Source organism: Serratia sp. NPDC087055 (assembly GCF_044900985.1).
Classification (GTDB): Bacteria; Pseudomonadota; Gammaproteobacteria; order Enterobacterales; family Enterobacteriaceae; genus Serratia.
In genome coordinates this window covers 1-57214 of the sequence record NZ_JBJDOG010000008.1, presented here as the reverse complement: position 1 = coordinate 57214, position 57214 = coordinate 1, and the positions used below count along the sequence as shown (strand labels likewise).

The 57214-nt window shown below is 53.0% G+C and carries 53 protein-coding genes (1 of these 53 cut by a window edge); 29 read left to right on the top strand and 24 right to left on the bottom strand.

The annotated features are described in order from the left end of the window. Positions 1–806, top strand: the 3' portion of a protein-coding gene (locus ACI2J2_RS23210; protein WP_404760930.1) for a glycosyltransferase. 178 nt of this gene lie to the left of the window's left edge; only the last 806 of its 984 coding nucleotides appear in the window; the start codon falls outside the window, past its left edge; the stop codon is at positions 804–806. 2 nt (positions 807–808) lie between these two features. Here the strand turns inward: ACI2J2_RS23210 and ACI2J2_RS23205 are convergent, their stop codons facing one another. Both ACI2J2_RS23205 and ACI2J2_RS23200 read right to left on the bottom strand, forming a co-directional pair. Continuing rightward, positions 809–1906, bottom strand: a complete 1098-nt coding sequence (locus tag ACI2J2_RS23205) for a glycosyltransferase family 9 protein (protein ID WP_265556757.1) — start codon at positions 1904–1906, stop codon at positions 809–811. A gap of 1 nt (position 1907) precedes the next feature. After that, positions 1908–2864 (bottom strand): polysaccharide deacetylase family protein, encoded by a 957-nt coding sequence (locus ACI2J2_RS23200; protein WP_404760929.1) that lies wholly within the window; start codon positions 2862–2864, stop codon positions 1908–1910. Between the two features lie 211 nt (positions 2865–3075). Here ACI2J2_RS23200 and rfaQ point away from each other — a divergent pair, with 211 nt between their 5' ends. From rfaQ to ACI2J2_RS23185, 3 genes are read left to right on the top strand one after another with little or no spacing between them, the layout of a single operon-like run. Next, complete coding sequence (gene rfaQ / locus ACI2J2_RS23195; protein WP_404760928.1) at positions 3076–4158, top strand: putative lipopolysaccharide heptosyltransferase III; 1083 nt, start codon at positions 3076–3078, stop codon at positions 4156–4158. Further along, the gene (locus ACI2J2_RS23190) at positions 4155–5282 is read left to right on the top strand and encodes a glycosyltransferase family 4 protein (RefSeq protein WP_404760927.1); all 1128 of its coding nucleotides are present in this window, start codon (positions 4155–4157) and stop codon (positions 5280–5282) included. The genes rfaQ and ACI2J2_RS23190 overlap by 4 nt, the downstream gene beginning before the upstream one ends. 2 nt (positions 5283–5284) lie before the next feature. Next, positions 5285–6382: a glycosyltransferase gene (locus tag ACI2J2_RS23185; protein WP_404760926.1), complete on the top strand. Its 1098-nt coding sequence runs from the start codon at positions 5285–5287 to the stop codon at positions 6380–6382. Positions 6383–6416: 34 nt separating this feature from the next. Here the strand turns inward: ACI2J2_RS23185 and ACI2J2_RS23180 are convergent, their stop codons facing one another. After that, positions 6417–7430 carry a glycosyltransferase family 9 protein gene (locus ACI2J2_RS23180; protein ID WP_265556789.1) on the bottom strand — a complete coding sequence of 338 codons (1014 nt, stop codon included), beginning with the start codon at positions 7428–7430 and terminating at the stop codon, positions 6417–6419. Between the two features lie 125 nt (positions 7431–7555). Between ACI2J2_RS23180 and waaA the strand changes: the two genes are divergently transcribed. From waaA to coaD, 3 genes are read left to right on the top strand one after another with little or no spacing between them, the layout of a single operon-like run. Next, positions 7556–8833, top strand: a complete 1278-nt coding sequence (gene waaA, locus ACI2J2_RS23175) for a lipid IV(A) 3-deoxy-D-manno-octulosonic acid transferase (RefSeq protein ID WP_209640118.1) — start codon at positions 7556–7558, stop codon at positions 8831–8833. Next, a complete protein-coding gene (locus ACI2J2_RS23170) occupies positions 8834–9607 on the top strand; it encodes a glycosyltransferase family 2 protein (protein WP_404760925.1) in 774 nt (257 codons plus the stop codon). A gap of 3 nt (positions 9608–9610) precedes the next feature. After that, positions 9611–10096 (top strand): pantetheine-phosphate adenylyltransferase, encoded by a 486-nt coding sequence (gene coaD, locus ACI2J2_RS23165; protein WP_037421730.1) that lies wholly within the window; start codon positions 9611–9613, stop codon positions 10094–10096. On the opposite strand, the gene mutM is transcribed toward coaD, so the two are convergent. The 4 genes from mutM to radC form a co-directional block, all read right to left on the bottom strand. After that, a complete protein-coding gene (gene mutM / locus ACI2J2_RS23160; protein WP_209640123.1) occupies positions 10097–10906 on the bottom strand; it encodes a bifunctional DNA-formamidopyrimidine glycosylase/DNA-(apurinic or apyrimidinic site) lyase in 810 nt (269 codons plus the stop codon). Positions 10907–11066: 160 nt separating this feature from the next. Continuing rightward, positions 11067–11234: a 50S ribosomal protein L33 gene (gene rpmG, locus ACI2J2_RS23155; RefSeq protein WP_004392084.1), complete on the bottom strand. Its 168-nt coding sequence runs from the start codon at positions 11232–11234 to the stop codon at positions 11067–11069. Positions 11235–11245: 11 nt separating this feature from the next. Continuing rightward, positions 11246–11482, bottom strand: coding sequence for a 50S ribosomal protein L28 (gene rpmB / locus ACI2J2_RS23150; protein ID WP_004931195.1), 237 nt, complete (start codon positions 11480–11482; stop codon positions 11246–11248). 263 nt (positions 11483–11745) lie between these two features. Then, complete coding sequence (gene radC, locus ACI2J2_RS23145) at positions 11746–12429, bottom strand: DNA repair protein RadC (RefSeq protein WP_209640126.1); 684 nt, start codon at positions 12427–12429, stop codon at positions 11746–11748. 179 nt (positions 12430–12608) lie between these two features. Here radC and coaBC point away from each other — a divergent pair, with 179 nt between their 5' ends. From coaBC to slmA, 3 genes are all read left to right on the top strand, one after another. Next, a complete protein-coding gene (gene coaBC / locus ACI2J2_RS23140) occupies positions 12609–13826 on the top strand; it encodes a bifunctional phosphopantothenoylcysteine decarboxylase/phosphopantothenate--cysteine ligase CoaBC (RefSeq protein ID WP_209640129.1) in 1218 nt (405 codons plus the stop codon). Next, positions 13804–14262: a dUTP diphosphatase gene (dut, locus tag ACI2J2_RS23135; RefSeq protein WP_209640132.1), complete on the top strand. Its 459-nt coding sequence runs from the start codon at positions 13804–13806 to the stop codon at positions 14260–14262. The genes coaBC and dut overlap by 23 nt, the downstream gene beginning before the upstream one ends. Before the next feature lie 260 nt (positions 14263–14522). Beyond that, positions 14523–15119 (top strand): nucleoid occlusion factor SlmA, encoded by a 597-nt coding sequence (slmA, locus tag ACI2J2_RS23130; RefSeq protein WP_037421744.1) that lies wholly within the window; start codon positions 14523–14525, stop codon positions 15117–15119. 47 nt (positions 15120–15166) lie between these two features. Here the strand turns inward: slmA and pyrE are convergent, their stop codons facing one another. Then, complete coding sequence (pyrE, locus tag ACI2J2_RS23125; RefSeq protein ID WP_037421748.1) at positions 15167–15808, bottom strand: orotate phosphoribosyltransferase; 642 nt, start codon at positions 15806–15808, stop codon at positions 15167–15169. Between the two features lie 92 nt (positions 15809–15900). Beyond that, positions 15901–16617 (bottom strand): ribonuclease PH, encoded by a 717-nt coding sequence (rph, locus tag ACI2J2_RS23120; RefSeq protein WP_209640135.1) that lies wholly within the window; start codon positions 16615–16617, stop codon positions 15901–15903. A gap of 126 nt (positions 16618–16743) precedes the next feature. On the opposite strand from rph, the gene ACI2J2_RS23115 reads away from it, so the two are divergent. Together ACI2J2_RS23115 and ACI2J2_RS23110 are read left to right on the top strand one after the other, a co-directional pair. Continuing rightward, positions 16744–17607, top strand: a complete 864-nt coding sequence (locus ACI2J2_RS23115; protein WP_209640138.1) for a YicC/YloC family endoribonuclease — start codon at positions 16744–16746, stop codon at positions 17605–17607. Positions 17608–17924: 317 nt separating this feature from the next. Continuing rightward, positions 17925–19109 (top strand): NupC/NupG family nucleoside CNT transporter, encoded by a 1185-nt coding sequence (locus ACI2J2_RS23110; protein WP_404760924.1) that lies wholly within the window; start codon positions 17925–17927, stop codon positions 19107–19109. 32 nt (positions 19110–19141) lie between these two features. On the opposite strand, the gene ACI2J2_RS23105 is transcribed toward ACI2J2_RS23110, so the two are convergent. After that, positions 19142–19576 carry a DUF3574 domain-containing protein gene (locus ACI2J2_RS23105; RefSeq protein WP_209640144.1) on the bottom strand — a complete coding sequence of 145 codons (435 nt, stop codon included), beginning with the start codon at positions 19574–19576 and terminating at the stop codon, positions 19142–19144. Positions 19577–19872: 296 nt separating this feature from the next. Between ACI2J2_RS23105 and ACI2J2_RS23100 the strand changes: the two genes are divergently transcribed. Further along, a complete protein-coding gene (locus tag ACI2J2_RS23100) occupies positions 19873–20490 on the top strand; it encodes a trimeric intracellular cation channel family protein (RefSeq protein WP_209640147.1) in 618 nt (205 codons plus the stop codon). Positions 20491–20496: 6 nt separating this feature from the next. Here the strand turns inward: ACI2J2_RS23100 and ACI2J2_RS23095 are convergent, their stop codons facing one another. Next, positions 20497–21387 carry a LysR family transcriptional regulator gene (locus tag ACI2J2_RS23095; protein ID WP_404760923.1) on the bottom strand — a complete coding sequence of 297 codons (891 nt, stop codon included), beginning with the start codon at positions 21385–21387 and terminating at the stop codon, positions 20497–20499. A gap of 116 nt (positions 21388–21503) precedes the next feature. Here ACI2J2_RS23095 and ACI2J2_RS23090 point away from each other — a divergent pair, with 116 nt between their 5' ends. Beyond that, the gene (locus tag ACI2J2_RS23090; RefSeq protein WP_404760922.1) at positions 21504–23060 is read left to right on the top strand and encodes an MFS transporter; all 1557 of its coding nucleotides are present in this window, start codon (positions 21504–21506) and stop codon (positions 23058–23060) included. A 7-nt stretch (positions 23061–23067) separates the two neighbouring features. On the opposite strand, the gene ligB is transcribed toward ACI2J2_RS23090, so the two are convergent. Continuing rightward, positions 23068–24771 (bottom strand): NAD-dependent DNA ligase LigB, encoded by a 1704-nt coding sequence (gene ligB / locus ACI2J2_RS23085; RefSeq protein WP_404760921.1) that lies wholly within the window; start codon positions 24769–24771, stop codon positions 23068–23070. Positions 24772–25055: 284 nt separating this feature from the next. Here ligB and gmk point away from each other — a divergent pair, with 284 nt between their 5' ends. The 5 genes from gmk to recG are packed head-to-tail and all read left to right on the top strand — an operon-like array spanning position 25056 to position 30919. Beyond that, positions 25056–25679 (top strand): guanylate kinase, encoded by a 624-nt coding sequence (gene gmk / locus ACI2J2_RS23080; RefSeq protein ID WP_041415115.1) that lies wholly within the window; start codon positions 25056–25058, stop codon positions 25677–25679. A gap of 54 nt (positions 25680–25733) precedes the next feature. Then, positions 25734–26009 (top strand): DNA-directed RNA polymerase subunit omega, encoded by a 276-nt coding sequence (gene rpoZ / locus ACI2J2_RS23075; RefSeq protein ID WP_004953385.1) that lies wholly within the window; start codon positions 25734–25736, stop codon positions 26007–26009. 19 nt (positions 26010–26028) lie between these two features. Continuing rightward, positions 26029–28140: a bifunctional GTP diphosphokinase/guanosine-3',5'-bis pyrophosphate 3'-pyrophosphohydrolase gene (spoT, locus tag ACI2J2_RS23070; RefSeq protein WP_209640156.1), complete on the top strand. Its 2112-nt coding sequence runs from the start codon at positions 26029–26031 to the stop codon at positions 28138–28140. Between the two features lie 5 nt (positions 28141–28145). Next, entirely contained in the window at positions 28146–28841 is a 696-nt protein-coding gene (gene trmH / locus ACI2J2_RS23065; protein ID WP_209640160.1) for a tRNA (guanosine(18)-2'-O)-methyltransferase TrmH, read from the top strand. After that, positions 28838–30919, top strand: coding sequence for an ATP-dependent DNA helicase RecG (recG, locus tag ACI2J2_RS23060; RefSeq protein WP_404760920.1), 2082 nt, complete (start codon positions 28838–28840; stop codon positions 30917–30919). The genes trmH and recG overlap by 4 nt, the downstream gene beginning before the upstream one ends. A gap of 57 nt (positions 30920–30976) precedes the next feature. Here recG and gltS read toward each other — a convergent pair whose 3' ends face one another. Beyond that, complete coding sequence (gene gltS / locus ACI2J2_RS23055; protein WP_209640167.1) at positions 30977–32188, bottom strand: sodium/glutamate symporter; 1212 nt, start codon at positions 32186–32188, stop codon at positions 30977–30979. A 242-nt stretch (positions 32189–32430) separates the two neighbouring features. Here gltS and ACI2J2_RS23050 point away from each other — a divergent pair, with 242 nt between their 5' ends. Both ACI2J2_RS23050 and ACI2J2_RS23045 read left to right on the top strand, forming a co-directional pair. Then, positions 32431–33831, top strand: a complete 1401-nt coding sequence (locus tag ACI2J2_RS23050) for an NCS2 family protein (RefSeq protein WP_209640170.1) — start codon at positions 32431–32433, stop codon at positions 33829–33831. 128 nt (positions 33832–33959) lie between these two features. Beyond that, a complete protein-coding gene (locus tag ACI2J2_RS23045; protein WP_265556777.1) occupies positions 33960–35621 on the top strand; it encodes an AsmA family protein in 1662 nt (553 codons plus the stop codon). 44 nt (positions 35622–35665) lie between these two features. Here ACI2J2_RS23045 and fabY read toward each other — a convergent pair whose 3' ends face one another. The 5 genes from fabY to typA all read right to left on the bottom strand — a co-directional run bounded on the left by fabY (position 35666) and on the right by typA (position 40716). Beyond that, positions 35666–36613, bottom strand: coding sequence for a fatty acid biosynthesis protein FabY (gene fabY, locus ACI2J2_RS23040; RefSeq protein WP_209640176.1), 948 nt, complete (start codon positions 36611–36613; stop codon positions 35666–35668). A gap of 23 nt (positions 36614–36636) precedes the next feature. After that, positions 36637–37074 carry a D-aminoacyl-tRNA deacylase gene (gene dtd / locus ACI2J2_RS23035; RefSeq protein WP_209640179.1) on the bottom strand — a complete coding sequence of 146 codons (438 nt, stop codon included), beginning with the start codon at positions 37072–37074 and terminating at the stop codon, positions 36637–36639. Continuing rightward, a complete protein-coding gene (locus ACI2J2_RS23030) occupies positions 37071–37961 on the bottom strand; it encodes a virulence factor BrkB family protein (RefSeq protein ID WP_209640182.1) in 891 nt (296 codons plus the stop codon). The genes dtd and ACI2J2_RS23030 overlap by 4 nt, the downstream gene beginning before the upstream one ends. 176 nt (positions 37962–38137) lie before the next feature. Further along, positions 38138–38728, bottom strand: coding sequence for a glucose-1-phosphatase (gene yihX / locus ACI2J2_RS23025; protein ID WP_209640185.1), 591 nt, complete (start codon positions 38726–38728; stop codon positions 38138–38140). 164 nt (positions 38729–38892) lie between these two features. Next, positions 38893–40716, bottom strand: a complete 1824-nt coding sequence (typA, locus tag ACI2J2_RS23020; protein ID WP_037421790.1) for a ribosome-dependent GTPase TypA — start codon at positions 40714–40716, stop codon at positions 38893–38895. Positions 40717–41086: 370 nt separating this feature from the next. Here typA and glnA point away from each other — a divergent pair, with 370 nt between their 5' ends. The 4 genes from glnA (at position 41087) to ACI2J2_RS23000 (ending at position 45511) form a co-directional block, all read left to right on the top strand. After that, a complete protein-coding gene (gene glnA, locus ACI2J2_RS23015) occupies positions 41087–42496 on the top strand; it encodes a glutamate--ammonia ligase (RefSeq protein ID WP_020837667.1) in 1410 nt (469 codons plus the stop codon). A 308-nt stretch (positions 42497–42804) separates the two neighbouring features. Further along, positions 42805–43854, top strand: a complete 1050-nt coding sequence (gene glnL, locus ACI2J2_RS23010; protein ID WP_265556779.1) for a nitrogen regulation protein NR(II) — start codon at positions 42805–42807, stop codon at positions 43852–43854. 8 nt (positions 43855–43862) lie between these two features. Beyond that, the gene (gene glnG, locus ACI2J2_RS23005) at positions 43863–45275 is read left to right on the top strand and encodes a nitrogen regulation protein NR(I) (RefSeq protein WP_265556780.1); all 1413 of its coding nucleotides are present in this window, start codon (positions 43863–43865) and stop codon (positions 45273–45275) included. Between the two features lie 113 nt (positions 45276–45388). Further along, positions 45389–45511, top strand: coding sequence for a YshB family small membrane protein (locus ACI2J2_RS23000; RefSeq protein ID WP_209640194.1), 123 nt, complete (start codon positions 45389–45391; stop codon positions 45509–45511). A 47-nt stretch (positions 45512–45558) separates the two neighbouring features. Here the strand turns inward: ACI2J2_RS23000 and hemN are convergent, their stop codons facing one another. Together hemN and yihI are read right to left on the bottom strand one after the other, a co-directional pair. Continuing rightward, on the bottom strand, positions 45559–46932 hold the full coding sequence (gene hemN / locus ACI2J2_RS22995) for an oxygen-independent coproporphyrinogen III oxidase (RefSeq protein ID WP_402322230.1): 1374 nt from the start codon (positions 46930–46932) through the stop codon (positions 45559–45561). 182 nt (positions 46933–47114) lie between these two features. Further along, complete coding sequence (gene yihI / locus ACI2J2_RS22990; protein WP_265556782.1) at positions 47115–47669, bottom strand: Der GTPase-activating protein YihI; 555 nt, start codon at positions 47667–47669, stop codon at positions 47115–47117. A 750-nt stretch (positions 47670–48419) separates the two neighbouring features. Here yihI and yihA point away from each other — a divergent pair. After that, a complete protein-coding gene (yihA, locus tag ACI2J2_RS22985) occupies positions 48420–49070 on the top strand; it encodes a ribosome biogenesis GTP-binding protein YihA/YsxC (protein WP_404760919.1) in 651 nt (216 codons plus the stop codon). A 534-nt stretch (positions 49071–49604) separates the two neighbouring features. Here yihA and polA read toward each other — a convergent pair. Beyond that, positions 49605–52397 (bottom strand): DNA polymerase I, encoded by a 2793-nt coding sequence (gene polA / locus ACI2J2_RS22980; protein ID WP_402322237.1) that lies wholly within the window; start codon positions 52395–52397, stop codon positions 49605–49607. Between the two features lie 504 nt (positions 52398–52901). Between polA and ACI2J2_RS22975 the strand changes: the two genes are divergently transcribed. Next, the gene (locus ACI2J2_RS22975) at positions 52902–53792 is read left to right on the top strand and encodes an acyltransferase (RefSeq protein WP_209640209.1); all 891 of its coding nucleotides are present in this window, start codon (positions 52902–52904) and stop codon (positions 53790–53792) included. A 46-nt stretch (positions 53793–53838) separates the two neighbouring features. On the opposite strand, the gene dsbA is transcribed toward ACI2J2_RS22975, so the two are convergent. The 3 genes from dsbA to ACI2J2_RS22960 all read right to left on the bottom strand — a co-directional run bounded on the left by dsbA (position 53839) and on the right by ACI2J2_RS22960 (position 55852). Then, positions 53839–54462 (bottom strand): thiol:disulfide interchange protein DsbA, encoded by a 624-nt coding sequence (gene dsbA / locus ACI2J2_RS22970; protein WP_037421819.1) that lies wholly within the window; start codon positions 54460–54462, stop codon positions 53839–53841. 29 nt (positions 54463–54491) lie between these two features. Next, complete coding sequence (locus ACI2J2_RS22965; protein ID WP_265556784.1) at positions 54492–55478, bottom strand: serine/threonine protein kinase; 987 nt, start codon at positions 55476–55478, stop codon at positions 54492–54494. Between the two features lie 104 nt (positions 55479–55582). After that, a complete protein-coding gene (locus ACI2J2_RS22960; protein WP_265556785.1) occupies positions 55583–55852 on the bottom strand; it encodes a YihD family protein in 270 nt (89 codons plus the stop codon). Positions 55853–56004: 152 nt separating this feature from the next. On the opposite strand from ACI2J2_RS22960, the gene mobA reads away from it, so the two are divergent. Together mobA and mobB are read left to right on the top strand one after the other, a co-directional pair. After that, entirely contained in the window at positions 56005–56598 is a 594-nt protein-coding gene (gene mobA, locus ACI2J2_RS22955) for a molybdenum cofactor guanylyltransferase MobA (protein ID WP_402322246.1), read from the top strand. Beyond that, a complete protein-coding gene (gene mobB / locus ACI2J2_RS22950) occupies positions 56591–57109 on the top strand; it encodes a molybdopterin-guanine dinucleotide biosynthesis protein MobB (protein ID WP_209640223.1) in 519 nt (172 codons plus the stop codon). Before mobA ends, mobB begins: the two co-directional genes overlap by 8 nt. Positions 57110–57214: the final 105 nt, after the last annotated feature.

Genomic DNA, 57214 nt, shown 5'->3' with positions numbered 1-57214 from the left:
GGCAGCATCCGCATGTCACCTTTATCTCGCAAAAAAATGGGGGTATCGCCAACGCCCGCAACGTCGGGCTGCATCATGCTCAAGGGCGCTATATTACCTTCCTTGATGGCGATGATTTATTGAGTGACGACTATCTGAGCATCCTGCGTCCACTGCTGATTGCCGATGAAGACGATCTGATCGATTTCAATTACCAGAAGTTTACCGACATTCCGCCAGTGCAACCCGCCGTTACGACCATACAGCGTAGCGTTTATGATTTTGCTAATCACGGCCTTGCCTGCCTCACCCCTTTGTTTGCCAACTCGATGTGGCACCTCTGGAGCCGGGTCTATAGACGAAGTCTGCTTGAGGGTGAGTCATTTGAAAACGGTCGGCGTTATGAAGACGTGATCTTCACGCCTTTCCAGTATTTCAAAACCCAGAAAATTGCTCATCTCGATCACGTGCTTTATTTTTATCGCGACAACAGCCACGGGATTACCCGTAATGTTAAAGCCAAAGACATTGAAGATATGCTGTTTGCTATCGACAAGATGCTGCTCTTTATTGACCAGCATCCGGGGGATGAACCGTTGCGACAGTTGGCGGCGTTAATGCTCGCCAACTGTTTCTCTGAGGTGAAAAGCATGTCGAAGGTATTGTATGGCTACTACTATTACCCAGCTGAGGCGCTGCATATCTTTAAACGCCTGGCCGACGTATGCCGTAATAGCGCGGTGCCACGTAAAAAAATCCGGCAAATGCATTACGCGTGGGTAGATACCTGTTTGTCAAAAATCCGCTGGCGATTAAAAAAGCGCTAAATTCACGCCTTATCCAACGACAGGTGATCCACTATCTCATCGTAAATCCGCTGTGGCTGGATCACGCCCATTGGGCTTTCCGCCTCAAGCGGCATGGTATAGCCAGTGCGAGATACCTGAATAATTCGATGAAGCTCCAAATCCTGAATGGGTCCGGTAGAACGTGAGTCGGCAGTCACAAACAGACTGATGGTTTTTACCTTCAGCGCGACCGCCAGATGCAGTGGCCCGGTATCGCCGGTGATCAGGACGTGGAAACTGTCTATCAACGTCAACAACGCCTGCAACCCCGTTTTCCCAATCCTATTGTCCACGCAAGCTCGGGTTTCAGGATTGACCTGATTCAGGAACTGCTGTGCCTTCCCGTCATCAAAAGGCCCACCAATCAGCACAATACGCACGTTGGCCTGCTTAGCCACCAGTTCGTCGGCAAGCCGGACGAAATGTGATACAGGCCAGCAACGTGACTCGGTTGAAGCCCCCAGCTGAAACCCAATCGTACAGTGATCGCGGCTTTTTACACCCGGCTGGTAAGGCGCTGGAATTTCCATTGTTGGATCATCGCTGCGGCAACCCAGGATAGAAATCAGCTCCAGCTTACGACGAATAAAGTGGCCGTAGTAATGGAAGATGTAATTGGTCAACCAGGGTTCAAGCCCACAAATACCGGAACTGTAATTATCCCTGATAATGTATTTGGCCCCGGATAATACGGCGCTGATAATGTCATACGGCAGATGAGAATGCAGGATAAGCGCCAAATCCGGCTGATGCTCACGTAATGACTTCAACAGCGGGCGCATGGTTTTTATTTTACTGTCCCAATACACCACACGATCATAGTAGCGACCGTTCTCAACCAACTCCTGATTCTTTTTATGCACCACCAGCGTGATGTGCGCGTCGGGATAGCGCTCCCGCATTGCACGTAACGCAGGCGTATTAAACATAAAGTCGCCCAGCGCCGTGGTGGAATAGATGACGATGTTGTCAAACTGAAGCCGACTGTCGAAAGTCGTCTTATCCTGGAAACGGCCGGACTTAGCGGTATAACGGCGCAAAAACCAATCCGCGAGCTTAATCTTCCATTTTTTCGACATGTCAGTTCACTTTAAGTTGATAATACTCGGCCAGCGTCATGCCCACCGTACGCTGCTGCAACCAGGCAAACAGCTGCTCCAAATCACGGTACAACACGTCAATATCCTGCTGCGTTTTAAATGTCGGGCTGCCGCCCGGCATAAACTCGGAAGAGTGAAGCATAAATTCAACGTAGTCATTGCCTTGAGCCAGACAACGCTCCACCACCGACTTCATTTTCTCCAGATTACCGCCGCTTGGCCGCAACCAATTCGCCGACGGCGAGCGCTGCTTGCCACGCAAGCGATCGTAACCTTGTTTCAGCGTATTCATCAGCGCCGAATGTTTATACTGGATGCTCATCGGTACTTCCAGCAGTGATGAGGAACCCGCCCTGGCGATATTGTCAGGATCGATAAAATAGGCGTGTGATGGGAAATGGCGGTAGTCGGTACCGCCATTGCCTTGTGGGTTACCCGGGGAGTATTGCCAGTTAACACGCGGTGTAACCGAACAATCTACCTGATAGCCATATTCCAACAGCAGAGCAGCATAATATTCATTAAACGCCCAACGGCCGGCACGATGGCTGAGCATCTTGGTCTGAAAGCTATCTTCCAACAGCTTGGTCATATGATCGACTTTTGCACGGATTTGATCGGCCGGATACTCGATCAGATAAGGCTTATGGCGCCAGTCGTCGTCGGTCAAGGGCGTTAACGGCGGGCTGTTCCAAGCATGCAGGTGCATACCCACTTCCCCACAGCCACGTGCAATGACATCGCGAGCAAACTCGACATATTCTGCATCCACCGCCATTTCATAATTAGTGAGGTACACTGGCTTAAAGCCATATTTCTCACATAGCGCCTGAAAGCGCGGCAAAAATCGCGTGTTTTCGGTCGAAATGCGATCGTGGTTTTGCCACAGATTATCGCCTTCGGTATCAATGGTGATGAGAAACGCCGGTTTAGTCATAAATATCGAGCCTGATATCAACAGAATGCATTATGTTACGCAGGGCGTTTCGCCAGGGCAAACGACTTTACTGCCTGGTTTGGACAACGTTGAAGGCCTTTTGTCTCCCTCGCGCGTTATTTTTTCACTTCACGGCAAGAAAACTGTGCAACAGTAGCCACATGCGATCGGGTCATTTAGAATCAAACATTGGTTTCCCAGAAAGCGACTCATGATGAACGACGCGCCAGCCTTAGCTCCTGATACCTCGATACAGCGTATTCTGATCGTTAAACTTCGCCACCACGGCGACATGTTGCTGACAACTCCGGTCATCAATACTCTGCGGCAAAACTACCCTCAAGCGCAGATTGACGTACTGCTGTATAAAGAAACCCAGGATATGCTGGCCAGCAACCCCGCTCTGTCGAATGTCTTCGTTATCGATCGCCAGTGGAAAAAGCAGGGGACAAAAGCACATCTGAATCATGAGCTTAATCTGATCCGGCAGCTCAAGGCGCAGCGTTACGATCTGGTGGTCAATCTGGCCGATCAGTGGCGCAGTGCCCTTCTCACCCGGCTGACCGGGGCACGCATCCGGTTGGGGTTCGACTTCCCCAAGCGGCAGGGTTTTTTATGGCGTCATTGCCACACACATTTGGTGCCGGTTACTGATCACGCCCACCTCCATACCGTCGAACAAAACCTGTCGCTGTTACACCCCTTAGGCCTGCCAACCGTCAGCCAACAGGTGACCATGAGTTATCCGCCCGAGGACTGGCAAACCTGCCAGCAACTGTTACAACAACAGGGCATTACCGATGACTTTATCGTGATACAGCCGACCTCACGCTGGTTCTTCAAGTGCTGGAGTGAAGAAAAAATGGCCGCTACGATAAGTGCATTGCAGGCTGACGGCCACCGGTTGGTGATCACTTCCGGGCCAGATGCAAAAGAGCAGGCCATGGTGGAGCGTATTCTGGCGCTCTGCCCGGCACAAGGTGTGGTTTCATTGGCTGGCCAACTGACGCTGCGGCAACTGGCAGCCCTGATCGATCACGCCAAATTGTTTATCGGCGTAGATTCAGTGCCTATGCACATGGCTGCCGCACTGCAAACCCCCTGCATTGCGCTGTTTGGCCCTTCCAAGCTGGTGTTTTGGCGCCCATGGCAGGTGATTGGCAGCGTGATCTGGGCCGGAGACTACGGCACCTTGCCCGATCCAGACGCCATCAATACCGGCACCGATGAACGGTATCTGGACCTTATTCCTACAGACGTGGTGATTGCAGCCGCGCGGAGCACGTTGGTATGAAAGCATTTCGTTTGGCGATCGTTCGCCAAAAGTACCGCCCAGACGGTGGGGCTGAGCGTTTCGTTTCGCGCGCCCTCGAGGCACTGGAACAACAAGACCTCGACCTGAACGTTATCACCCGCGAATGGCAGGGTGATGCCAATCCTGATTGGCACATCCACCTGTGCAATCCGCTGAAATTCGGCCGTATTAGCCGTGAGCGCGGCTTTGCCGAAGCGGCCAGAGCACTGTGGCAGAAAGAAGAATTCGATCTGGTACAGAGCCATGAGCGTATCCCCGGCTGTGATATTTACCGCGCCGGCGATGGCGTACACCGCCGCTGGTTGTTACAACGCGCCCGTTTGCTGCCGGAATGGCGCCGTAAATGGCTGTTCTCAAATCGTTATCACCGTTATGTGATGTGTGCAGAGCGCGCAATGTACGCCGCCCCAGAATTGAAAGCCGTCATCTGCAACGCCGAAATGATTAAACAGGAAATCATCGATGATTTTGGCGTACCCGCCGATAAAATTACGGTGATCTACAACGCCATTGATAATCAAAAATTCCTGCCTGCAACGGCTGAGCAGCGCCAGCAGCTTCGCGCGCAGTACCAGATCCCACAACAGGCGCATTGCCTGATCTTTGTCGGCTCCGGTTTTGAACGTAAAGGCTTAGCCGCCGCCATCCGTGCCGTTGCAGCCACCGACAGCTATCTTCTGGTGGTCGGCAAAGACAAGGCCGAAAAACGCTATCAGGCGTTGGCGCAATCACTGGGTTGCAGCGATCGCGTGCGGTTTATGGGTGTACAGAAACAGACGCTGCCGTTTTATCAAGCTGCCGATGCGCTGTTGCTACCCACGCTGTATGATCCTTTCCCCAACGTGATTCTGGAAGCCATGTCCTGCGGCTTACCGGTCATAACCAGTACCACCTGCGGCGGTGCTGAGTTTATCACCCAAGGGCATAATGGCTTTGTCACCGATGCTCTCGACGTCCCCGCGCTGATTGAGGCGATCGCGGCGTTACCGCGTCAGGCTTTAGGCTCCGCCATGGGTGAGGCCGCAAGATTGCGTATCATGTCGGCCACCCCGGCTCACCTGTCGGAACAGCTGATATCCCTTTATAACCGGCTGCTGGATTAACTATGCGTATTCTGATGATTATCGACGGCCTACCCGGTGGAGGCGCGGAAAAAGTGGTGCTAACACTGTGCCAGGGCATGCAGCAAATGGGCCATGACGTTAGCCTGATTTCATTACGCGATGTCTGTAACTACCCGATCCCCTCCGGTATTCACTATCAGGTCGTCGCCGATCACAATCGCTCACCCTGGCGTAAAGTGACGGAGCTATCACGCCGTGCTGCCGCACTGGATCGCGCGATAGCCGACATTGAGCGCCAACATGGCATCTATGATTTGGTGTTCTCCAACCTGCATAAAACAGATCGCATCGTCAGCCGCAGCAAGTTGCTCTCCTCAGACCGCCTGTGGTTCTGCATTCATGGCATCCTGTCGACGTCCTATCTCGGTCACCGCAAAGGGCTGGATCGTTGGTTGAAACAGCGGAAAATCGCTGCGGTTTACCAAGGCAGAAATATAGTTGCCGTCTCACAGGCCGTAGGGAACGATTTACAGCAAAACTTGCCGATCCACCCAAGCCGGTTAGCCGTGATCAACAACCCGTTCGATATTGATGCTATTGCACAGCAAGCAGCAGCCCCCTGCGAGCTGGCTGGCCAGGATTACCTGGTGCACGTTGGGCGCTTTCATCCACACAAACGGCACGATCGCTTGTTGAAAGCCTATGCGCTGTCGGGCATACAGGCGCCATTGGCCCTGGTTGGAACCGGCAGCGAAGCTAACATAGAAGAAGCGAAACAGCTGGCAAAACAATTAGGTATCGCAGAGCGTGTGCTCTTCCTCGGATTCCAGGCTAACCCCTATCCGTTTATTCGCCATGCATCATTGTTGGTGCTCAGCTCTGACAGTGAAGGCTTTGGCAACGTGCTGGTGGAAGCCCTGCTGTGCGATACGCCGGTAGTCAGCACTCGCTGTCCGGGTGGGCCTGCGGAAATTCTGGAAAAAGCGGGAATGGATAACGCACTGGCGGAGCTCAATGAAAAATCATTGGCAGAAAAAATGGCAGAAATTTACGCCAAACCACCCAAAATCAATCATGACCAATTGCTGAGCTATGGATTAACCCCTATTTGCCAGCAGTACCTGGGCCTCAAAAAATAAATTAAAGGCAGGGGAAACCCTGCCTTATTTATAATTAATTTAATGCCTGTATTTTATCCCAGACATCATCAACGGGCACATCAATACAGTCGCCCGATTCAGTTTGCAGAATATGATAACGCCCAGACCAGGGGTGCCAAGATTCTTTATCCGTATCGCCAAAGAATACAACCATATCTTTATTCAGTGCCGCAGCCAGGTGCATTTGTCCACCGTCACTGCACAGCACTCTGTCGCATAAATCGAAACCGGCCAGTAATTCACGTACTGACGCCGTTGGATACAGTGCTACACGCTCATTTTTACACAGCGCCAACAGTTGCTCTGCGCGTTTTTGATCGCCGATATCGTCCGGCGTCAATGTCCCCTGCGGGGACCAGAAAATCAAGACGCCCGTGTTCTTCTCAGCAAGTAAGCGGTTGATAATTTCGGCATAGCGCTCTATAGGCCAACGTCGTTTAGGGCTACGACTGCTGATGTGAACAGCGCACAATCGATCGACCGGTGGCAGGTATTCTTGCAAACGCTTCGCGGCCTGTTGGCGCTCTTCCTGGGTCAAAAACACCCGTACCGGGGGAATCGGAATATGTTGTTCAGTAATGGCCGAGAGGTAACTGTAAGTATGTTCTACCTGGTGCTTGCCACTAAAATTTTCTTTGCGGAAAGGATGATGAATATCAGACGTCCCCAAATCTGCGCCAATAATATTACTGACACCCGCCATTTTTGCCAATCGCAGGCTGTACTTACAGGGAACGGGGTTAGCCAAGATCGCCGCATCGAATTTTATTTTTCGCAGTTTCAAAAAAATCATCAGTCGCTCAAAATAAACCCCTAATGTGGTTTCATTCTTCGCCTTGTGCTTTGCCTTTTTATAGACAAACACGTTTTCAAGATGGGGGTTATTTTTTACAACATCCTGGCTGACTTTATTGATTAACAGATAAAGTTTGGCATCCGGATAGGCAATTTTCACCCCTTCGATTAGCGGGGTAGTACAAACAAGATCGCCAATGTTGTCACGGCGAATAATTAAAATATTCTTCATTCCAAGCCTATCAGCGAAATCTCTCGCCTGTTGTCTGAAACTGACACCCAAGGTTACCAAATTAGCGCCTTTCCCTTCCAGTTATGGTACTATTCTGAATAACCCATATAAATGAAATTGATAGAATGTTGCTGCGTTTATATCAGGTACTACTCTACCTCATCCAACCCCTGATCTGGCTTCGCTTACTGTTGCGCAGCCGCAAAGCTCCAGCCTACCGTAAACGCTGGGCAGAACGCTATGGCTTCTGCGCCGGGAAAGTCGTTCCGGGCGGCATCATGCTACATTCCGTCTCCGTAGGTGAAACGCTGGCCGCTATTCCATTGGTCCGCGCGCTCCGCCACCGCTACCCTTATTTACCGATTACTGTGACCACGATGACGCCGACAGGTTCAGAGCGTGTGCAATCCGCCTTCGGTAAAGACGTTCACCATGTTTATCTGCCTTATGACCTGCCCGGTTCGATGCGCCGCTTCCTGGATCAAGTGAATCCAAAACTGGTCATCATTATGGAAACCGAGCTGTGGCCGAATCTGATCAACGCACTACACCAGCGTCAGATCCCTTTGGTGATCGCCAATGCCCGCCTTTCCGCCCGTTCTGCCGCCGGTTATAAAAAAATCGGCGGTTTTGTCCGTGATATGCTGCGCCGCATTACGCTGATCGCCGCACAAAATCAGGAAGACGGTGAGCGCTTTGTTGAACTTGGCCTTAAGCGCTCACAACTCACCGTGACCGGTAGCCTGAAGTTCGATATTTCCGTGACTCCAGAGCTGGCAGCGCGAGCCGTCACGTTGCGTCGTCAATGGGCACCGCGCCGCCCAGTGTGGATCGCCACCAGTACCCATGAGGGTGAAGAAAGTATTCTGCTGGCTGCGCACCGAAAACTGCTGGAAAAACACCCTGACTTGCTGCTGATCCTGGTACCACGTCATCCAGAACGCTTCTCTACCGCCAAAGAGCTGGTGCAAAAAGCCGGTTTCAGTTACACCCTGCGCAGCAGCGGCGAAATCCCTTCCGGCGGCACCCAGGTAGTAATCGGCGATACCATGGGTGAACTGATGTTGCTGTATGGCATTGCCGATCTGGCCTTTGTGGGTGGCAGCCTGGTGGAGCGCGGTGGGCATAACCCACTGGAAGCCGCCGCACACGCCATCCCCGTGCTGATGGGCCCCCATACTTTCAATTTTAAGGATATCTGCGCCAAGCTGTCGCAAGCCGGGGGATTGATCACCGTGGCCGACGAAGAATCGTTGGTCAAGGAAGTGACTACGCTACTTACCGACGAAGACTATCGTCGCTATTACGGCCGTCACGCGGTAGAAGTGCTGTATCAAAATCAGGGAGCGCTGCAGCGCCTGCTGCAACTGTTGGAACCGCACCTGCCGCCACGGAGCCATTAAATGAGCAACCGCAAAAGCCTGTCGGTGGTGATTATCGCCAAGAACGAAGCCGGGCTGCTGCCGGATTGTCTTCGCTCCGTAGCATGGGCAGATGAAATCATTCTGCTCGACTCAGGTAGCGAAGATAACAGTGTCGCCATTGCCGAAGATCTGGGTGCCAAAGTATTCACTCATACCGACTGGCAAGGTTTCGGCAAACAGCGTCAGTTGGCACAGAGTTACGCCTGCAACGACTATATTTTGATGATCGACGCCGATGAGCGTGTTACGCCCGAACTTCGCCAATCCATTGAACAGACACTCGCCGCACCGGACGATAACCACGTCTACAGCTGCGCGCGCCGTAACCTGTTCCTCGGGCGTTTTATGCGCCACAGCGGCTGGTACCCAGATCGTGTCAACCGTCTGTATGCCAACCGACGCTACCGCTATAACGACGATCTGGTACACGAATCACTTCATATCAACGGGGCGAAAGTCGTGCCGCTGAGCGGCGATCTGCTCCATCTGACCTGCCGTGATTTCTTTGCCTTTCAGCGTAAACAACTGCGTTATGCCGAAGAATGGGCCAATCAGCGCCATCTGGCCGGTAAGCGCTGCAGCTATGTTTCGATAATCACCCACACCCTGGGTGCGTTCTGCAAAACCTGGCTGCTGCGGGCTGGCTTCCTGGACGGTAAACAGGGGTTGCTGTTAGCGGTGGTTAACGCGCAATATACTTTCAATAAATATGCCGCACTCTGGGCATTGGGCCGCAACTATTCAGAGAAGTGAATCATGACCCGTAAAGCCATCTACCCCGGTACTTTCGATCCCATGACCAACGGCCACCTGGATTTGGTGACGCGTGCGTCAAAAATATTCGATCACGTCATCCTGGCTATCGCGGCCAGTCCGAGCAAAAAGCCACTGTTCACGCTGGAAGAGCGCGTAGACTTAGCCACTCAAGTGACGTCACACCTGGATAATGTGGAAGTATTGGGGTTCAGTGAACTGATGGCACATTTTGCCGCTCATCAGAATGCCAATATTCTGGTTCGCGGCCTGCGTGCAGTCTCTGACTTTGAATATGAGTTGCAGTTGGCGAATATGAACCGCCATTTGATGCCCACGCTGGAAAGCGTATTCCTGATGCCTTCCGAAGAGTGGTCGTTTATCTCTTCTTCTCTGGTAAAAGAAGTGGCACGTCACGGCGGCGATATCGCCCCTTTCTTGCCGGACGTGGTCACTCAGGCATTATTCGAGAAACTCGCCAAACAATAATCAACGCTGGCAACGCCGACAGAAGAAAGTACTGCGTTGCCCGTGCTTGGCCGATTCAATTGGCGTACCGCATACGCGGCAAGGTTCACCGGCCCGACCATATACCTGCAATTCCTGCGCGAAATAGCCAGGCTTGCCGTCCGACTGCAGGAAATCACGTAACGTCGTGCCTCCCTGCTCAATAGAACGCAGCAAGACAGCCTTAATGGTTTCCACCAGCACGTCAGCCTCCACTTTGCTTAACGAGCCTGCCGGGCGGTCTGGGAGGATCCTTGCGGTAAACAACGATTCGCTGGCGTAGATGTTGCCAACCCCCACCACCAGCTTGTTATCCATTAGCCAGGGTTTGATCAGCGTACGCTTGTTGCGAGATTTCTCGAACAGGTAGGCGCCGTTAAACGCATCACTCAAGGGTTCCGGTCCGAGATGGGCCAACACGTTGCTTGCCGCCAGATCGTCACACCATAGCCAGGCACCAAAGCGGCGCGGATCGGTATAACGCAGCGTCATACCATTGCTGATAACCAGGTCAACGTGGTCGTGTTTACCGGCTTCTGTCTCTTCGGCCAACATGCGCAGGCTGCCAGACATCCCCAGATGAACGATAATCCAGCCGCTCGCCAGTTCAATGAGAAGATACTTGGCGCGTCGCTGGACACTGAGTACCGGCTGGTCGCTCAGCGCCAGAATTTGCTCGGAAACGGGCCAGCGCAGACGTGCATTGCGCACCACGGCATATTGAATGCTATGACCGACAAGATAAGGTTCAATACCGCGACGGCTGGTCTCAACTTCTGGTAATTCAGGCATTCCACGCTCCCCTTTGCTTTTCTCTACCCTATGATTCCAAGCAGCACAGCTTATGTAGCTTCACATCCCCTGTAGCTCATTTATGTGAGTGACAGGCAATGGGTATCCCTTATAACGCAAAAAACCCGGCCAAGGCCGGGTTTTTATTAATCCACTAAAATTATTTAATTTTAGCTTCTTTGTAGATCACGTGCTGGCGGACAACTGGATCGAATTTCTTCAGTTCCAATTTTTCCGGCTTAGTACGCTTGTTCTTCGTGGTGGTATAGAAGTGACCAGTACCAGCAGAAGAAACCAGCTTGATCTTCTCGCGAACACCTTTAGCCATGATGCAGTTCCTTAATACTTCTCACCACGGGCACGCAGATCGGCCAAGACCGTCTCAATACCCTTCTTATCGATAACACGCATACCTTTAGCAGATACACGCAGCGTTACAAAGCGCTTCTCAGCCTCAACCCAAAAACGGTGTGAGTGCAGGTTCGGCAGAAAACGGCGTTTGGTCGCGTTCATTGCGTGGGAACGGTTGTTACCGCTCACCGGGCGCTTGCCAGTAACTTGGCAGACTCGGGACATGTCTATTCTCCAAAAATCAAATCAGCTCGAGCTTCGTATAGGGTATGGCCGCCTCGTCAGGCTTTTAGAGCCCATCTCAGCAAACTTCATACTGAGGAGACTCTCGTCATCAGGTCAGAAACCACACATCAGGTTAGAAACCTGCTGAGATAGGCTCTTACGCCAAACCCAAGATTCTCAAAGGTGGCGTAGTATACGCTCTGAAGCGTAAGTGCTCAAGTCCCGAACAGCTAAAGATCCCACAAGGATCGCGAAAAAATCGCTTAAAGCCATCCGCGCTCGGCAAAAGAGACGCATTCACCCCGACCTATCACCAAATGATCGAGCACTCGGATCTCCAATAACAGGCAGGCACTTACCACTTGCTCTGTTATTAAACGGTCGGCATGACTGGGTTCAGCCTTACCCGAAGGATGATTATGCGCCAGAATAATGGCGGCCGCATTAGCCTTCAACGCTTCGCGCACAATTTCTCTCGGGTATACGACAACGCTGCTGATGGTACCAGCAAACATCTCCTGATGGCGAATAACACGGTGCTGATTGTCTAAAAACAATACCAAAAACACTTCTCGCTCATGATGGGCCAGCAGGCTTTGCAAATAATGCTGGGTCATTTTGGGGTTAAGCATGGCATTTTCCTTTGCCAGATGGCTGGAAAAGAAGCGGAACGCCAACTCTGAAATGGCCTGAAGTTGGGTATAGCTGGCATTACCCAACCCCTTGTAGCTGCAAAAAACCGAATGATCCGCTGACATCAGATGATAAAGCGAGCCAAACTGCACCAGTAGCTCTTCCGCCAACTGCATAACATGCACGCCAGGAAACCCCGTGCGTAAAAAAATGGCTAACAGCTCTGCATCGGACAGCGCCGACGCGCCGTAGTGCAACAATTTTTCCCGTGGTGCCAGCGTATCTGGCCACAAGGTGATTACCTGACTGCTCATCATCGCCTCCCGAAAATGCCACAGCATGCCATGTGACAAAGAAGCCGACGACAGGTGCTTGATAACATTGCGAAGTGCTGCGCAACCTATGATGTAACGGGATGCAGATACAGTGGAATCGCTCACCCGCCTGGCGGTTATGCTAAAATGGCACATCTTTCGGATTCAATCGGACAATCATGATGACGGGACTCTCCGGCAAACATATTGTACTGGGTATCAGTGGCGGTATCGCCGCTTACAAATGCCCGGAACTGGTACGTCGCCTGCGTGACAGAGGCGCGGAAGTGCGTGTGATAATGACCCATGCGGCGAAGGCCTTTATTACGCCGTTGACGCTACAGGCCGTGTCCGGTTATCCGGTCTCAGATGATCTGCTGGATCCCGCAGCCGAAGCCGCGATGGGCCATATCGAGCTCGGCAAATGGGCGGACCTGGTCATACTGGCACCGGCCACCGCCGATCTGCTGGCACGCGTCGCCGCTGGCATGGCCAACGACCTGCTGACAACGGTTTGCCTGGCCACCGCTGCACCGATCGCCGCAGCACCTGCCATGAACCAACAGATGTACCGCGCCGCCGCTACCCAGGCCAATCTGCAAACCCTGCAGGCTCGCGGTATGCTGCTGTGGGGGCCAGATAGCGGTAGTCAAGCCTGTGGCGACGTCGGCCCAGGCCGCATGATTGATCCGCTGGATATCGTTGAACTGGCAAACAATCATTTCTCCGCACCGCAAGATCTGCAACATTTGAAGATTATGCTCACCGCCGGTCCAACCCGTGAAGCGCTGGACCCGGTGCGTTTTATCAGCAATCACAGTTCAGGTAAAATGGGCTTTGCCATCGCCCGGGCCGCCGCAGCACGCGGTGCGCAGGTCACGTTGATTGCCGGGCCGGTTAACCAACCGACACCACCACATGTCACCCGGGTAGATGTCATCAGCGCGTTGGAAATGGAGCAGGCAGTGCAGCAACGCGCCGCTCAGCAGGATATTTTTATTTCCTGTGCGGCCGTGGCCGATTACCGTGCCGAACAAATTTCCGATGAAAAAATAAAAAAACAGGGTGATGAAATCATCCTCAAAATGGTAAAAAACCCCGATATCGTTGCAGGCGTCGCAGCGATGACGAAAAAACGCCCCTTTGTCGTGGGGTTTGCCGCCGAAACCCAGAATGTGGAAGAATACGCGCGACAAAAACTGGCGCGTAAGAAATTGGATTTAATTTGCGCCAATGATGTATCGCTTGCAGAGCATGGGTTTAACAGCGACACCAATGCCTTGCACCTTTTTTGGCAGGATGGAGAAAAGCGCCTGGCGCTGAGCGACAAAGCACTCCTTGGCCAACGTTTAATAGACGAGATAGTCAGCCGTTATGATGAAAAAAATCGACGTTAAAATCCTCGACCCGCGTATTGGAAAGGATTTCCCTTTACCGACCTACGCAACCCCAGGCTCGGCAGGTCTCGATCTGCGTGCCTGCCTGGACAACGCCGAAGAACTGGCACCGGGTGAAACCACGTTGTTACCTACCGGTTTGGCTATCCACATCGCCGACACGAGTCTGGCTGCGGTGATCCTGCCGCGTTCCGGTTTAGGTCATAAGCACGGTGTGGTACTGGGCAATCTGGTCGGCCTGATCGACTCTGATTACCAGGGCCAACTGATGGTTTCCGTCTGGAACCGTGGCCAGAAATCCTTCACGATTGAACCCGGTGAACGCATCGCACAGATGGTATTTGTGCCTGTTGTACAAGCCGAATTCAATCTGGTTGAAGAGTTCGACAGCAGTGAACGTGGCGAAGGCGGCTTTGGCCATTCCGGTCGCCAGTAAGCGCTGCTCAATACCTAAGTACCGACAAGGAAACGTCGCCTGAAACCTTGCCACCTCAGAGAGAAGGACATCTCTACGGCAAGGTTTGGCCGACAACGATTACAGCGCACACCAGGGCGCATGGAGAGTACAGGTCGTTAAGGCCGCTGACCCCAGCATCGTAAAAAAGCTATCACATAAGCCCTACAGAGAACGCTCTGTAACGGCCGGTGCCCGGGTTTCCGAAAGTCTAAGCAGTTTTAGCAAGGGTCTAATCAGACATGGCAGAAAAAGAAAATACCAAAAGGAACCGGCGCGAGGAAATACTGCAGGCATTAGCCCAGATGCTGGAGTCCAGCGACGGCAACCAGCGTATTACCACCGCTAAACTTGCCGCTAACGTTGGCGTCTCCGAAGCTGCACTCTACCGGCACTTTCCAAGCAAGACACGGATGTTCGACAGTCTGATCGAATTTATTGAAGACAGCCTGATAACGCGCATCAACCTGATCCTGCAGGACGAAAAAGAGACCTTTAACCGCCTGCGTCTGATTTTGCTGTTGGTACTGGGATTCGCCGAACGCAACCCTGGCCTGACGCGTATTATGACCGGTCACGCACTTATGTTTGAACAGGATCGGCTGCAGGGGAGAATCAATCAGCTGTTTGAACGCATTGAGGCACAGCTGCGCCAGGTGCTGAAAGAACGCAAGCTACGTGAAGGTAAAGGTTTTATCGTAGATGAGACGCTGTTGGCCAGCCAACTGCTGGCCTTCTGCGAAGGTATGCTATCACGCTACGTTCGTTCCGAATTCCGCTACCGCCCAACACAAGAGTTCGAAGGGCGTTGGCCACTGCTGGCGGCACAGCTGCAATAAACCTTACGCCGGGCGCGTTTTGCGCGCCCGGCTGAATAAAGCGTGCGTTAAACGCCGTACTGCTCGCGATAAGCACGCACCGCCGCCAGGTGATCGGCCATTTCCGGTTTTTCTTCCAGATAAACAATCAAATCCTTCAGCGTCACGATGGAAATCACCTTACAGTGATAATCGCGCTCAACTTCCTGAATAGCAGAGATATCCGCACGACCCCGTTCCTGACGGTCAAGCGAGATCAGTACCCCGGCCAACGTCGCACCGCCTGCACCAATGATTTCCATCGATTCACGGATCGCCGTTCCGGCAGTGATCACATCGTCTACCAGCATGACACGGCCCTGCAGCGGACTGCCCACCAGCGTCCCGCCTTCACCGTGAGTTTTGGCTTCTTTGCGGTTAAAGCAGTAAGGGACATCACGGTCATGATGTTCCGCCAGTGCAACAGCCGTGGTCGTGGCGATAGGAATCCCTTTGTAAGCCGGGCCAAACAGCAAATCGAATTCGATGCCAGAATCAATCAATGCTTCGGCGTAGAAGCGCCCTAACAGCGCAAGATCACGCCCAGTATTAAACAAACCGGCATTAAAGAAATACGGGCTGGTACGGCCGGATTTCAGGGTGAACTCGCCGAATTTCAATACCTGCTTGTTAAGCGCGAACTCGATAAACTGGCGCTGATAGGCTTTCATTACTGCTTCTCCTCATCTGGTCGGTTAGATCTGTGAATACTGCCACCCGAACGCCGGGCGTAAAAAAGGCGACTCTTGAGTCGCCTTAAAAATTAATCTGCCAGCGCCGCTTTCTGCGCCTGGAAGATGGTTTCGATGCCCCCTCGGGCCAGCGCCAATAGCGCCAATAGCTCGTCGTGGCTAAACGGCTCACCCTCGGCGGTGCCTTGCACCTCGATCATGCGACCATCTTCCATCATCACTACATTCATATCCGTTTCTGCTGCGGAGTCCTCGACGTACTCCAAATCACACAGCGCTTCGCCGTTAACGATACCGACGGAAACCGCCGCAACCAACCCTTTCATTGGGTTGGCTTTCAGCTTGCCATTGGCCACCAGCGCATTTAGCGCATCAGCCAGCGCAACGCAGGCACCGGAAATAGACGCGGTGCGGGTACCGCCGTCAGCCTGCAATACGTCGCAGTCGAGCGTGATGGTGAATTCACCGAGTTTTTTCAGATCAACCGCCGCACGTAGCGAACGGGCGATCAAACGCTGAATTTCCAGCGTGCGGCCGCCCTGCTTGCCTTTGGCCGCTTCGCGGGCGTTACGGCTGTGGGTAGAGCGCGGCAGCATGCCGTACTCAGCGGTGATCCACCCTTGCCCCTGACCCTTCAGGAAGCGCGGAACGCCCTCTTCTACTGTGGCGGTGCACAAAACTTTGGTATCGCCAAACTCAACCAGCACTGAGCCTTCAGCGTGTTTGGTATAGTGACGGGTCAGTGTCAGTGGGCGAACTTGTTGTGGTGCTCTGCCTGCAGGACGCATGGGCTCTCTCCGGCTTCTAATCAACGTTTGGCTGCGCATTATACGGGCTTCGTGACGTAATGCCTATCCTGCCCGCAGGTCCAACGCTATAATCGGTTCATCTTTTCCTATTACGGGTACGCATCAATGATCCGCAGCATGACCGCCTACGCCCGGCGTGAAATCAAGGGTGAATGGGGCAGCGCAGCTTGGGAGCTGCGTTCCGTGAACCAACGCTATCTAGAAACCTACATCCGTCTGCCGGAACAATTCCGCAGCCTGGAGCCGGTGATCCGCGAACGTATCCGTGGTCGCCTGACCCGCGGTAAAGTGGAGTGCAACCTGCGTTTCGAACTGGATCCGAGCGCACAAAGCTCAATGATCCTGAACGAAAAACTGGCAAAGCAGCTGGTTGAGGCTGCTAACTGGGTCAAAATGCAGAGCGACGAAGGTGAAATTGACCCTATCGACGTACTGCGCTGGCCTGGTGTGATGTCCGCCCAAGAGCAGGATCTGGACGCTATCAGCGCACAGCTGATGCAGGCACTGGATGGCGCACTGGATGACTTCATCATTGCGCGTGAAAGCGAAGGTACTGCACTAAAATTGCTGATCGAACAGCGTTTGGACGGCGTCAGCGCCGAAGTGGTCAAGGTACGCGCTCAAATGCCCAACATCCTGCAATGGCAGCGTGAGCGTCTGGTCAGCAAACTGGAAGAGGCTCAGGTGCAGTTGGAAAACACCCGCCTGGAGCAAGAGCTGGTGCTGATGGCGCAACGTATTGACGTCGCCGAAGAACTGGACCGCCTGGAAGCCCACGTAAAAGAAACGCACAACATCCTGAAGAAAAAAGAAGCCGTGGGCCGCCGCCTCGACTTTATGATGCAGGAATTCAACCGCGAATCTAATACCTTGGCGTCCAAGTCGATCAATGCCGAAGTCACCACTTCCGCTATCGAGCTGAAAGTGCTGATCGAGCAGATGCGCGAGCAGATCCAAAACATCGAGTGATACGTTCCTTCATTCGTATAAGCCCGCATTCGCGGGCTTTTTTACGACTATGTTCTGGGTAGCGCGGCATTCCCAATGTTTATTCCCCGACGTTAAGCCGGCCAACATCGCGAACCATAAAGAAATGCACGCCGGATGCTACGTGGGGATTGGCATTGTTTATGAAAAACTGTGACTAAGAGGCCATAGAGGGTCATTGGCAACGTATCTCGCTGGCTGAAAGTATTTTATTCCAATTATCACCCAAGGTAATGAAAGGCGGGCCAAGCTGTGGCTAAATGTGTTTTTTCCTGCCCGTTTAGCCGTACGGACTCTTTATGCCACAAATTCTGCAATTTATTTTTGCCCTGGTGGTGATCATCGCCCTGGCGCTGCTGGTCAGCAACGACCGTAAAAAAATACGCCTGCGTTATATTATTCAGCTTCTGGTCATTGAAGGCGCACTCGCCTATTTCTTTCTGCATTCCGAAAGCGGTCTCGGCGTCATCAAGCACGTCGCTGGCTTCTTTGAAACACTGCTGACATATGCCGCGCAAGGCTCTGATTTTGTGTTTGGCGGTATGAGCAAAGACGGATTGGCATTTATCTTCCTTGGTGTTTTGTGCCCGATTATCTTTATTTCCGCGCTCATCGGTATTTTGCAGCATTTCCGCATTTTGCCGCTGATCATCCGCCTGGTCGGCACCTTGCTGTCCAAGGTTAACGGCATGGGCAAGCTGGAGTCGTTCAACGCCGTCAGCACGCTGGTGCTTGGGCAGTCGGAAAACTTTATCGCCTACAAAGGCATCATCGGTGATATTTCGCCACGCCGCATGTACACCATGGCAGCAACCGCCATGTCGACGGTATCCATGTCTATCGTGGGTGCCTATATGTCGATGATCGATGCGCAATATGTGGTCGCGGCCCTGATCCTCAACATGTTCAGTACCTTTATTATTCTGTCGATCATCAACCCTTATCAGTTGGACGATGAACCTGAGCTAAAACTGAACAAGCTGCATGAGGATCAGAGCTTCTTCGAAATGCTGGGTGAATACATTTTAGCGGGCTTCAAGATCGCGATGATTATCGCTGCCATGCTGATTGGCTTTATTGCGCTTATTTCTGCGGTAAATGCTTTATTCTCCGCCTTGTTCGGCATCAGCTTCCAGCAAATTCTGGGCTACATATTCTACCCATTAGCTTGGCTGATCGGCATTCCAGCACCTGATGCGCTGCGTGCTGGCAGCATTATGGCGACGAAACTGGTAGCCAATGAATTTGTGGCAATGATCGAGCTGAAGAAAATTGCGGCGGAAATGTCACCGCGGGGCCTGGGTATCTTGTCGGTATTCCTGGTGTCCTTCGCCAACTTTGCTTCAATCGGCATTGTCGCCGGGGCGATCAAAGGGCTTAACGAGCGACAGGGCAACGTGGTGTCTCGTTTTGGTCTGAAGCTGGTTTACGGTTCAACGCTGGTTAGCCTGCTTTCAGCGGCCATCGCCGGGCTGGTGCTGTAAACAAACCTCCCGGCCTGCGGGCCGGGGGTCAATCAGAACGCTACACACACTGGCGCGTCCACGCGCATCACGGAATCCTGCGCAAACTGTTGCTTATAGCTGCTTCGCAGCGCCTCTATATTGGTTTCACTTTCATTTCCCGACGCATGAATCAGCATCAGCGCTTTGCTGTTTTCGCGTGCCAACTTGCCGTCATGACCCAACCATTGCCCTTTAGCGTCAAATACCGACAGCCCGTCTTTAAAGCGTGGCGTCACCTGCCGATCAACAAAACTCTGCCACTCTGCAGCACCAATCGCCGGCCCGGTCGGGCGATTCAGGCCGAAATAAAGCGTCGTCTGCGTCATGGGATCGCCCACACGGCAGCTCGCCACTTTTTGCGGCGCACTGTGCTGAACCGGAGCAACACAACCGTTCAAGAAGAAGAGCGTCGCTACGGCCGTCATTAGCAGGGGGGTTCTTTTCATTTTATCTTCATGTTCCTCATTATTGAGTATCATTAACCTGGAGATGCACCATCAGCACACCGCTGCGTGATCACATGCAAGAAGCATAGTTAGCAACAGAAACTAACGCGAAATACCTAATGCTTCTATGAATAAATAAAGCTGATTAAAGGCGATAAACCAGTAAAGTAAAACGCGAAAGGATTAATTAAAGTAATCCGAAATGTCATCAGTTAGAAAAACTCAGTAGCGACAGACCCCGCAGGCGATTACCCTTTCACCATGACACTCATTCCCGCCCATCCTGTGAATACCTTATGTTATTGAGCATTCTTTATATCATCGGCATCACTGCCGAAGCCATGACCGGCGCATTGGCTGCTGGCCGTCGTCAAATGGATATGTTTGGCGTAATCATTATCGCTTCGGCCACGGCAATCGGCGGCGGTTCAGTGCGCGATATGCTGCTCGGGCATTTCCCGCTGGGATGGGTAAAACATCCTGAATATATCGTTATCGTTGCGATTGCTGCGATTGTGACCACCTGGTTTGCACCGTTAATGCGGCACCTGCGTCGGCTGTTTCTGGTGCTGGATGCCGTTGGCCTGATTGTGTTTTCAATCATCGGTGCGCAAGTTGCTCTGGATATGGGCCACGGTGCCATCATCGCGGCCATTGCCGCCGTGATCACCGGCGTATTCGGCGGTGTACTGCGCGATATGCTCTGCAACCGTATTCCGTTGGTATTCCAGAAAGAAATCTACGCCGGTATTTCCTTTGCCGCAGCCTGGCTATACATCGGCCTGCAACACTTGAGTCTGCCGCATAATATGGTGGTAATCATCACCCTGGTTGCTGGTCTCAGCGCCCGGTTGATCGCCCTGCGTTTTCGTCTGGGTCTGCCGGTATTTAATTATCAGCACCCGGACCATTAACCGGGTTCAGCGCAGCGGCAACATATGCTGTGCCAGGTAGTCGACGAAGACTCGAACCTTGGGCAGCATATGTCGGTTTGACGGCCATAGCGCGGAGAAAAACCCCTGTTCCTGCGTGTGTTGCTCCAACACGGGAACCAGCCGCCGTGCATCAACCGGCTGACATAGCGTAAAATCCGGCAGATAAGCGATGCCCAACCCTTCTTGGGCGGCATGAATCAGCGCTTCAATGCTGTTAAAACTCAGCGTCACCGGTATTCGAAGGGAAACAGGCTCACCCTCTGACAGGTTCCACGCCTGCAGTTGCTGGCCACCCGGGTAGCGGTAACGTAAGCAGGCATGGTTAAGCAAGTCTTCAGGCCTCTGGGGCATGCCACGGCGCTGGAAGTACTCCGGTGCCCCCGTCAGTATCAGCCGGAACGGCCCCAATCTGCGAGCCATCAGCCGAGAGTCCGCCAGCTCGCCACCGCGCACCGCCACATCAATGCCTTCAGCGATCAGATCTACTATCCGGTCATTAAAGTCCACATCCAACTCCACCTCGGGATAAAGCGCGGTAAACTCAGAAAGCAGCGGCACCAGCATCCGATAGCCAACCGCCGGCATACTCACCCGCAGCTTGCCACGTGGCGCATCAGAGATCCTGGCCATTTCAGCCTCGGCATTTTCAATTTCACTAACAATGCGCTGGCAACGTTCAAAAAAAAGGGCGCCTTCGTCGGTCAAATTGATGCGACGGGTGCTGCGGTTAAACAACCTGACGCCCAATGACTCCTCCAGCCTGGCTACGCTTTTCCCTACCGCAGAAGCCGATATGCCTAACCGTTCACCAGCGGCAACAAAGCTGCGTAGCTCGGCAGCGCGAACAAAAGCCAATAAACCGCTGAGGCTATCCATAGAGGCTCCAATTAGAGAGTTATTGTCCTTAAAGAGTGGAATAAAGCCCTATTTTTAGCCAATTAAATCCACCCTATCATCCAACCCAGCCAACAATGCTTTAGCTGGAGCTAACCATGACTAAACCTCTGAGCCTTCCAGAGCCCCACCCAACGCTGCCTGCTCACCCCCAGCGCTGGATCATCCTGTTCTCCGTTTGCCTGGCAGGGTTAATCATGCCGATTAACTTTACCGGGCCGGCAGTTTCTCTACCTGCTATCGCCACCAGCCTGGGCGGCAGTGCAGTGGCCCTCAACTGGGTCACTAACGCCTTTATGCTAACTTTCGGCTGCAGTCTGATGATCGCCGGTGCGCTCGCCGATCGCTTTGGTCGTAAACGCATATTCGTCAGTGGCCTGGCGGTACTGACGCTGAGTTCACTGATCATGCTGGCGGTTCGGGACATTATTGCCTTTGATCTGATCCGCGCCTTGCAAGGCTTTGCCGCAGCGGCAGCATTTGCCGGAGGAACTGCAGGCCTGGCGCAGGTGTTTGATGGCGCTGAACGTACCAAAGCCTTCAGCCTGCTGGGCACTACGTTTGGCGTCGGGCTGGCATTTGGCCCGGTGATGGCCGGTTTTTTGGTACAGCACTTTGGCTGGCACTCGATTTTTACCAGCGTGTCGTTACTCAGCGCCATCGCCCTGGCGACCGGCACACGCTATATGCATGAATCGCGCGATCCGGCAGCAGCCAAACTTGATTGGCTCGGCGCGGTGGCCTTCACCCTGGCTTTGACGCTGTTGACTTACGCCATCATTCAGGCTCCCGAAAGCGGCTGGAATAGCCATGGGATCATCGCGCTGTTCTGTAGCGCGCTACTTTCAATGCTGGCCTTTGTTCTGATCGAACGCCGTGTGCGCAGACCGATGCTCGATCTGTCTTTATTCCGCTATCCGCGCTTTGTCGGCGTGCAGTTTCTGGCCGCCGCCCCTGCCTATTCTTATGTTGTGCTGCTGGTTTTACTCCCGTTACGTTTTATTGGCGTCGAGGGTTACAGCCCCCTTGATACTGGCATCATTATGCTCGCACTCTCTGCGCCGCTATTAGTGTTACCGATGCTGGCTGGCTTACTAGCGCACCGCTTTTCCGCCGGTATCATTGCCAGTGTGGGCTTACTGATCTGCGCCTTCGGGCTGGTAGGGTTAGCTCAATATGCATCAGGGCAGCCATTTTATAGGCTGATCCTGCCGCTACTGATCATTGGCTGCGGCATCAGCCTGCCCTGGGGCCTGATGGATGGCCTGGCGGTCAGCGTGGTACCGAAGGAACGCGCAGGCATGGCCACCGGTATTTTCAGCACCATTCGGGTCGCGGGCGAAGGCATCGCACTGGCCGTCGTGGGTGCCTTGCTGGCGACCTTGGTTGAACGGCATCTGCCAGTCATGCCACTGGCCGACACTGTCGCCGGGGCTCACCGGTTAGCGATGGGCGATCTGCCCCAGGCCGCGGCACTGCTGAAGATAGATGCTGTAGCGTTAAAGCAGAGCTACGAAGCTGCGTTTCATAGCTTGCTGTATATTCTGGCCCTGCTGGCAGCCATATCCGGGGGCATCGTTTTTGTTTTTCTACGCCATACCTCACCGTCCCCGCTGGCAACGTTGAAGTCCATTGCCGACGAGCCTGCAGAGTAATGTCACATCACTGGATATTGGCAAAGCCCTCAATTTCTTGGGATGCCAACGTACCGATCAGATCCAGAACTGGCGGATGCTGGAAAAACTCGACAATTTGTTGTGCCCTTTTAGCGCCTATATCCGCTACTTTACGCCACGCATCAGGGGATATTTGCTGGGTCTGATGCCAATTTTTCAGCGTCATCGCTTGCTGCGGGGACAGCGGTGCACCTAAAGCAACTAGCCAACGCGCGAAAGACTGCTGCCGCGCCAGCTGAAATTGCCGGTGAATACTCTGTCCGCGCTTGTCGCCTATGCCGGGGGTCAACATCAGTTGCTCTTGCGTCAGCACCAACCAATCCAGCAGGTGTCGTACCAATCCCCGGTCAATCAGCGTCAGCCAGGTAGATTCACTGACGCCTCGAAGATTCAGCCCCTGCGGGCCACTTAACCACGCCAACCGGGCAAGAAATTGCTGACGGCAATCAGGCTGCCAGCTGAAACAACTCAACGGATGGTAACGTTCAGCGGATGGGGCACTGGGCACCGACCTATCCGTTCCCCGCCAAACCACGTTATTAAGATGCGGAATGCCGTGCCCCATCAGGCTGATCGTGACCTGATCGCCGGGTACAATCGCCAAGTGCCGCCAACGGGGTAAGGAACCGAGGTTCACCCGTGTTACCCATTTATCGTCCATCCTGAGGGGCTCTAGCCTTAACACAACGGCAATTTTTCCGGTGCGGCCAATATTGAAATCAACGCCATTGACCCGCGCGACCTGCTGTGTCGGGGGATACTTCCAGGCGACGGCCCAACCACCGGGTTTCGCTTGCCAGTAACGGCCACTCGGTGAGCTAGCCTGATGAATCACCACACCATCGGTGACAAACGGCAACGCGGCTTGATACCAACGTATGCGCCATTGTTGCACCTCGGCTAATGAGTTCACCGGCTGCGAGTAAGCCAGTGCCAGAGGAAAGCCCATTGCAGCAAGCTGTCCTAAACGCTGCGCCATGTCCTGCGGACCGTCTGGCCAAGCCCAGACAAACAGACCAATCTGCTGCAGTAGTGGCGAGAGCTTATTTTGCATCAGAGCTCCAGCGACCTTGGCCCGGGCGTTGAGACCACCACTGAGCTTTTGTTGGTGATCGTTCATCATCAGAAACAGCTCTCCCTGCAGCACCAGCGTCTGTGGGGCATTTTTAATGCTGGCAGGCACCGCCGGTATAGCCCGCACCTTTTCCAGCCAGTTTTCGCCTTTCAGTCCGTTTCCCCGGCTAATCGCCGACGTTAATTTTCCGTCACGATAAACCAGCGTGATAGCGACGCCGTCCACTTTTGGCTGAACCCAGAGATCGCGACGGCCATTTACCCACTGGGCCACAGCCGCAGAATCCGGCAGTTTGCGCAACCCGGTATGTGCAACGGGATGCGGGACCTTGCCCGGAACCAAAAGCGGAGTGAACTCATCTGCTGGCGCTGTCCCAGCACAACGTCGCCATATCTGCAGTTTTTTTTGCAGACCGTCATACACCTCATCTTCAATTAAACTGTTGCCCTGCTGGTGATACGCCACATCCCAACGCTCAAGCTGGTTTTTTAGCGTACTAATCTCCAGTTGCAGCCGCTCTGGCCGCCACGTTGGGCAGTTTTCCGCCCACAGGTCTCCACTGAATACCAATCCGCACAGCAGAGTCATTCCGATACGCCCGGCACCTTTGTACATTGTGCACCTCCCTGATAACCGGCAGTAAAACCACAACGTCAGGAGGCGGCAATGCCCAATCAGCCGTTCCACAAAGCAGCTCGAGAAAGATTTGGCACATTGCAGAAAACCGAAGAAATTTAGCGATACGCTGCGCAAACCTGCCAGTTTGAGGTTTTTTCAGCACAAAGAGACGGGCAAAATGCGAGCTAACGCTGCACCCGACGCGTTAGCCGTGTATACTGTGCGGAGAAAATACACATCCGCTGTTATTGGCATATCAACCGCTATCAACGAACATCATCATGGCTCAAGGCACGCTTTATATTGTCTCTGCCCCTAGCGGCGCAGGGAAATCAAGTCTGATTCAGGCTTTGTTAAAGACGCAACCGCTGTACGACACACAGGTTTCGGTTTCGCACACCACGCGCGACAGCCGCCCGGGTGAACAACATGGCGATCATTATTTCTTCGTCTCAAAAGAAGAATTCTGCCGAATGATTGAGCAGGATGCGTTTCTTGAGCACGCCGAAGTGTTCGGCAACTATTACGGTACGTCACGTGCGGCTATTGAACAGGTGCTGTCGACCGGCGTAGACGTTTTCCTGGACATAGACTGGCAAGGCGCACAGCAAATCCGCGCCAAAATGCCGCAAGCGCGCAGCATCTTTATTTTGCCGCCGTCAAAGGAAGAACTTGGTCGTCGCCTGCGTGGCCGCGGACAAGACTCTGATGAAGTGATCGCCAAGCGCATGGCGCAAGCTGTGGCAGAGATGACACACTACGCGGAGTATGATTATTTAATTGTGAACGATGATTTCGATCTGGCCCTGTCCGATCTGAAAACCATTATTCGCGCCGAACGCCTGCGTTTAGGCCGCCAATTACTGCGGCATGACGCTTTAATCAGCAAACTATTGGCAGACTGAAGACAGTTTCAGTATTATGCCCAGTCTTTTCGTCACCTGTGGAGTAGCACAAATATGGCACGCGTAACTGTTCAAGACGCTGTAGAGAAAATTGGTAACCGTTTTGACCTGGTGTTGGTCGCTGCTCGTCGGGCACGTCAAATCCAGACTGGCGGTAAAGATGCACTTGTTCCTGAAGAAAACGACAAGTACACCGTTATCGCACTGCGCGAAATCGAAGAAGGCCTGATCACCAGCCAGATCCTCGATGTTCGTGATCGTCAGGAACAGCAAGAGCAAGAAGCCGCTGAAATTCAAGCGGTTACCGCGATTGCTGAAGGTCGTCGTTAATTAGACTGCGAGTCTGCCTTTGTACCTGTTTGAAAGCCTGAATCTGCTGATTCAACGTTACTTGCCTGAGGAGCAGATTAAGCGCCTCAAACAGGCATACCTCGTTGCACGTGATGCTCACGAGGGACAGACACGCTCCAGCGGTGAGCCCTACATTACTCACCCGGTCGCCGTGGCCTGTATTCTGGCGGAAATGCGTCTCGATCATGAGACGCTGATGGCAGCCCTGCTGCACGACGTCATCGAAGACACCCCGGCCACCTATCAGGATATGGAACAGCTATTCGGCAAAAGCGTCGCCGAATTGGTTGAAGGCGTATCCAAGCTCGACAAACTGAAATTCCAGGATAAAAAAGAAGCTCAGGCGGAAAACTTCCGCAAGATGATCATGGCGATGGTGCAGGATATCCGCGTCGTGTTGATCAAGCTGGCCGACCGTACGCACAACATGCGCACCCTCGGTTCGCTACGCCCCGACAAACGGCGGCGTATCGCGCGTGAAACCCTGGAAATTTACAGCCCTCTGGCCCATCGTCTGGGTATTCACCACCTTAAAACCGAGCTGGAAGAGCTGGGCTTTGAAGCGTTGTACCCAAACCGCTACCGCGTCATCAAAGAAGTGGTGAAAGCCGCACGCGGTAACCGTAAAGAGATGATCCAGAAGATTCTCGCCGAGATCGAAGGCCGGTTGACCGAAGCCGGTATTCCTTGCCGCGTCAGCGGTCGGGAAAAACACCTGTATTCCATCTACCTCAAGATGCACCTGAAAGAACAGCGTTTCCATTCAATTATGGATATTTACGCGTTCCGTGTAATCGTGAAGGAAGTCGATACCTGCTACCGCGTACTGGGCCAGGCTCACAGCCTGTATAAACCACGCCCGGGTCGGGTAAAAGACTATATTGCCATTCCCAAGGCCAACGGTTATCAATCGCTGCACACTTCATTGATCGGCCCACATGGTGTGCCGGTAGAGGTGCAGATCCGTACTGAAGATATGGATCAGATGGCCGAAATGGGGGTTGCCGCGCACTGGGCTTATAAAGAAAAAGAACAGGGCGAAACCGGCACGACGGCACAAATCCGTGCTCAGCGCTGGATGCAAAGCTTGCTGGAACTACAACAAAGTGCCGGCAGCTCGTTTGAATTTATCGAGAGCGTCAAATCCGATCTGTTCCCAGATGAGATTTACGTTTTCACCCCAGAGGGGCGCATCGTTGAATTGCCTGCAGGGGCCACACCGGTCGATTTCGCCTATGCGGTGCACACGGATATTGGCCATGCCTGTGTCGGTGCGCGCGTCGATCGCCAGCCGTATCCGCTGTCGCAGTCACTGACCAGCGGCCAAACGGTCGAAATCATCACGGCCCCGGGTGCGCGACCAAACGCCGCCTGGCTCAACTTTGTTGTCAGCTCAAAAGCACGCGCCAAAATTCGCCAGATGTTGAAAAACCTCAAGCGCGACGACTCAGTCGGCCTCGGCCGTCGTTTGTTGAATCATGCACTGGGCGGCAGTCGCAAACTGGCAGAGATCCCACAAGAGAATATCCAACACGAGTTGGATCGCATGAAGCTGGCGACGCTGGACGATCTGCTGGCAGAAATTGGCCTGGGTAACGCCATGAGCGTTGTGGTAGCGAAAAACTTGCAGGGTGACCAGTCCAATCTGGGGTCATCCTCCGGGGTTCGTAACCTGGCGATCAAGGGTGCCGATGGCGTGCTGATCACCTTCGCAAAATGCTGTCGACCGATTCCGGGTGACCCGATCATTGCCCATGTCAGCCCAGGAAAAGGCTTGGTGATCCACCATGAATCCTGCCGGAATATCCGCGGCTACCAAAAAGAGCCTGAGAAATTCATGGCGGTAGAATGGGATAAAGACATCGAGCAAGAATTTATCGCCGAAATCAAAGTGGACATGTTTAACCATCAGGGCGCGCTGGCCAACCTGACGGCGGCCATCAATGCGGCTGAGTCCAATATTCAAAGCCTGAATACCGAAGAAAAAGACGGTCGGGTTTACAGCGCCTTTATCCGCTTGACCACCCGTAATCGTATTCATCTGGCAAATATTATGCGTAAAATCCGTATCATGCCGGATGTCATTAAAGTTAACCGTAACCGAAATTAGCGCCTATGAGCCCTGAACGCTATGCGCGGATTTGTGAAATGCTGGCTACCCGGCAGCCGGATCTGACGGTCTGCCTGGAACAGGTGCATAAACCGCATAACGTCTCCGCCATTATCCGCACCGCCGACGCCGTCGGCGTGCATCAGGTGCATGCAGTATGGCCAACCACACGCATGCGTACCCTGGTTTCCTCCGCAGCGGGCAGTAACAGCTGGGTTAATGTAAAAACCCATCGCACCATCGCCGACGCGGTGACCCACCTGAAAGCTCAAGGTATGCAAATTCTGGCGACTAACCTCTCAGATCGTGCCGTGGATTTCCGCGAGGTGGATTACACCCGCCCTACCTGTGTGTTATTGGGCCAGGAAAAAACCGGTATTACCGAAGAAGCCCTACAGCTTGCCGATCAGGACATCATTATCCCGATGATCGGTATGGTGCAATCACTCAACGTCTCCGTCGCCTCAGCACTGATCCTGTATGAAGCGCAACGCCAGCGACAAAATGCCGGTCTGTATCGCCGCGAGCACAGCATGCTCGATGAGGAAGAACAGCAGCGCCTGTTGTTTGAAGGTGGTTACCCGGTGCTGGCCAACGTGGCAAAACGTAAAAAACTGCCGCGCCCGCACATTGACGAACAAGGCCAAGTGATCGCCGATGCCGAATGGTGGGCAACCATGCAAGCCACGGTACGCAAATGAAAGGCCGCCTGCTGGATGCTGTCCCACTCACCACACTTTCCGGGGTTGGTGCCAGCCAGGCGGGAAAACTGGCCAAAATTGGCCTGGAAACCATTCAGGATCTGCTGCTCCACCTGCCGCTACGCTACGAAGACCGCACCCGGCTTTATCCAATTAACGACCTGCAGCCGGGCATTTTTGCCACGGTAGAAGGCGAAGTTCTGCGTACTGACATCAGTTTTGGTCGTCGACGCATGCTAACTTGCCAGATCAGTGACGGCACCGGCTTGCTCACCATGCGCTTCTTTAACTTCAATGCGGCGATGAAAAATAGCCTGGCAACAGGCCGTCGCGTAACCGCCTATGGTGAAGTTAAACGCGGTAATCATGGCGCAGAAATTATCCACCCGGAATACCGTATTCAGGGGGAAAGCAGCGAGGTTGAGCTGCAAGAATCACTGACCCCGGTCTATCCAACCACCGAAGGCATACGGCAGGCCACGCTTCGCAAGCTGACCGATCAAGCGCTGGAATTGCTGGATACCTGTGCGATTACCGAGCTGCTGCCATCGGAGTTGAGCGGTGGCTTAATGAGCCTGCCGGAGGCGTTGCATACTCTGCACCGCCCACCGCCGGATATCCAATTGGCAGATTTGGAGCTAGGTAAACACCCCGCACAAAAACGCCTGATCATGGAAGAGCTGCTGGCACATAACCTCAGTATGCTGGCGGTACGCGCCGGTGCGCAAAGCTATCAGGCGCTCCCCCTGATGCCGGACGACCGGCTTAAAAAACAATTCCTCGCCCAACTGCCCTTTGCCCCCACCGGCGCGCAAGATCGCGTGGTGGCCGACATCGAGGCCGATTTGCAAAAAAGCTTCCCGATGATGCGGCTGGTGCAGGGCGACGTTGGCTCAGGCAAAACGCTGGTCGCGGCATTAGCGGCACTGCGCGCTATCGCCCACGGCAAGCAGGTGGCATTAATGGCACCTACCGAACTGCTGGCCGAACAACACGCCAACAACTTCCGCCAGTGGTTTGAACCCTTGGGATTAGAAGTCGGCTGGCTGGCGGGTAAGCAAAAAGGCAAGGCGCGCATCGCGCAACAAGAAGCGATTGCCAGCGGGCAGGTCTCCATGGTGGTTGGTACCCACGCCATCTTCCAGGAACAGGTACAATTTTCCGGCCTGGCGCTGGTGATCATCGATGAGCAGCATCGGTTTGGCGTACACCAGCGCTTAGCGCTGTGGGAGAAAGGCGAAGAGCAAGGTTTCCATGCCCACCAGTTGATCATGACTGCCACGCCAATCCCTCGCACGCTGGCGATGACGGCCTATGCCGATCTCGACACATCGGTCATAGACGAACTGCCACCGGGCAGAACGCCGGTCACCACCGTCGCCATTCCGGACACTCGGCGTGCCGATATCATTCAACGGGTAAAAAGCGCCTGTATGGAAGAAGGGCGGCAGGCGTACTGGGTTTGTACACTGATAGAAGAGTCTGAGCTGTTGGAAGCTCAGGCGGCGGAAGCCACGTGGGAAGAATTGAAAACCGCGCTGCCAGAGCTGAAAGTGGCGCTGGTGCACGGACGCATGAAAGCACAAGAGAAGCAGGCGGTAATGCAGGCCTTTAAACAAGGCGAACTGCAACTGTTGGTGGCTACGACGGTGATCGAGGTGGGTGTTGACGTGCCAAATGCCAGCCTGATGATCATCGAAAACCCAGAGCGGTTGGGGCTGGCACAGTTGCATCAGTTACGTGGCCGTGTGGGCCGTGGCGCTGTGGCATCACACTGTGTTCTGTTGTACAAGACGCCGTTAAGCAAAACCGCTCAGCAGCGCCTGCAAGTACTGCGGGACAGCAATGACGGCTTTGTTATTGCCCAGCGCGATCTGGAAATTCGTGGGCCAGGCGAGCTCTTGGGCACACGCCAAACCGGCAGTGCAGAGTTTAAAGTGGCTGACTTACTGCGCGACCAGGCGATGATCCCGGAAGTACAACACGTCGCCCGCCATATCCACCAACAGTACCCGGAACATGCCCGCGCGCTGGTTGAGCGCTGGTTACCTGAGAAAGCTCGCTACTCCAACGCCTGACATTCAGGCATAGAAAAGGCGCCCGCAGGCGCCTTTTTCGTTATGACGGCCGGTGAATCAGCCAATCGCCGGGAACACCGGCAACAGCAGATACAGTTTAATCACAATCGCGTTGGCGATATCAATAAAGAACGCCCCCACCATTGGCACCACCAGAAACGCCAGGTGCGATGGGCCGAAGCGATCGGTAATCGCCTGCATATTGGCTATCGCCGTCGGCGTCGCACCCATACCAAAGCCACAGTGACCCGCAGCCAGTACCGCGGCATCGTAATTTTTACCCATCACCCGGTAGGTAACAAAGATTGCGTACAGTGCCATCACCAACGTCTGTACTGCCAGGATCGCCAGCATTGGCAGTGCCAACGAAGCCAATTCCCACAAGCGCAGACTCATCAACGCCATCGCCAGGAACAGCGACAGGCTAACGTTGCCCAGCACCGATACTGCACGCTCAAACACAGTATAGAAACCGGTGAAGGCCAGTGTGTTACTGAGGATCACACCAACAAACAGCACACAGACAAAGTTTGGCAGTTCAAACACCGTGCCACTCAATAAGCCGGAAATAAACTGACCCAGGCTCAAACAGATGGCAATCATCGCGATGGTTTCAATCATGACCAGCGAGGTAATCAAACGGCCGCTTTCCGGTTTTTCAAAACCGCTTGGCTGAACGCTGTCATCCGGAGACCCTTCCGGTGTAGAAGAGTGCTTCACCAGATAACGCGCCACAGGACCGCCGATCAGGCCGCCCAAAACCAACCCGAAGGTGGCGCAGGCCATCGCAACTTCCGTGGCATTTTCAAAGCCGTAACGCTCAATGAACAGCTTGCTCCAGGCCGCCCCGGTGCCGTGGCCGCCGGACAGGGTAATGGAACCGGCGATCAGACCCATCAACGGGTCCAGACCCAGCATTTTTGCCATGCCGATGCCGATCGCGTTCTGCACCAGCAGCAAGCCCAGCACGACAAACAGAAATACCATCAATGCCTTACCGCCCGCACGCAGCCGCGCCAGGTTGGCATTGAGACCAATAGTGGCAAAGAAGGCCAGCATCAAAGGGTCTTTCAGCGACATATCGAAGCTGATTTCCCAGTTAGCGAATTTTTTCAGGGCTAATAACAGGATAGCCACCAGCAAGCCACCGGCGACAGGTGCGGGAATGGTGTATTTTCTTAACAGAGGGATGCTTGTGACGCATTTGCCCCCAAGGAGCAAAACCAATGTTGCCGCGACTAACGTGCCATAAGTATCAAGATGAAACATCCAGGTACTCCATGTAAGGGAAAAGATCCAATTAATAAATAATAAGTTATAGAAAACCGCTTAGTTTTTAAAACTTGATGAGTGCAGGATTAGAAGTAAAAAACGCTGATAACACAAGAAAAAATGAACGAAAATGCGACATAACCGCCGATAATGCTAACAGAATAGTAACGCGCAACCGTTTGCTTTTGCGGGGTAAATCATTAAAATGCCTGCTTTGCCGTTTCCGGAAATGCCACATCATGACCATGCCATCCGCCGAGCTCGATGCAGAGCAAAAAGCCTCCTCAACGCCGCGCAATAGCGAACTCATTTATCGCCTGGAAGACCGACCGCCATTGCCGCAAACCCTGTTTGCCGCTGGTCAGCACCTGCTGGCGATGTTTGTTGCGGTAATCACCCCTGCTCTGTTGATCTGCCAGGCATTAGGTCTACCGGCACAAGACACCCAGCACATCATCAGCATGTCATTGTTCGCTTCCGGTTTGGCTTCCATCCTACAAATTAAAACCTGGGGACCGGTCGGTTCTGGCTTGCTCTCGATTCAAGGCACCAGCTTTAACTTCGTTTCACCGCTGATTATGGGTGGGCTGGCATTGAAAAACGGGGGGGCCGATGTCCCTACAATGATGGCGGCACTGTTCGGCACACTGATGGTCGCCTCCTGCACCGAAATCCTGTTATCGCGCGTGCTGCATCTGGCGCGTCGCATCATCACCCCGCTGGTTTCTGGCATTGTGGTGATGATTATCGGTTTGTCGCTGATCCAGGTTGGGCTAACCTCCATCGGTGGCGGCTATGCCGCGATGAATGATCACAGCTTTGGCGCGCCAAAAAACCTGATGTTGGCCGGGGCCGTACTCTTGGTCATTATTCTGCTTAACCGCCAGCGTAACCCCTACCTTCGCGTCGCCTCGTTGGTGATCGCCATGGCGGTCGGTTACCTTTTGGCTTGGGTCATGGGGATGTTGCCAGACACTCAGCCGGCCACCGAGACAGCCGCAATTATCATCCCAACGCCGCTGTATTACGGTTTGGGCTTTGACTGGAACCTGCTGCTACCGCTGATGCTGATCTTTATGGTCACGTCATTGGAAACCATCGGGGATATCACCGCGACCTCTGACGTATCGGAACAACCGGTGAGCGGCCCGCTGTATATGAAGCGCCTGAAGGGTGGCGTGCTCGCCAATGGCCTGAACTCCATGCTGTCCGCAGTATTCAATACGTTCCCCAACTCGTGCTTTGGTCAGAACAATGGCGTGATCCAACTGACGGGTGTTGCCAGTCGCTATGTGGGTTTTGTGGTGGCATTGATGCTGATCGCGCTGGGCTTGTTCCCGGCGGTGGCCGGTTTCGTGCAACACATTCCTGAGCCGGTACTGGGCGGTGCGACCCTCGTGATGTTCGGCACCATTGCCGCATCGGGTGTGCGCATCGTGTCGCGTGAACGACTGAACCGCCGCGCGATCATGATCATGGCACTCTCCCTGGCCGTTGGCATGGGCGTTTCTCAGCAACCGCTGATCTTACAGTTCGCACCGGATTGGCTGAAAACCCTGCTCTCTTCAGGCATTGCCGCTGGCGGTATTACCGCTATCGTGCTGAACCTGTTATTCCCGCACGAACACGAAAAGCAATAATCGCCACATTGCTTATCAAACGGCCGCTTGCGGCCGTTTTTTATTGCCTATCAGACCATTGCACTTGAGATGCCCGGCTAATTACGGCATAAACAGGGTATCTTTTTTGACCGACGCGGATGTAGACGATGAAATTTATCGGGAAACTGTTGCTGACGTTGCTACTGCTGGTAGTGCTTGCCATTGCGTTGCTGTACGTCATCGGGCAAACCCGCTGGGCTGCCAGCTGGTTAAGCCGCTGGGTCAGCGATCACAGCGAATATCGCCTCTCGGTGACGAAGCTCTCCCACTCATGGAACCAACCGGGCCAAATCAGCCTGGAAGACATTCAGTTGGCGAAAAAGAATGGACCACAAGCGCTGGTCGCCAAACGTCTGGATCTCGGTCTCAGCCTGCGCCAAATTACCGAGCCCCGTTATTTCCATAGCGTCACGTTGCGCGACGGTACGCTTAACCTCCAACAGCAAGATGCAGCATTGCCACTACGGGCCGATGTATTGCAACTGAGCAATATGGCGCTGCAATCCAACGATGAAACCTGGCAGCTCAACGCGCAACAAGTCAATGCTGGCATCACACCATGGCAACCCAAAGCGGGCCACCCATTGGGTGAAGATAATCAGTTCCAGTTCAGTGCGGGCTCAATGACACTCAACGGCATCCCCGCCTCAAAAGTCTTGGTGCAGGGCGAACTTAAACAGAATCAGTTGCAGCTAAGCGACTTCGGTGCCGATCTGGCGCAAGGTGATTTGACGGGGGTAGCCACTCGGGGTGCCAACGGCAGTTGGCAGGTGGAACGACTGCGTCTGAGCGGCGTGCGTTTACAGACGCCACTCACACTGGAGCAGTTCTGGCAGCGCTTCACCGCCATGCCGCCAATCACACTTAAACGTTTTGATTTGATCGATGCGCGGCTGGAAGGAAAGGAGTGGGCATTCAACGATCTCGACCTGTCGCTGCAAAACGTCACCTTCCAACAAGGCGACTGGAGCAGCCCGGACGGCTCGCTCAACTTCAACGCCAGTGACCTGATCAACGGTGGCGTCCACCTGATTGATCCGATCATGAATATGCGACTCTCACCCGCTGGCATCGCTATTCAGCAGTTCACCACCCGCTGGGAAGGCGGGCTGTTGCGTACCTCCGGCAATTGGCTGCGTACCAACAACCGTCTGCAACTGGATGAAGTGGCTGTCGCCGCACTGGAGTACACCTTACCGAGTAACTGGCGTGCACTGTGGTTGCAACCGCTGCCACACTGGTTGGCAGAGGTATACGTCAGTAAGTTGACCACCAACCGCAATCTGATCATCGATATCAACCCTGCCTTCCCATTCCAGGTAACCGCACTGGACGGTTACGGCAGCAATCTGCTGTTAGCACGCGACCACCAATGGGGCATCTGGTCCGGTACACTCAACCTGAACGGCAGTGAGGCCACCTTCAATAAGATCGACGTTCGCCGTCCATCACTGGCTCTGAACGCCAATGACGGGCAGATCAACGTTACCGATCTCAGCGCTTTTATGCCGCAGGGGCTACTGGAAGCCAAAGCCACCATAGAACAGCTGCCGGGCAAACCCTTTGCGCTATCGCTGAATGGGCGTTCAGTACCGGTAAATACTCTGCAGCAATGGGGATGGCAACCTGTTCCACTGGAGGGTGACGGTAATCTGCAACTACAGTTGAAAGGCTTGTTGAACAGCGATGGACCGTTTAAGGCTTCATTGCAGGGCCATTTGCAAGCTACCGCCCGCGACGGCCAGACGGTTAACCAGCAACTGCCTTAATGGTTGATTGGCCCTCTCTGGGTTGCGTTGAGAGGGCCACAATATCAATTATCTATTGCCTCGCATCCCCCCTGATCCAGGGGCACTTCGGGTTCGGCAGGCAATACCATGTAAGTACCCTCAAACACCGCACCTCGGTCATCGTCACCAAACAGATGAACTTCTGCCTGTACGCGCGCACGACGACCGCGTGCCAAACGCGCCAGATCACCGCTCAATGAGCTAAGGTCCGCCACCGCTCGCGGTCGGCCGGTGATAGGTTTGCTGTAACGGATATGAGCATCCGCCAGAATAATGGTGCCACCCAGATGGCGTTCACGCAGTAACAACCAGATCAGCCCCCAGGCCGTCAGCGTAGCAAGGGAAAACAGGCTGCCGGCAAACAGCGTATGGTGCGGGTTCTGGTTGCCAATCTCTGGCATGGTGGTGACAAAACGCTGGCCAGTATATTGACTGATGCGCACCCCCATCTTCTCGCTAAGCGGAATATGATCGTACCAGGCTTGCTGCAACTGGCCGCACCAATCCGGGCGATGCAAAATATCGTCCAGCGTCGCCACGGGTTTAATCATCAGAAAGTGGCGAATCGGCGTGGTTTGCGGTGCGGTAATCTCACCCTGATTAACAAAGCCAAGTTTGGCAAAGAAATCCACCGCGTCCTCACGGGCGCTACAGACCACACGCTTCACGCTTTCCTGGCGCGCAACCGACTCCAGGGTCATGGCCACCAGCGTCCCCAAGCCTTTGTCCTGCACCGTGGGATCGACAGCCAGAAAACGAATGGCTGCCTCATTATCGGCGTTGATATACAACCGCCCGATAGCGACAATTTTACCGCCTTCGTCCACCACCATTTGGTGATGCGCCATGGCGTCATAGGCATCCTTTTCCGACCCCACCGGCTGGTGCAGCGGCTTGCGCAGCATTTCCCAGCGGAACTGGTAATAATCCTTCAGTTCTTGTTCTGTTACCGGTACTCGTAGGTGATACATAGACGCCTTCTCTCCCAACACTCTTAGACTTGAAGCCAAAACGTCACCGGCCCGTCATTCACCAGCGCGACTTTCATGTCGGCCGCAAATTCACCGGTTTGGGTTTCTATACCGCGCTCACGGCACTGGCCAACAAAATATTGGTATAACCGATCGGCTTCCTGCGGTACCGCACCGCGTGAGAAGCTCGGACGCATGCCCTTTTGCGTGTCCGCCACCAACGTGAACTGCGACACGACCAACAGGCTACCTCCTGCCTGTTGGACATTGAGATTCATCTTGTCGTTCTCATCGCCAAAGATGCGGTACCCCAACACACGTTCACACAGGCGCACGGCTTTCTGTTCGTTATCATCCTGCTCCACGCCCAATAACACTAACAAACCGGGGCCTATGTTGCCTACCGTCTGTCCATCGACCGTAACGCTGGCATTTAACACCCGTTGAATTAACGCAATCATAACTGCCCTTCTGGTGGCTGATCCTGTTGTTCCGCCTTCTGTTGGCGGTAGTCGCGGTATTCCCCTATTGTCACTGTGATTTCCGCGCCAAGTAACACGATACACCAGCTCCAGTAGACCCACAGGAATAAAATGGGGATCACGGCCAGCACGCCATAGATCAACTGATAAGACGGGAACATGGTGACATACAGGGCAAACCCCTTTTTGCCCAACTCAAACAGCAGCCCCGCGACCAGCGCGCCAATCAGCGCATCTTTAGGTGGCACGCGTACCGTCGGCACGATGCAATACAGCAGCCAGAACGATATCCACGACAGGATCAACGGGAAAATACGCAGCACCTGATCCACCAGGCTGTTGACCCCAGTCTGCGCCAACCAGTTGAGTGACAACAGATAAGAACTGATGGCCATGCTGGCGCCAACCAACAGTGGCCCCAGGGTTAGCACCATCCAATACACAGCAAAGGAGAAGACTATCGGCCGCTGGTTCTTGCTGCGCCAGATGGTGTTCAGCACGCTGTCTACCGAAGAAATCAGCAACAATGCAGTGACAATCAGCCCACAGGTACCGACGGCCGTCATCTTGTTGGAATTGGCGACAAACTGCTCCAAATAACTTTGAATGATATTGCCGGCAGCGGGCATAAAGTTAGAGAAGATAAAGCTTTTCAGTTGGACGCTAATGTCAGAGAACATCGGGAACGCGGCAAACAGCGCGAACACCACCGTCACAAGGGGTACCAGTGACAACAAAGAGACGTAAGCCAAGTGACCCGCCAGCATGGTAAGTCCATCACTGTCGACCCGTTTAATCAACAACCGCCCAAAGGTGACGCTAGGTTTGATCGCAGAAGGCAGCTTCTTACGGCGGAAAAATGACATGGGTACCCCTTGATGTCAGTTTTTTTACCCGATGGGTTTCAAGTTGCAGCCAGGCAGCAAGCGTAGGGATCCCCAGAGCCTTACCTTAATAAGTCACCGGGGTAAGTACGTGCAGCAAACAACGCTGCGGCTTGAAAGACGACAGGCATATACGCCTTAAGCTTAACGCTTCGTGGTCATTGGGCAAAATACGCAGGCACCACGTCACGATCGGTAACGTGTACGACCTTAATCCCTAGCGCTTCAGCCGCTGCCACATTCGCCTCCACGTCATCAAAAAATACGGCCTGATCGGGTGCAGTATTTTCTGCGTTGAGTACATGCAGATAGATGTTGGCATCCGGTTTACGCATGCCAATGTCCTGCGACAAGTACAGATGATCGGCAGCTTCAGCAACCTGAGGGTAGTGCTGTGGCCAATAGTTGCAGTGCAAACGGTTGGTATTTGACAAGACGACGACCCGATGGCCTTCACTGCGCAGGCGCTTCATGATGTCGATCACTTCCGGGCGCAGTGCAACAAACACCGCCTGCCAACCGGTAGCAAATTGTTCAAAACTGAGGGCGATACCCATTTCATCACTCAGCCGTTCAGCAAAGTCTTCGTCGCTGATCTCACCACGCTCATGCTGTTGGAACAGTTCACCCATAGTGAAACGCTCAGACAATACGGCCAGCGGCGTACCACTTAAATTGCTCCATACACCCAGTACACGTTTGAAATCGATATCGACGATCACATTACCTAAATCAAAGATATACAGCATAGTCCTCTCCTGATGGGCCGGTGAGATTTTACTGTAGCGGGAAAAACAGAGGCTGAATAGAGAGCAGGAGGAAAAGCGTATAGCACGCGGCAGAAATGAGAAAAGACAGAGGAAAAAACTCAGGGCGCTGGACGCGCCCTAAGTGTTGCAGACTAAATCAGCGATTAAGCGTCTTTAGGACCGCGGCTTGCACGTTTACGATCGTTTTCCGTCAGGTGACGCTTACGGATACGGATCGAGGTTGGCGTCACTTCTACCAGTTCGTCATCATCGATGAACTCCAGAGCTTGCTCCAGGGTCATCTTGATAGCTGGGACCAGGGTAGTTGCTTCGTCAGTACCAGAAGCACGCATGTTGGTCAGCTTCTTACCGGTCAAGCAGTTCACGGTCAGGTCGTTAGAACGTGAGTGAATACCGATGATCTGGCCTTCATACACTTCCGCACCGTGGCCCAGGAACAACTTGCCGCGATCTTGCAGACCAAACAGGGCGAATGCTACCGCTTTGCCTTGGCCGTTAGAGATCAGCACGCCGTTCTGGCGCTGGCCAACTTCACCCGGACGCACATCGTCGTAGTGGCTGAAGGTGGAGTACAGCAGACCGGTACCAGAGGTCATGGTCATGAACTCGTTACGGAAGCCAATCAAGCCACGGCTTGGGATCACGTAGTCGAGACGCACACGGCCTTTACCGTCTGGATCCATGTTTTTCAGGTCAGCTTTACGCTCACCCATGGCTTGCATGACTGAACCCTGGTGCTGTTCTTCGATGTCCAAGGTCACGTTCTCAAACGGCTCTTGTTTACGACCATCGATTTCACGGAAGATAACTTTCGGACGGGATACCGCCAGTTCGAAACCTTCACGACGCATGTTTTCGATCAGAACCGACAGGTGAAGTTCACCACGGCCAGATACGCGGAATGCGTCAGCATCTTCAGTTTCTTCAACACGCAACGCAACGTTGTGCACCAATTCCTTGTTCAGACGCTCAAGGATTTGACGTGAAGTCACGAACTTACCTTCTTTACCGCAGAAAGGTGAGGTGTTGACGTTGAAGAACATGGTTACGGTTGGCTCATCGACAGACAGCGCTGGCAGTGCTTCCACTGCAGAGGTGTCACAGATGGTGTCGGAAATGTTCAGCTCGCCCAGACCGGTGATAGCGATGATGTCGCCCGCTTCAGCCAGGGTCGACTCGATACGCTCCAGACCCATGTGGCCCAGCACTTTGCCCACTTTACCGCTGCGAGTTTTACCTTCGCTATCGATGATAGTGACCTGCTGGTTTGGCTTCACTTTACCGCGCTTGATACGGCCGATGCCGATCACGCCCAGGTAGTTGTTGTAGTCCAGCTGAGAGATCTGCATCTGGAACGGTGCTTCGAGCTCAACCTGCGGTGCAGACACGTGGTCCACGATCGCTTGATACAGCGGGGTCATGTCTTCCGCCATCTCATTGTGGTCAGTACCCGCGATCCCCATCAGTGCAGAAGCATAGATGATTGGGAAGTCGAGCTGCTCGTCGGTCGCGTCGAGGTTAACGAACAGGTCGAAGACCTGATCAACAACCCAATCAGGACGTGCGCCTGGACGGTCAACCTTGTTGATTACCACGATCGGCTTCAGACCATTAGCAAACGCTTTTTTGGTCACAAAGCGGGTTTGCGGCATTGGGCCATCCATTGCGTCCACAACCAGCAGCACCGAGTCAACCATTGACATCACACGCTCAACCTCACCGCCGAAGTCGGCGTGTCCTGGGGTATCCACGATGTTGATGCGGTAGTCTTTCCAATTAATGGCGGTGTTTTTTGCGAGGATGGTAATCCCACGCTCTTTCTCCAAATCGTTGGAGTCCATTACGCGTTCGGTGGCTTCTACACGCTCTCCGAAAGTACCGGATTGTTGCAGCAGCTTATCAACCAGGGTGGTTTTACCATGGTCAACGTGGGCAATAATGGCGATGTTACGCAAATTTTCGATCACAGCTTTGCCTCAGGCATTAGAAATAGCGCGCTATTGTACACGTATTAAGCGAGGGACTAAACAAGATCACAACAGTCTCTTATAAACAACTGTGTACAGGTCAGTATGTGATCCCTTTCACGGTGCAAAAAGCATCATCTGGTGCACTTTTGCACCATTACAGTGCCCCACCTCGCACTGATTGCACCATTTAAGTGCAATACGTCACTAATGGTGCATACTCATTCTGTGCAAAACCCGCACAGAAAGGCGTTTAACACGCTTTCGCAAAGTTGGCACAGTTTTCGCTTTAGTCTTTTCAAGGCAAAAAAAGCCAGTTTCACAGATTCGTTCCACGACGACGACAATGATAAATCCGGGAGAGTTAAGTATGTCCGCTGAACACGTTTTGACGATGCTGAATGAGCATGAAGTGAAATTCGTAGACCTGCGTTTCACTGACACCAAGGGTAAAGAACAACACGTCACCATCCCTGCTCACCAGGTGAATGCCGACTTCTTCGAAGAAGGTAAAATGTTTGACGGCTCCTCGATCGGCGGTTGGAAAGGTATCAACGAATCTGACATGGTGCTGATGCCAGACGCCAGCACGGCGGTATTGGACCCGTTCTTCGAAGAATCTACCCTGATTATTCGTTGCGACATCCTTGAGCCAGGCACCATGCAAGGCTATGACCGTGACCCACGCTCCATTTCCAAGCGTGCAGAAGACTTCCTGCGTTCATCCGGCATTGCGGACACCGTATTGTTCGGGCCAGAGCCAGAATTCTTCCTGTTCGATGACATTCGTTTCGGCAGCAGCATCCGTGGTTCCCACGTGGCTATCGACGATATCGAAGGCGCATGGAACTCAGGCACCCAATACGATGGCGGCAACAAAGGCCACCGTCCGGCAGTGAAAGGCGGCTACTTCCCAGTTCCTCCGGTCGACTCTTCACAAGACATCCGTTCTACCATGTGTTTGACCATGGAAGAAATGGGTCTGGTTGTTGAAGCGCACCACCATGAAGTGGCAACTGCAGGTCAGAACGAAGTGGCAACCCGCTTCAACACCATGACCAAAAAAGCTGACGAAATCCAAATCTACAAATACGTGGTTCACAACGTGGCTCACGCATTTGGTAAAACAGCGACCTTCATGCCGAAGCCAATGTTCGGTGATAACGGTTCTGGTATGCACTGCCACATGTCTCTGTCCAAGAACGGCACGAACCTGTTCGCTGGCGACAAATACGGCGGCCTGTCTGAAACTGCCCTGTTCTATATCGGCGGTATCATCAAGCATGCTAAAGCAATCAATGCCCTGGCCAACCCGACCACCAACTCTTACAAGCGTCTGGTCCCAGGCTACGAAGCCCCGGTCATGCTGGCTTACTCAGCCCGTAACCGCTCCGCTTCTATCCGTATTCCGGTAGTAGCTAGCCCGAAAGCGCGTCGTATCGAAGCTCGCTTCCCGGATCCAGCAGCTAACCCATACCTGTGCTTCGCAGCTCTGCTGATGGCAGGCCTGGACGGTGTGATTAATAAAATCCACCCTGGCGATGCCATGGACAAAAACCTGTATGACCTGCCACCGGAAGAAGAAGCTGAAATTCCAAAAGTTGCAGGCTCCCTGGATGAAGCGCTGGCTGCATTAAGCGAAGACCGCGAGTTCCTGACCCGTGGCGGCGTCTTCACCGACGACGCGATCGACGCTTATATCGACCTGCGTAAAGAAGAAATGGATCGTGTTCGCATGACGCCACACCCGGTTGAATTCGAACTCTACTACAGCGTTTAAGTTTTACCGCGCCGTCTGCGGACGGCGCCCAGATTTAGTTGTCTTTTTTGTTGCCGTGGAAACTTTCTGCCCATCTTCGGATGGGTTTTTTTCTCCACCATATTTTCTGCAAAACTATTCCATACCGCGTACATGACGGATGGAGTAGGATAAATGCACTAAAAAGGTGCAGTCGTCTGCTATGCCCAATGAATTTCAAGGTGCAGCTAGGCGGCAACCGAGCCAACCGACAGGAGCTTGGTCTGCCAAGTGACTGGTGTGAGTAAGAGCAGCCAACAACGCTGCGTCTTGAAAGATGAAGGGCATATATGGCAACTGGCAAGCTGCCCGACGCAGGGCAGATCCTCAATTCGCTCATTAACAGCATTCTGCTGTTGGATGACTCACTGGCGGTTCATTACGCCAATCCGGCAGCACAACAACTGCTGGCACAGAGCTCCCGTAAACTTTTCGGTACGCCGTTACCCGATCTGCTCGGCTACTTCTCACTGAACGTCGATTTGATGCGTGAGAGCCTGCACGCCGGTCAGGGCTTTACCGATAACGAAGTGACCCTGGTGGTTGACGGGCGTGCGCACATCCTCTCTTTGACCGCCCAGGCGCTGCCTGAAGGCTACATCTTGGTCGAGCTGGCGCCGATGGATAACCAACGCCGCCTGAGTCAGGAACAGTTACAGCACGCACAACAAGTTGCAGCGCGTGATTTAGTCCGTGGTCTGGCACACGAGATCAAAAACCCATTGGGTGGTTTACGGGGCGCGGCGCAGTTGCTGGCCAAGGCGCTGCCTGATCCATCACTGACCGAATACACCAAGGTCATCATTGAACAGGCCGACCGCCTGCGCAACCTGGTTGATCGCCTGCTGGGCCCACAACGGCCTGGCCAGCACATTACCCAAAGTATTCATCAGGTCGCAGAACGCGTTTGCCAACTGGTGGCTCTCGAGAAACCCGATAACGTGACGCTGGTCCGTGATTACGACCCCAGCCTGCCAGAAATGGCACACGATCCGGATCAAATCGAACAGGTTCTGCTGAACATTACCCGTAACGCTCTGCAGGCACTGGGGCCGGCTGGCGGCACCATCACGCTGCGTACCCGCACCGCGTTCCAGATCACCCTGCATGGCAGTCGTTACCGGCTGGCAGCACGTATCGATATAGAGGATGACGGCCCCGGCGTGCCGGCGCAGTTACAAGACACGCTGTTTTACCCAATGGTCAGTGGCCGCGAAGGCGGAACCGGCTTGGGTTTATCCATCGCCCGTAATCTTATTGATCAACATTGCGGAAAAATTGAATTTAACAGTTGGCCAGGACATACCGAATTCTCGGTGTACCTGCCTATTCGTCAGTGAGGTTTTCTATGCAACGAGGGATAGTCTGGATCGTCGATGACGATAGCTCCATCCGCTGGGTGCTTGAACGCGCACTCACTGGGGCGGGTGTGAGCTGCGTGACCTTCGAGAGTGGCAATGAGGTGTTGGAAGCCCTGTCCACGCAAACACCTGACGTGTTGCTGTCTGACATCCGCATGCCCGGCATGGATGGTCTTGCATTACTCAAGCAGATAAAGCAGCGCCACCCTATGCTTCCGGTCATCATAATGACGGCACATTCGGATTTGGACGCCGCTGTCAGCGCATATCAACAAGGGGCATTTGATTACCTGCCAAAACCTTTTGATATCGATGAAGCTGTCGCACTGGTCGAACGTGCTATCAGTCATTATCAGGAACAACAACAGCCGGCGCGCAGCCAGCCGGCTAACGATCCGGTAGCGGATATTATCGGCGAAGCCCCGGCAATGCAGGATGTGTTCCGTATTATCGGACGTCTATCACGCTCGTCGATCAGCGTGTTGATCAACGGTGAATCCGGCACAGGTAAAGAACTGGTGGCTCATGCTCTGCACCGCCACAGCCCGCGCGTCAAATCGCCTTTTATCGCATTAAATATGGCCGCTATTCCCAAAGATCTGATCGAATCTGAACTGTTCGGTCACGAAAAGGGGGCCTTTACCGGTGCCAATCAGATCCGTCAGGGCCGCTTTGAGCAGGCTGACGGCGGAACCTTGTTCCTGGATGAAATCGGCGATATGCCGCTGGATGTTCAAACCCGTTTGCTGCGGGTACTGGCAGATGGCCAATTCTATCGGGTCGGCGGTTATGCCCCGGTTAAGGTAGACGTTCGTATCATCGCCGCGACACACCAGAACCTGGAATTACGCGTACAAGAAGGCAAATTCCGTGAGGATCTGTTCCATCGTCTCAATGTGATACGTGTACACCTGCCGCCATTGCGTGAGCGCCGTGAGGACATTCCGCGCCTGGCGCGCTACTTCCTGCAGGTGGCAGCAAAAGAGCTGGGCGTTGAGGCGAAGAATTTGCATCCAGAGACCGAAACGGCTCTGACTCGTCTGCCGTGGCCAGGCAACGTGCGTCAATTGGAGAACACCTGCCGCTGGTTAACCGTAATGGCCGCCGGGCAAGAGGTGCTGATTCAGGATCTGCCGAGTGAGTTGTTTGAGACCTCTGCGCCAGAAACCACCAGCCACAGTCTGCCAGACAGCTGGGCCACATTGCTGGCACAGTGGGCCGACCGCGCACTGCGCTCCGGTCATCAAAACTTGCTGTCAGAAGCACAGCCTGAAATGGAACGCACGCTGCTCACCACGGCACTGCGTCATACCCAAGGGCATAAGCAGGAGGCCGCACGTTTGCTGGGCTGGGGCCGCAATACGTTAACGCGTAAATTAAAAGAGTTGGGAATGGAATAGTTTGCGTGATTGATTATAGAAAACGCAATCTGGCGCACAAAAAAACCGCTATGTCAGACTTTACAGCCAGTAAGGCAGCAGTATGATCGAAGCGCACACTCTGGAGGCTCTCGATGCTGGACTCATTTGTCGCATTCATTTCCCAAGGTGCAGCGCTTGGCTCCGCTGCCAGCCACACGCCACAGGCAGCCGTGGCTGCGGTGCTGTGCGCAGCACTGATTAATTTTTTGAGTTAAATAGTTAATCGAAAAAACAGCCGCTAATGCGGCTGTTTTTTTATTCCTCAAATAACCCGAGAGAATTGCTGCGTGCGCGCCTGCTGACGCAGGTAGATATCAAAGCACATGCAGATATTGCGGATCAGTAACCGGCCACGTGGCGTAACACGGATACCCTGCTCGTTGCGTTCCACCAACCCGTCACGTTCAAACGGCGCCAGCAGTTGCAAATCTTCAGCAAAATAGCTGGCGAAGCTGATGCCGAACGGCTGTTCTATTGCCAGGTAGTCCAGCTTAAAGTTACAAATCAACGTTTTGATCACCTCACGCCGCAAACAATCGTCTTCCGTCATAGCCAGGCCGCGCCACAGTGCATTGCCCTGCGCTTCAACGCGGCTGTAATAGGTTTTCAGCTCTTTCTGGTTCTGCGCATAGCTGTCACCCAGCATGCTGATGGCCGAAACCCCAAGCCCCAGGAGATCACTGTCGCCCTGGGTGGTATACCCCTGGAAATTACGGTGCAGCTTTCCTTCACGTTGCGCCACCGCCAGTTCATCATCTGGGCGTGCAAAGTGGTCCATGCCAATAAACTGGTAACCCGATTCGGTCAGGGAGGCGATGGTCTGTTGCAGGATATCCAGCTTCTGCTGTGCCGTCGGCAAATCCACGTCTTTGATTTTGCGCTGGGCCGCGAATAAATTCGGCATATGAGCGTAGTTAAATACGCTCAGACGATCCGGATTTAGCTCTGCCACCCGCTGCAGGGTGTAAGCAAAGCTCTCTGGTGTCTGCTTTGGCAATCCATAGATCAGATCGATATTGGTGGAATTAAAGCCTAGCGCTTTGGCGCGGGCAATCAGCGCAAAGATGAAGGCTTCATCCTGCTCGCGGTTCACCAACCGCTGCACGTCTTTATTGAAGTCCTGCACACCCATGCTCAGACGGTTAAAGCCCTCGCTGCGTAAATGATCGAGCACATCCAGCTCAATCTCACGCGGATCGACTTCGATCGACATTTCAAGATCGGGGAGAAAATCAAAGTGTTGCCGTAACAGCGCTACCAGCGTGCTGATTTGCGTTTTGCTTAGGTAGGTCGGTGTGCCGCCGCCCCAGTGTAACTGGCCAACCTTACGCCCGGCAAACAGGGGGGCGCGCTGGGCGATCTCCTGTGCCAGCACCGCCAGATACTCATCCGCCTTGTGTGTCTGACGCGTCACCAGCTTATTACAGCCACAGAAATAGCAGAGCTTGTGGCAGAAAGGGATATGTACATACAGCGACAGAGAGCGCTCAGGATAACGCACCGCGGCGCGTTGAAACGCCGCTTCGTCGTAGTCCTGGTTAAACTCCAGCGCTGTGGGGTATGAGGTGTAACGCGGCCCTGAATAGTTATATTTCTGGATCAGGGCCAGATCCCAGACAATTGCCTGTTCTGACATGCTCACTCCTTCCGATATTTTTTCCTACCGGGCCGGGAAATGGGCAGTTGTCTACGCTGTCTGGCCGCGGAAGCGCTGCGGTAACGTGATTTACGTTTAGACAGCCGCCATAGTTTACCGAATAACCACAGCAGATAACACATCAAGAGTAGGGCTATTGTCAGGATCAACCACATGACGCGTTAAATTACGTCTTTTGGGTTACCGCCTTTCAGCAGTTTCAGGATATCTTCCCGCTTCTCTTCTTCTTCTTCTTCATCGTCGTCGCCCAACTCAATACCCAGCTGCTCCATCAGGGCATCGATACGGTCCAGTGTCTGATCAACGTAGGACTGATCTTCAGCATTCAGCGTCTCACCGTCATCAATGCGATCCAGCAGTGCATCCAGACGCTCATCATTTTCCAACTTCGCCAGTTCTTCTTCCGGCGACAGACGAGGTTTAGGTTTCGCTTCAGCTTTTGGTTTTGCCTGCGGTTTGGCTTTTGGCTGGGCTTCAACCACCAGCGCTACCGGCACTTTACTGCCAATGCGCGGATCTTTGGTTTCTGCCCCTGCTTTATTTTTCGTCTTCGCGGACTCAACCTGGGTGCGAGAACCGGAAGCAAGACCACGGCGTTTTTTTGCACGCTTGCGTTCACGGGCTTCCTGATCGAGCTCCACACGGCTTTTCTTTTTGGTTTTCGACGTCGCCGCGCTGCTGCGTGGGGCGCGAGGTGCTTTTGATGGCTGGTTCATAGCGTATGCTCTTAGGTATGTAGATTCAGTATAGAGATAGATGCTATACGATTGCGGCGGAATCTAGCAGAAAGCGAACAAAGAAAAAAGGCGGCAGGTTAAACCCGCCGCCTATTTACCCCTTCTTTCGAAGGATATTCCTGCTACGCGATCCCTGCGCACACTCAACATCCTGGTCTTTCCTTTTGCTATAACCGCATTCCCTGCCACACTACATCCTTCATCCTGAAAGGAAAATCGTCCATGGCGCAATCCGTACGCATTCGCTCATCCTGAGCGTGCTTCCTGCTGGCATCCCAATTGCAGTGACTTCACCATCCTTGTGCTATTTGCATATTCAGATGCAAACAGATCAATTCCTTCTGTGTTCTTCCTGGTACTCATCAGCACGCCCCGTGCTCTCCATGAGATTTATCACCCTTCCTGGATGTTCCTTAATCCGGCACAGCCTTGTGCTAAAAGCTACTTTACGCGATCAACGCTTACGCTCAAGGCATCTGCCGTGTAATTGGCATATCGAAGAATGCAGCAGATAATTAACTTTTTGTTTTTTAATTAAAATAAAAAAAACAGCTTTCGAATAAAGCGACATTACCCACTATTCGAATGGCGAATGTCTCACACGTGTGAGCAGGCCCCACAGCCATGCCCTGCTAGCTTGGCGCTTAAAAACAGAGAAACACACCATTTTTACCGCTGATGCAGTTATAATCGCCAACCAGTTAGCCATCCTCACGGAGACGAAAAATTTTGACCAGCAAGAATTACAATTACCATGTGACCCATTTCGTCACCAGTGCGCCCGATATTCGCCACCTGCCGGGGGATGAAGGTATTGAAGTCGCGTTCGCCGGCCGTTCCAACGCCGGTAAATCCAGCGCGTTAAATACACTGACCAACCAGAAAAGCCTGGCGCGTACCAGTAAAACGCCGGGACGTACGCAGTTGATCAACCTGTTCGAGGTTGAAGAAGGCATTCGCCTCGTCGACCTGCCCGGCTACGGCTACGCGGAAGTGCCTGAAGAAATGAAACGCAAATGGCAGCGTGCTTTGGGTGAATACTTACAAATGCGCAACTGCCTGAAAGGTCTGGTGGTGCTGATGGATATCCGTCACCCATTAAAAGACCTCGACCAGCAGATGATTCAGTGGGCCGTCGATGTAGGCACTCCGGTACTGGTTCTGCTGACCAAGGCAGACAAGTTGGCATCCGGTGCGCGTAAGGCACAACTCAATATGGTACGTGAAGCCGTCGTGCCATTTATGGGCAATATCCAGGTTGAAGCTTTCTCTTCACCGAAAAAAATCGGCGTCGACAAGCTGAGCCAAAAACTGAATACCTGGTTTAACGAGATCCCACCGGAAGTGCTGCCAGAAGATGACGACACCGCTGGCGAATAAAATACCGCAGGTACCGCAATAGCCGATGTGAAAACACATCGGCTTTTTTTATGCTCAAAAACCTGTGAGCTCAGGCATTTTTCGTTATCTAATTACAGTTATGACCAAAAGCCATCATAAATTCTTATAGCGATTTAATGTGAAGAGTAAGAAAAACGGGCAATTACAGAAGATTTGTTGAAGCAGAATAGGGTGAGGGAGATAAGAGAAAACGATGGTTTTACTTTGTTTTTACAATAAAAAACGCCCCAGTCAATACTGACTGGGGCGGCTAAATATTCAGCCAAATCCGATTACGTGAAGTAAAAGGTCTGAAAGATAGAACATCTTACCTCTGTACCCTACGCGAGTAACTTTACATGATTTTTTCGCAGTGCAAAAGAATTTTTTGTAGTTTACTTACACAGTTTAGCGCGTAATAACGGCGAGGTTGGAGAAACAATCGCCGTATCTTGTAGCTTAATTACAAAAACTGCTTAGGTTATCGCCAGTTAGCAGATCCAAGGTGGATATGGCTGGCGAACCTCAACATGATCAGTGGGCTTCATCCCAGTTAGCACCCACGCCTACGTCCACCTTCAGCGGCACTGCCAGCATCATGCTATTTTCCATCAGCTCGCGAATATGCTGGCTGGATTCTTCAATCACCGACTCATGCACCTCAAACACCAATTCATCGTGTACCTGCATGATCATACGTACCAGCGGTTTCTCTTGGGCTTGCAACCAGGCATCCACTTCAATCATCGCGCGTTTGATAATATCCGCGGCGGTCCCCTGCATTGGGGCGTTAATCGCCGCGCGCTCCGCCGCCTTACGACGCATGCCGTTGCTGGAGTTTACGTCTGGCAGATACAGCCGGCGACCATCCAGCGTACTGACGTAACCCTGACTGGCCGCCTGTTGGCGAGTACGCTCCATGTAGTCCAGTACACCTGGATAGCGCTCAAAGTAGAGATCCATGTAACGCTGAGCTTCACCACGAGGGATCCCTAACTGACGCGCCAGACCAAATGCGCTCATCCCATAAATCAGGCCAAAGTTAATCGCCTTCGCACTGCGGCGCTGTTCGTTAGTCACTTTGTCGAGTGGCAGGCCAAACACCTCTGCGGCGGTGGCACGGTGGATGTCCTCGCCAGCCGCAAAAGCCTTCAGTAACCCTTCATCCTGAGACAAATGGGCCATAATGCGCAGTTCAATCTGAGAATAGTCGGCAGCAACGATACGGTAACCTTCTGGGGCAATAAATGCCTGACGGATGCGGCGCCCTTCGTCGTTACGCACCGGAATATTCTGCAGGTTCGGATCACTGGAAGATAGCCGCCCTGTCGCCGTCACCGCTTGATGATAGGAAGTATGCACGCGCCCACTGACCGGGTTGATCATCAGTGGCAATTTATCGGTATAGGTCGTTTTCAGTTTTGCCAACCCACGGTATTCCAGAATCACCTTCGGTAACGGGTAATCCAGTGCCAATTCAGCCAATACTTCTTCGTTGGTCGACGGCGCACCACCCGGGGTTTTCTTTAATACCGGCAGCTTTTGTTTTTCGTACAAAATGGCCTGCAACTGTTTGGTCGACGCCAGGTTGAATGGCTCTTCCGCCAGTTCATGGGCTTGAATCTCTAATTCAGCCAAGCGCTTGGTCAGTTCGATAGAATGCGTAGCCAAAATACTCTGATCAATCAGCACCCCGGTCCGTTCTATATGTGATAACACCGGCAACAGCGGCATTTCTATCTCATTGAATACCGTCAACAGTTCGGCGCTTTCCTGCAACTGTGGCCACATTGCCAAATGCAACTGCAGCGTGACGTCGGCATCTTCGGCAGCGTAAGGTGCCGCCTGCTCCAATGCGATTTGATTGAAGGTAAGTTGTTTTTTGCCCTTACCGGCAATCTCTTCGAAGGTCACAGTTTTATGACCAAGATAGCGATCGGACAAGCTGTCCATGTCGTGACGGCCTCCCACGCTGTCCAGCACGTAGGATTCCAGCATGGTGTCGAAGGCAATGCCACGCAGACTGATGTCATAACGTGCCAACAGGCCCATATCAAACTTCAGGTTTTGCCCGACCTTCAGCGCTTTCTCATCTTCCAGTAACGGCTTCAGAGTGGCCAACACATGGTCGCGGTCCAACTGCACTGGCGCATCAAGATAGTCATGCGCCACGGGCAGATAAGCCGCTTCACCCGGGGCAAGAGCAAACGACAGGCCGATCAGATTTGCGGTCAGTGTGTCCAGGCCATCGGTTTCAGTATCAAAGGCAAACACGTCAGCTTTTTTAAGTTTTTCCAACCACTCGGCGAACGTGTCTTCATCCAAAATGGTGACATAGCCCTCTTGCGACAACGTCGCTTCGGCAGGCTCTTTTTCAACTGCCGCAATGGCCTTTGGCGCACTGGCGGCTTTCACGCCAGTCCCCTTTTTACCTTCCAGCCAGATACCGGCCTCAACATCTGCCAGCCAGCGTTTAAATTCGTACTGTTTGAACAACTGTTGCAACGCGTCTACGTCTAACGAAGACACTTCGAGATCGGCGCAGGTGAGATCCAGTTCGACGTCAGTCTTGATGGTCGCTAACTTGTAGGAGAGGTAGGCCATCTCTTTGTGTTGTTCCAGCTTGGCCGCCATCGTCTTGGCGCCACGGAAACTGAGCGTCGCAATACTGTCCAGATTGGCATACAGTACATCCAGCCCACCAAGTCCCTGCAACAGCCCCTGAGCCGTTTTCTCGCCCACACCAGGCACACCAGGTATATTATCCGAGGCATCCCCCATCAGCGCCAGGAAGTCGATGATCAACTCTGGAGGAATGCCATACTTGTCGCACACTTCCTGTGGGCCGAGGATCGTATTGTTCATTGTGTTGATCAGGGTGACATTCGGTGTGACCAGCTGCGCCATGTCTTTATCGCCGGTGCTGATCAGCACCGCATGACCCGCTTTTTCGGCTTGCTGTGCCAGCGTACCTATCACGTCGTCTGCTTCCACGCCAGGCGTGACCAGCAGCGGTAACCCCATGGCCTTAACCATTTTGTGCAGCGGCTCAATTTGCGCGCGCAGATCGTCCGGCATCGGTGGCCGGTGCGATTTATATTCTGCGAAGAGCTCATCGCGGAAAGTTTTTCCTTTCGCATCAAACACCACCGCAACATGGCTTGGCTGATACTGCAACAGCAGGCTGCGCAGCATATTCAGCACGCCGTACATTGCCCCGGTCGGTTCACCCGCAGAGTTAGTCAGCGGAGGGAAGGCATGATAAGCGCGGTAGAGGTACGAGGAACCGTCAACCAGGATTAATGGGTTTTCTGCAATCTGGGCCATAGCGTTACTTTATCTTTATCGTGATCGGACATAGCGGTAAGAATGCCATAGCTGGCCGCCTGAGACGAACCTTAGCGTGCATTAAGGATAAAAATCATGTGATTCTGCGAAGCGATCCGCAAGATCCTACCTGTGGATAACTTTGTGCATAGAAAAGACAATAAATTATAACGATGCGTTTATCGTTATAATGGGAAATAAAATTCCTATTTAAATCACTGCGTTAAATGGCGCTATTTTCGTTAGGAGTGATTATCGACTTTTACACGATTTGTGGATATAACTTGCACTCAATTTTAATCGCACTATTCATCAAATTTGGCGCCTCAATTACCATAGCACAAGATGAAAAGGTTGCACGAAAACGCAGCAACTGCCTATTTCTTCCGCGATAAAACAGTTACGGTTAACAGGCACTTTCCCTCTTTAATTTCTGTTAAAATATTTTTTTGTTCATGCATACCGGCATGTAACGCTGTTCTCATCAACCGTCAGCCCATAACCATGCCAAGATTGTTATCCCCTGTTATTTTTATACTTTCTGCCCTGCTCGCCATTTTGGTGACCGTACTGTGTTCGATCCCAATCACACTGGCCGGCATCATTAAACTCCTGGTGCCCTTTCCTGCCGTGTGGAAACGCATCTCAGCCTTTGCCGATTTTATGATGTGGTGCTGGTGTGTAGGGTTGGCACTGCTATTGCGAATTAACGGGCAACTGCGTTGGGATATTGAAGGGCTGGAAGGGCTGCAACGTAAAAACTGGTATCTGCTGATCAGTAATCACGAAAGCTGGTCGGATATTGTGGTGCTCTGCGTGTTGTTCCGTAACCATATTCCCATGAATAAATACTTTCTTAAGCAACAGCTAGCCTGGGTACCCTTTGTCGGCCTGGCCTGCTGGGCGCTGGATATGCCATTCATGAAACGCTACTCGCGTGGCTATTTACTCAAGCACCCTGAAAAGCGCGGCAATGACATCGAAACCACACGCCGTTCTTGCGAGAAGTTTCGTAAACGTCCGACCACTATCGTCAATTTTGTAGAGGGTTCGCGTTTTACTGAAGCCAAGAAAATTAAAAGCAATTCCCCCTACCGCAATTTACTGGCCCCTAAAGCCGCAGGTATTGCTTTTACACTCAGTGCATTAGGTAAGCAGTTCGATAAAGTGTTAAACGTCACCCTACTTTATCCGGATAATACTGAGCGGCCGTTTATGGATATGTTATGCGGTCGATTGAAACGCATTGTGGTGAGAATTGAGCTGCTGCCAATCGATGAAACCCTGCATGGGGATTACTTCAACGACAAGCAGTTCAAGCGACGTTTCCAACTTTGGCTCAATACCCTGTGGCAGGACAAAGATCGCCTGCTTGATAAATTGAAGCGGCAATAGAGAAAAAAAAAGCCGGCTAAGCCGGCTTTTTAACGTTTAATCTCGGTTACTTCTGCTGGCTGAGGTATTTAACCACGTCGGCGAATTGCTTCACGTAAGCATCCATCGAACTGGTGTCCAGACCATCGTTTTTAACCATGTATTTACCGTTAACAAATACAGCCGGGACGCCACGCAGTTGCAGATCTTCTGCGGCTTTCTCCTGTTGAACCACCAGGGATTTAACTACGAAGCTGTTCAATGCTCCGTCATAATCCGCCGCACTCACACCTGCTTTCACAAATACATTGCGGATATCGTCCGGGGTTTGCACAGTTTGAGTCTTCTGCACCGCTTCAAACATCAACGGGCTGACTTTATCTTCCACGCCCAGCGCCATTGCAACGGCCCATGCCTGAGTCAGCTGTTTGCCCAGCGGCCCCAGGAACTCAACGTGGTATTTGGTCATTTTGGTGCCCGCAGGCAGTGCTTTTTTCACATTTTCAGAAACGTGATAAACCTGCTCAAACTGATAGCAATGCGGGCAATAGAAGGAAAAGAACTCCAGCACCTGAGGTTCACCGGTCACTGGCTTATCCAGGGTTACGTACTGAGTGCCATCGCTAAACTGCGCAGCCGAGGCACTAAATGCCATTACCATGCCAACGAGTGCCAACCATATTTTCTTCATAAGACTAAACTCTCCATTGTGTTAAAGCTTCAATACATTGGCATCAGCTGCAGAGGGGGTTCCTGCAACAGCTTAACCTGCTCGGTGAATGCCGTCGTCTGAGATAACCAGAAATCAGACTCCGCCATCCACGGAAAACTTTTAGGGAATGCAGGATCTTGCCAGCGGCGAGCGACCCATGCCAAGTAGTACAGCATACGCATCGCACGCAGCGGCTCGATCAACGCCAATTCACTTTGATCAAACTCGGCGAACTCTGAGTAAGCCTCCAGCAGAACATCTAACTGCATCAAGCGATCGCGACGTTCTCCGTGCAGCAGCATCCACAAATCCTGTATAGCCGGGCCATTACGTGCGTCATCAAGATCAACAAACAGCGGGCCATCACGCCACAGAATATTGCCTGGGTGGCAATCACCGTGCAAACGACGCGGCTGCCAGTCCAAATGCCAACACTGTTTAATCGCTTCAATCAGCGTATCGGCCGCTTTCAGAAAGCTTTCTCGCTGTGCCTTCGGCAACAGTTCACAACCAGCAAGTACCTCACGCGGTGCAGTCAGGTACTCTTCAATGCCCATTGTCGGGCGCTCAACAAACAGGCTTTCACTGCCCACCTGATGAATACGCCCAAGGAAACGCCCCACCCACTCCAGCTGATCGAGATTATCAATCTCATACTGCCGCCCCCCAACGCTGGGAAAGACAGTAAAAAAGAAACCGCTGTGCGTATGCAATGTTTGCCCTTGCAGGAGCAAAGGAGCAACTGCGGGGATCTCCGCCAGAGCAAGATCTTGGGCAAACTGGTGTTCTTCACCAATTTGCTTCGCGCTCCAGCGCTCGGGCCGGTAAAACTTCACCACATAGCGCTGACGATCTTCATCCATAAACTGATAGACGCGGTTCTCATAGCTATTGAGTGCGGTTAGCCCGGAGTCGACCCGCAGGCCAATCCCTTCCAGCGCGTCCATAATCAGGTCGGGCGACAGGGTCTGAAAATTAAAAGCAGAGTTGTTCATAACAACATTCGGTTTCTTTTGGTGACATCACTGTGCCGGGAATGAGAAATAGTAGCATTAATGACAGGCTTCACGAGCAACGGGTTCACCGTACCGCACGAATGTTAATCCTTTATCACGCCGCGGGCGCGCAGTAATGCTGTCTTAAAGTCTTCTTCGTAGTCTTTCTTCAGGCCAGGGATCTGCTCAGTGCCGGCGCTGCCGCGCATTTTCAGATGGTAGATCAGGATATCATCACTCAGTTCGTCCAGATTGCCCTGAAAACCGGCTTCCTTTGCCAGCTTTTGCAAAAACTGAATCAAGTTAAGATCCGGATCTTCCTGCCAAGCTGGCTGTAACAGCTCAATCAGCTCGTTTACGCGGTGCGTTTTCATCGCAATATCGTCCATTAGAATGAATAAACACACAAAGTAGCAGGCTTACCAACGCAGTGAAAGAACCAGCTTGTCAATAAAGGTAAATCCTGATGCCATACCGGCTTTAGCGCTACAATCAGGGCGTTAGCCATAAATTCGGAATAATAATTATGCACGAGGATATTACCGGCATTATTTTAGCCGGTGGGCGCGCAACACGTATGGGCGGGGCAGATAAAGGCCTGGTTCACGTTGCCGGCGTACCGCTATATCAATACGTACTTTCTCGGCTACGACCGCAAGTGGGCCACATAGCAATTAGCGCCAATCGCAATCAGATACGTTATCGGGAAAGCGGTCTGCCTGTCATCAGCGATCTGACAGCAGATTTTTCCGGGCCGCTAGCTGGCATGCTGGCAGGGCTAAAACACGCGACGACAGAGTGGGTCGCCTTTGTACCCTGCGACGTACCCGACTTTCCCACGACATTGGTTGAACAGCTCTGGCAGCAAAAGGGCCAGGCTTTGGCCGCCTATGCCAACGATGGGGAGCGGGCACATCCAACCCTGGCACTGCTGCACACCAGCCTGGTACCTCATTTAGCCGCTTATCTGGCACGCGGAGAACGCAAATTGATGTTGTTCCTGGATGCGGTAGGTGCAGGGAAAATAACCTTCGAAGGCCAGCAAGCGGCATTCCATAATTTGAATACTCAGGAAGATTGCCAGCGTTGGCTGCAGGAAAAAGGACTCACCAATGAATAATTCTTTTCCCCCGTTACTGGCTATTGCCGCTTACAGCGGAACAGGTAAAACCACACTGCTTAAGCAATTGATTCCTTTATTAAAGCAGCGGGAAATCCGTGTCGGACTGATAAAGCATACGCATCATGATATGGATGTGGATACGCCAGGAAAAGACAGTTATGAACTGCGCAAAGCCGGTGCCAATCAAACATTGGTCGCCAGCGATCGCCGTTGGGCATTAATGACCGAAACACCAGAACAGCCGCCCCTGGATCTTCAGTATCTGGCCAGTCGTTTTGATCGCACCAAGGTCGACCTCATTCTCGTCGAGGGGTTTAAACATGAGCCTGTCAGCAAGATCATTCTTTATCGTGAAGAGATAGGCAGACCACTTGAGGATATGTTGGATGAGTTTGTTATCGCCGTTGCCAGCGATCGGTTAATCACTGAAAAGGTTAGGTTGTTGGATCTCAATAACCCAGAATGTATTGCTGATTTCATCGTGGATTGGTTGAAAAGCGCAGCGTAGCTGCGTAATTTTTTTCTTTCGCACACAGCAAAAAGGCCATCCTTGCGGATGGCCTCTTGGCTTAATTGATGCCTGGCAGTGTCCTACTCTCGCATGGGGAGACCC

Bases quoted from the DNA above. Each gene is read 5' to 3' on its own strand.
- ACI2J2_RS23205 (WP_265556757.1), bottom strand. From the start codon at position 1,906: ATGTCGAAAAAATGGAAGATTAAGCTCGCGGATTGGTTTTTGCGCCGT.
- ACI2J2_RS23200 (WP_404760929.1), bottom strand. From the start codon at position 2,864: ATGACTAAACCGGCGTTTCTCATCACCATTGATACCGAAGGCGATAAT.
- rfaQ (WP_404760928.1), top strand. From the start codon at position 3,076: ATGATGAACGACGCGCCAGCCTTAGCTCCTGATACCTCGATACAGCGT.
- ACI2J2_RS23190 (WP_404760927.1), top strand. From the start codon at position 4,155: ATGAAAGCATTTCGTTTGGCGATCGTTCGCCAAAAGTACCGCCCAGAC.
- ACI2J2_RS23185 (WP_404760926.1), top strand. From the start codon at position 5,285: ATGCGTATTCTGATGATTATCGACGGCCTACCCGGTGGAGGCGCGGAA.
- ACI2J2_RS23180 (WP_265556789.1), bottom strand. From the start codon at position 7,430: ATGAAGAATATTTTAATTATTCGCCGTGACAACATTGGCGATCTTGTT.
- waaA (WP_209640118.1), top strand. From the start codon at position 7,556: ATGTTGCTGCGTTTATATCAGGTACTACTCTACCTCATCCAACCCCTG.
- ACI2J2_RS23170 (WP_404760925.1), top strand. From the start codon at position 8,834: ATGAGCAACCGCAAAAGCCTGTCGGTGGTGATTATCGCCAAGAACGAA.
- coaD (WP_037421730.1), top strand. From the start codon at position 9,611: ATGACCCGTAAAGCCATCTACCCCGGTACTTTCGATCCCATGACCAAC.
- mutM (WP_209640123.1), bottom strand. From the start codon at position 10,906: ATGCCTGAATTACCAGAAGTTGAGACCAGCCGTCGCGGTATTGAACCT.
- rpmG (WP_004392084.1), bottom strand. From the start codon at position 11,234: ATGGCTAAAGGTGTTCGCGAGAAGATCAAGCTGGTTTCTTCTGCTGGT.
- rpmB (WP_004931195.1), bottom strand. From the start codon at position 11,482: ATGTCCCGAGTCTGCCAAGTTACTGGCAAGCGCCCGGTGAGCGGTAAC.
- radC (WP_209640126.1), bottom strand. From the start codon at position 12,429: ATGAGCAGTCAGGTAATCACCTTGTGGCCAGATACGCTGGCACCACGG.
- coaBC (WP_209640129.1), top strand. From the start codon at position 12,609: ATGATGACGGGACTCTCCGGCAAACATATTGTACTGGGTATCAGTGGC.
- dut (WP_209640132.1), top strand. From the start codon at position 13,804: ATGATGAAAAAAATCGACGTTAAAATCCTCGACCCGCGTATTGGAAAG.
- slmA (WP_037421744.1), top strand. From the start codon at position 14,523: ATGGCAGAAAAAGAAAATACCAAAAGGAACCGGCGCGAGGAAATACTG.
- pyrE (WP_037421748.1), bottom strand. From the start codon at position 15,808: ATGAAAGCCTATCAGCGCCAGTTTATCGAGTTCGCGCTTAACAAGCAG.
- rph (WP_209640135.1), bottom strand. From the start codon at position 16,617: ATGCGTCCTGCAGGCAGAGCACCACAACAAGTTCGCCCACTGACACTG.
- ACI2J2_RS23115 (WP_209640138.1), top strand. From the start codon at position 16,744: ATGATCCGCAGCATGACCGCCTACGCCCGGCGTGAAATCAAGGGTGAA.
- ACI2J2_RS23110 (WP_404760924.1), top strand. From the start codon at position 17,925: ATGCCACAAATTCTGCAATTTATTTTTGCCCTGGTGGTGATCATCGCC.
- ACI2J2_RS23105 (WP_209640144.1), bottom strand. From the start codon at position 19,576: ATGAAAAGAACCCCCCTGCTAATGACGGCCGTAGCGACGCTCTTCTTC.
- ACI2J2_RS23100 (WP_209640147.1), top strand. From the start codon at position 19,873: ATGTTATTGAGCATTCTTTATATCATCGGCATCACTGCCGAAGCCATG.
- ACI2J2_RS23095 (WP_404760923.1), bottom strand. From the start codon at position 21,387: ATGGATAGCCTCAGCGGTTTATTGGCTTTTGTTCGCGCTGCCGAGCTA.
- ACI2J2_RS23090 (WP_404760922.1), top strand. From the start codon at position 21,504: ATGACTAAACCTCTGAGCCTTCCAGAGCCCCACCCAACGCTGCCTGCT.
- ligB (WP_404760921.1), bottom strand. From the start codon at position 24,771: ATGTACAAAGGTGCCGGGCGTATCGGAATGACTCTGCTGTGCGGATTG.
- gmk (WP_041415115.1), top strand. From the start codon at position 25,056: ATGGCTCAAGGCACGCTTTATATTGTCTCTGCCCCTAGCGGCGCAGGG.
- rpoZ (WP_004953385.1), top strand. From the start codon at position 25,734: ATGGCACGCGTAACTGTTCAAGACGCTGTAGAGAAAATTGGTAACCGT.
- trmH (WP_209640160.1), top strand. From the start codon at position 28,146: ATGAGCCCTGAACGCTATGCGCGGATTTGTGAAATGCTGGCTACCCGG.
- recG (WP_404760920.1), top strand. From the start codon at position 28,838: ATGAAAGGCCGCCTGCTGGATGCTGTCCCACTCACCACACTTTCCGGG.
- gltS (WP_209640167.1), bottom strand. From the start codon at position 32,188: ATGTTTCATCTTGATACTTATGGCACGTTAGTCGCGGCAACATTGGTT.
- ACI2J2_RS23050 (WP_209640170.1), top strand. From the start codon at position 32,431: ATGACCATGCCATCCGCCGAGCTCGATGCAGAGCAAAAAGCCTCCTCA.
- ACI2J2_RS23045 (WP_265556777.1), top strand. From the start codon at position 33,960: ATGAAATTTATCGGGAAACTGTTGCTGACGTTGCTACTGCTGGTAGTG.
- fabY (WP_209640176.1), bottom strand. From the start codon at position 36,613: ATGTATCACCTACGAGTACCGGTAACAGAACAAGAACTGAAGGATTAT.
- dtd (WP_209640179.1), bottom strand. From the start codon at position 37,074: ATGATTGCGTTAATTCAACGGGTGTTAAATGCCAGCGTTACGGTCGAT.
- ACI2J2_RS23030 (WP_209640182.1), bottom strand. From the start codon at position 37,961: ATGTCATTTTTCCGCCGTAAGAAGCTGCCTTCTGCGATCAAACCTAGC.
- yihX (WP_209640185.1), bottom strand. From the start codon at position 38,728: ATGCTGTATATCTTTGATTTAGGTAATGTGATCGTCGATATCGATTTC.
- glnA (WP_020837667.1), top strand. From the start codon at position 41,087: ATGTCCGCTGAACACGTTTTGACGATGCTGAATGAGCATGAAGTGAAA.
- glnL (WP_265556779.1), top strand. From the start codon at position 42,805: ATGGCAACTGGCAAGCTGCCCGACGCAGGGCAGATCCTCAATTCGCTC.
- glnG (WP_265556780.1), top strand. From the start codon at position 43,863: ATGCAACGAGGGATAGTCTGGATCGTCGATGACGATAGCTCCATCCGC.
- ACI2J2_RS23000 (WP_209640194.1), top strand. From the start codon at position 45,389: ATGCTGGACTCATTTGTCGCATTCATTTCCCAAGGTGCAGCGCTTGGC.
- hemN (WP_402322230.1), bottom strand. From the start codon at position 46,932: ATGTCAGAACAGGCAATTGTCTGGGATCTGGCCCTGATCCAGAAATAT.
- yihI (WP_265556782.1), bottom strand. From the start codon at position 47,669: ATGAACCAGCCATCAAAAGCACCTCGCGCCCCACGCAGCAGCGCGGCG.
- polA (WP_402322237.1), bottom strand. From the start codon at position 52,397: ATGGCCCAGATTGCAGAAAACCCATTAATCCTGGTTGACGGTTCCTCG.
- ACI2J2_RS22975 (WP_209640209.1), top strand. From the start codon at position 52,902: ATGCCAAGATTGTTATCCCCTGTTATTTTTATACTTTCTGCCCTGCTC.
- dsbA (WP_037421819.1), bottom strand. From the start codon at position 54,462: ATGAAGAAAATATGGTTGGCACTCGTTGGCATGGTAATGGCATTTAGT.
- ACI2J2_RS22965 (WP_265556784.1), bottom strand. From the start codon at position 55,478: ATGAACAACTCTGCTTTTAATTTTCAGACCCTGTCGCCCGACCTGATT.
- ACI2J2_RS22960 (WP_265556785.1), bottom strand. From the start codon at position 55,852: ATGAAAACGCACCGCGTAAACGAGCTGATTGAGCTGTTACAGCCAGCT.
- mobA (WP_402322246.1), top strand. From the start codon at position 56,005: ATGCACGAGGATATTACCGGCATTATTTTAGCCGGTGGGCGCGCAACA.
- mobB (WP_209640223.1), top strand. From the start codon at position 56,591: ATGAATAATTCTTTTCCCCCGTTACTGGCTATTGCCGCTTACAGCGGA.